Raw genomic sequence first — 44309 nt, forward strand, 5'->3', positions numbered from 1 at the left:
CAATCCCTGGTATCAGGGGGCCGAGGGGTATCAGCAGGCGCAGCAACAAGCGCTGGCGTTGGGCTATCCGCTGCTCTATGTGCTGGAGACCCCCAAGTGCCGCCGCTGCGGCGATCTGGAGAAGAAATTCTGGCAGAGCAAGGAGATGGCTGGTCCGCTGGCCCGGTTGGTGAAAGTGCGGCTCAACCCGGGCAAGGGGGATGGCAGCGAGCAGATCCTGCGCCGCTTTCCCAAGGTTGCCACGCCGCCCGGCATCTATATCCAGCAGCCGGGCCAGCCCCTCAGACCCATCAAGATAGTGGTGGATATCGACCAGATCTGGATGCCGGGGAAAACCTGGCAGCGTGGCTTCTATATGCCGCTCTCCGGGGCCGGATTCGAGGCGGTGGTGCACACTACGCTGGCCTTGCAGGATCCGGCGCTGGACAATGCCCCCCTCGATTGAGGGGGACAAAAGGCTTGGGCGCGACGAACAGGCTGGATCAGCCGAAATCGAACAGTCGCGACATCAGCACCGCATCTTCCCTGTCGTTGCCGGTGCCGTAGTAGTCGGCGCGGCGGCAATATTCGGCAAAACCGGCGCTCTCGTAGAGGTTGATGGCGGTCTGGTTACCGGCCCGCACCTCGAGAAACCAGGCCTCTGCCCCGGCTTGCTTGCTGCGCGCCAGATAGGCCTGCAACAGCGCCCGTCCCAACCCCTGGCCCTGAAACGCCGGATGCACGCAGATGTTCATCAGCGAGCTGTCACCGGCCACCAGATCCGAGATATAGAAGCCCGCCGGGCGACCATCGACCAGCATCAAACCGTTGAGATAGCGAGGACCGAAGCAGGAGAGCAGGTTGGCCTCACTCCACGGCTCCTTGTGAGCGGCTTGCTCGATGGGGTAGACAAGGTCGAAATCGCTCTCGAGCAGGGGACGAAACTCAGGCATGGGGGCTCCGGATGGCAAGATGTTGGGCACTGGGGTTAGCAGAGGTTGCAGAGGCGGCATTTGTAAAATCAGGTAAAAAGAGCGGCATCACTGTGGGTCTTGGCGGCATGATGCAGGATCACGCCGCGCTGGCCGCAAGGTGCTGGCGCAGCTGTTGCCACAGGGCGCGCTTTTGCGCGGCGCTGGGGGCGAGCGGGCAGATCAGCGCATCAGGCCGCGCGGGGTTGGCCTCTGTCAGCCAGAGCAGGGGGGAGGCGCCCGCCGTTTGCAGATTGGCAGGCGGCAGCTCGCTGAGCAGTGAGACCTCGTCGGGGGTCATGCCGAGCAACTGGCAGATATCCGCCAGCAGCGTGGTGGCAGGCAGCTGAGGCGCCAGCAACCAGAGTTTGCCGCTGGGCAGCGGAGCGCGGGTGGCCGGTGCCGTCTGGCCCGGCTGTGTGGCGTTTTGCTCAAGCTCGGGAGCTGGTGCTGCGCCCAGCAATGCCGGACGACGCAGTTGCCAGCTTTGAATGCCCATGCGGGCCAACATGCTCTGACGAACGGGATCTTGCATTTGAGGCGACTCACTCTTGATCTGCATTGGGGAAAATTGTGTTGCGCAGGGTACACTCGAACCGCTTTTGCTGCACCCTTTGCAACGCATCATCTGGCGCATGCGGGCATGGTACTCATCACGACACTGGCTATGCATGGGCGCAGCACGCTGCCGATACGGTATCGCACTGCCTTTGCGTTTTTTCCTGCCAGAGGCGGGTATTGTGCGGCAAGAGATACCAGAATAAACATCATAACAAGACAAAACCCAAGGTCGAGCAAATGGATATCGCGCCTTGGGGCTAACATCATCCCAGCTTCGGAACACTCTCTATGTCGTCTTTAGCTCAAGCCCAGAACCCTGCGCGTCTTATTCCCATCCAGGAGCGCTTGCCCCGGCTGCTGGCCGCCCTCGGTGAGGGACTCTACGAACGGCAGGATGCCCTGCGCCTCGGTCTGCTGGCTGCCCTCAGCGGCGAGAGTGTCTTCTTGCTGGGGCCACCCGGTATCGCCAAGAGCCTGATTGCCCGCCGCCTCAAGCTGGCCTTTCACGACGCCCGCCACTTTGAATACCTGATGACCCGTTTCAGTACGCCGGAGGAGGTGTTCGGCCCCCTCTCTATTCAGGCGCTGAAAGAGGATGGCAAATACCTGCGCCTCACCACCGGCTATCTGCCGGAGGCCGAGGTGGTGTTCCTCGACGAGATCTGGAAGGCGGGCCCCGCCATCCTCAACACCCTGCTCACCGCCATCAACGAGCGGCAGTTTCGCAACGGCGACAGCCAGCACCCCATACCGATGCGCTTGCTGGTGACCGCGTCCAACGAGCTGCCAGCGCCGGACAGCGGGCTGGAAGCGCTCTACGACCGGATGCTGGTTCGGATCTGGATGGACCGGGTGCAGGAGAAAGCCAACTTTCAATCCATGCTGGCCAGCGATGGCCACGCCTACCAGAATCTGCCGGAATCCCTGCAGATCCGGGGGGATGAGTACGAGCAGTGGCAGAACCAGATTGAACAGGTGCGCCTGCCAGATGCCTGTTTCGAGCTCATCTATCAGCTGCGCCAGCAGCTCGATAGCCAGCTGGCCCATCGCTGCTATGTGTCGGATCGCCGCTGGAAGAAGGCGGTACGGCTTATCAAGGCGAGCGCCTTCTTCAATGGCCGCGATGAGGTCGCACCGGTAGATCTGCTGCTGTTCAAGGATTGTCTCTGGCATGACGAGGAGTCCCGCACCGCCCTGCTGGAGATGATGACCGAATTCTCCCGTCTCTACGGCTATCAGCAACTGGCGATGACCCGTCAGCTGCTGGCGTTGCGGGATCAGTTCAAACAGCTCAAACAGAGCGTGGCCCAGCGCCTGTGCACAAAGGCCCGCCAACGCAAGCAGTGGTTTGGTCGGCGGGCTCGGGGCATCGAGATCCCGCTCGCCAATGCCAGGCCCTTTGGCAAACAGGTGCACTTCCATCTGCTCACCCCGGCTCCGCTGGATGGCAGCGATCCCGAGCGTCTCACCCGCACCCTGGTGTTCGATCGAACCTTGCTCTCCCATTGGCATCCCACCGGTGAGGCACTGGTGGGTTATGAGTTTGGCAACCCGAAAGAGGGGCATTACGAGCTGGTGCTGGACGATGAGCTACGGCTGCAGGTGCTTGATATCCAGCGTCAGCAGATCCCGCTGGTGCTGATGGAGCGCAACGCCATCCCCGAGGTGGTGCTGGCGCCCTGGTTGCAGTCGCTCGACGAGCAGCTGGTTCAGGTCGGCAAGGTGATGCAGATGCTCAAGCAGCAGCGCAGCCTGTTCGAACGTCACCAGCAACACCTCTTTATCGCCCAGCGCTGGCTGCAGCAGGTGGAAGACAGCTTCTTTGTGCTGAACCGGGATCTCGAACTGCTGCGCAACGAGCTGACCCAGTGGCGCGAGCGGTTGCCAAGGCTGGACGAGTAAGGAGCGCTCATGCTTGAGATCGGCATGCTGGATCTGGGCCTTCTCATGGGAGAGGGTGAGCTGGCGGGAGAGGTGGTGGCGTTGCTGGCGGCCTCGCCCAAGATTTCCGAATTTATCAAACGCTCCCCGCTACAGGGCAAGCTGCTGAAAAAGCGCCTGCAGAGCTGGGGCGAGCAGCTTGGCGAGGAGATCCGTCACAAGCCGGTGCCGGTGGCGCTGGAGCAGGAGTACCTGCTCTATCAGGCACACCGGCAACTGCCGATGACCGCGCTGATTGGTCGCCTGCCCGGCTTGCTGGAGTCGCTGGAGCAGTACAGCCCCTTCGCCGGTGAGGCCAGATCCTTGGTGCGTCAGCTGACGGCCCACCCCACCGAGGGGCTGCGCCAGCTCTTTATCGACAAGTGGCGCGCCAGTCTGGTGGGGAGCCTGTTGCAACTGCAGCAGCAGATCGCCGAAGCGGAGCGGGAGAAGCAGCGTCAGGAGATTGAAGATCAGCTGCTGGCGAGCCGCACCCTGGCCGATGCCCTCGATCCCAACCAGATCTCCGCCGGTGGTTTGTGGGATCTGGCACAGGGGCACTGGCACAAGCGCAGTCTGGTGCTGGTCAAGCAGTATGCCCGCATGTTGCAGCGCGAGCCCTTGCTGGCGGAGATTGCCGGCCTGCTCGGGCGCAGCGAGCGGGATCGGCGGGCGCAGGAGCAACCTGTGCCGCCGGTTCAGGTGCTGGAGCTAGAGCCTGCCCCCAGCGACGATGTGCCGGACGATCTGGTGGGCATCCATCAGGCGAACGATCTGATGCGGCTGCTGCCAAGTGAAGCTGTGATGCTGGGGCTGCCGGAGCTGGAGCTGGAGTTCTATCGCCGCTATCTGGAGCGGCGCCTGCTCAGCTACCAGTCACGTGGCACCTTGCCGCGCCAGCGCATCATGCTGCGCACTCCGGAGCAGGGGGGGCAGCAGTTGCAGCAGCGAGGCCCCTTTATCGTCTGCGTCGATACCTCCGGTTCCATGGGTGGCTATCCCGAGGAGTGTGCCAAGGCGCTGTTTCTGGCGCTGCTCAAGGTGGCGATGGATGAGAAGCGCGGCTGCTACCTGATGCTCTTCTCCACCGAGGTGGCGACCCTCGAGATCACCGCAGATACCGGTCTAGACAAGGCGGAGCGCTTTCTCTCCATGAGTTTTCACGGCGGTACCGATCTGGTGCCTTGTCTGGAGAAGGCGCTGGCCAAGCTCGATGATCCCGCCTTTGCCAAGGCGGATGTGCTGGTCATCTCCGACTTTATCGCCCAAAGCTTGCCTCATCTCCTGCTCGATCAGATGAACCGCTATCGCCTGCGCCAGACCCGTTTTCACGCTGTCGCCATGTCCCGCCACGCCAAGCAGGCGCTGTTGCGGGTCTTTGACAACAGCTGGCTGCTCGATTGCGGCCTGCGTGGCCGGCTGCTGCGGCGCTGGCAGCACCACTAGTGACCGGGAGGGGGCAACCCCTCTTGAGTTGTTATCCCGCCCCTCTTTTTCGCTGTGCGTCCCCGCTTTCATTCCAACGCGATGATATCGCAGTAAAATGTGACTAGCCTGCCATTCGGGCTCTCTGTCCGGGTGATAGCCTTTACAACCATTGTTACAGGGGAAAGATGGTGATTTTCCGGCATCGGCTTGCCCGATGATCTTTCCCATTGATCCGGAGTGTGTATGAGCCGACTTGCCTTGCTGCTGTTGCTGGCGGTGTTCGGGCTGGCAGCCAAACCCTTGTCCCCCGAGCAGTTGGAAAATGAACTGGGAGGGATGGAGCGGGTCTATCAGCCGATCGAGTTGCTGCGGGAGCGCGTTGCCCGTTTGCAGCGGGACGGCAACGCCTATCCGCCGTCGCAGCAGATGCGGATCAGTCGTCTGGCTTGCTGGGCTCAATCGGCCGATGACATGCAGGAGTCCCGTACCGCCATCGCCAATGCGGAGCGGATGCTGGCCATTGCGCGCGAGCAGGGTGATGACGCCGCCGTGGCGGAGCTGACGATTTGCCGCGGCTGGTTCAATCAGCTGCTCGGCGAGGTAGCGAAGGCTCGCCACGATTACGATGAGGGGCTGCGGCTGGCAAGAGAGGCCGCCGTGCCAAAGCTGGAGGCGCTGGCGCTGGCCCGCCGGGGGGCCATGCTGTCTTTTCAGGGGGTCTCAGGCCAGGGGCTGATGGATCTCACCAAGGCGCACAATATCTATGAGCAGCTGGGGTTGCCCACCTGGTATCACCAGGCGCAGCTCGAGATTGCAGCCACATTTCGTCGTATGGGCCTCTATGCCGAAGCGCTCGCCACCCTCAACCGGTTGAGCGAGCATTTTGCCAGAAGTCACGACGGGTTTGGCTCGGCAAGGTTAAGTGATCAACTGGCGATGGTCTATCTGCAGACCGGGCGTTATCAGGATGTGCTGGGCGAGCTTGAACGCAGTGCGGCCTTTTATAATCAGCCTCAATATCTGATTGAGCATGCCGAACGCATGGTGATGCAGGCCGAGGCTCTGCTCGGGCTGAATCGCCCCGCTGATGCCGGACGCTTGCTGGCACAAGCGGCGAAGGTGCTCTCTCCCGATGTTGACCCCATCCTCCATGCGCATCTCGAGCTGGTGCGGGCGAGGTTGAGAGTCGAACAGCAGGAACCGGCGCCAGCCTTGCGTGCGCTTGAGAAGATTGAGCCGATTTTGAAGGTGGAAGGGCACGTACGCTTTTTGCTCGAGCTCTACTGGGTACGCAGTCGGGCGCTCGAGTTGCAAGGCGATTATCCGGCGGCGCTGGCTGCATTGCGGGAGCATCTGGTGCAGGAGCAGCGGCTCGATCAGCTGTTACGGGAACAGAGCACGGCCTGGGTTCGCGGCGAGTTCGAGCTGGCCCGTCAGGAGGGGGAGAACGAGCGACTGCGAGTCGAGCAGCGACTGCAGCAGCAGGAGCTGGAGCAGGTCAAGGAGCGTCGGTTCTGGCTGCTGGTGGTGATGGTGCTTTGCGGGGGACTGGCGCTGCTGACGATGGGGTGGCTGCTTGATCGCAACCGTCGGATGCGTCGTCTGGCCTTTACCGATGAGCTGACCGGCATCAACAACCGCCGTCGCGTGCTGCGGCAGGGCAGCGATATGTTGGCGCATGCTCGCAGGCAGGGCTCGCCATTTTGTCTGCTGGTGTTCGATATCGATCACTTCAAGCGGATCAACGATACCCTGGGCCATCATCAAGGAGACAGGGTGCTGCAATGGGTCTCTCGAGCGGCAGATCGTCAGCTGCGGCACCAGGATCAGTTGGGGCGTACCGGCGGAGAGGAGTTCTTGATCCTGCTGCCGGATACCAGCCTTGAAGAGGCGTGCCGGGTGGCTGAGCGGATCCGTCACTCGGTCGCCAACCGGGCGCTGCCCGGCATGTCGTACCCGGTAACCATCAGTATCGGATGTGCCTCTCTGCGAGACGATGATCAGGATCTGGCGGCCTTGATCCAGCGTGCCGACAATGCGCTGTATCGTGCGAAGGAGGCGGGGCGCAACCGGGTAGAAACAGATAACTGACGGGCTGGGTATTGTCATTCACCAGGGTGTCATCGCTATTCGGGAGCACACTGATACGGCGATGACGCTCGTCCCCTGCGCTCGTTCTTGTCTGCGATGACAGATTGGCAAGCACGAGCGCAGAAGACCGTCAAAAGGGCGTTATGCCCAGGCGCTGCCGCCATTGAGGTGAAGCACCTCACCATTCATGTTGTTATTGCTCATCAGGAATAGCGCGGCCTGCGCATAATCCTCTCCCTCTCCCAAGCGCTTCAACGGCAGGCTTTGCGCCACTGCGGCCACTTTTTGTGGGTCATTACCCAGTGCTTTAAGCAGCATGGGAGTGCGCATGGGGCCCGGGTTGATGACGTTGATCCGACGGGGGGTCAGCTCGGTAACCAGACTGTGAGCCAGCGTTTCAACCGCGCCAGCTGCAACAGCAGGGAGTGCTTTACCCAGTTGCGGGCGGCGCGTCACCATCCCGGACGTGAGCACGATGGAGCCGCGTTCGGACAGTTTGGGGGCTGCGGCGCGGATCGCATGAACACTTCCCCAGAAGCGGCTGTCCATGTTGATTTTCAAATCCTCGATGGCAGCGGTGAGAAAGCTGGCTGGTCGCATGACAGCGGCGGTGATGACGAGATGATCCAGCGAATCCAGCTGGTTGAAAAAGTGATTGACGGAGTCGACGTCGAGAATATCCAGTTGATGGCCACTGGCACTTGGGCCCAATTCAGCCAGTGCTGTGGCAAGCTGCTCACGGCTGGAACCGCCGATAATGACCTTGGCGCCTTGCTCGATCGCTTGTTGGGCGGTGGCCAGGCCAAGACCCGAGGTACCACCGATAATGACGATCTGTTGATTGTGCAGGGTGGAATGTTTCATGTAATGACCTCTCCATTATGTAGATACGATTTACATATTTGTAGCTGGATAGGGAAAGTCCAAGTATGAAAATTTATCAAGAGTGGTTGTTGCTGGCATGGGGAGGGGGCCAAGTCCACGTGGTCCGGATGCTGCCATCCGATTCGGAGTGTTTGATTTTCTGTTCAGTTGGAACCGGTGAAACGGCTGAGCGGCCAAATTATCATCTCTTGTCATGCTGGGTATTTTTCACTCGCGCGGGTATAATGTCGCGCAATTTTGCTTTGACTCAGGCGAGAAGACCCATGTAACGCAACCCTCCTCCCTCTCTCCACCAGGTTGGCAACACGCCAGCTGGCGTGGCTTTCGTTGCGTATACATGTGCCGTGAGCGGCATTCCGGATTTATTCCCACGGTGGCTGATGCCACCGCTCAATAGAAGAACGTTGAATTATGTCAGCTGAATTTCTGAGTGAAGTCTCCAAGAGACGCACTTTTGCGATCATTTCGCACCCGGATGCGGGTAAAACCACCATCACCGAGAAAGTCCTGCTGTTCGGACAGGCCATTCAGCGCGCCGGTACCGTCAAGGGCCGTGGCTCGGGCCAGCACGCCAAATCCGACTGGATGGAGATGGAGAAGCAGCGTGGGATCTCCATCACCACCTCGGTGATGCAGTTCCCCTATGCCGATTGTCTGGTCAACCTGCTCGACACCCCGGGTCACGAGGACTTCTCTGAAGATACCTACCGTACCCTGACGGCGGTCGACTGCTGCCTGATGGTCATCGATGCCGCCAAGGGTGTTGAAGACCGGACCCGCAAGCTGATGGAAGTGACCCGTCTGCGTGATACCCCTATCCTCACCTTCATGAACAAGCTGGACCGCGAAGTGCGCGATCCGATGGAAGTGATGGACGAGGTGGAGCGCGAGCTGAAGATCATGTGCGCCCCGATCACCTGGCCAATCGGCTGTGGCAAATCCTTCAAGGGTGTCTATCACCTCTACAAGGATGAGACCTATCTCTACCAGAGCGGTCAGGGCCACACCATCCAGGAGAAGCGGGTGGTCAAGGGGCTGAACAACCCGGATCTGGATGCCGCCGTCGGCGAAGATCTGGCCCGGCAACTGCGCGATGAGCTGGAGCTGGTGCAGGGCGCCTCTCCCGAGTTCGATCACGATGCCTTTATCGCTGGCGAGATGACCCCGGTCTTCTTCGGTACCGCGCTCGGTAACTTCGGTGTTGACCACATGCTGGATGGCCTGACCGACTGGGCGCCGTCTCCCATGCCGCGCAAGGCCGAGAGTCGCGAAGTGGTGGCGACCGAGGAGAAGTTCTCCGGTTTCGTATTCAAGATCCAGGCAAACATGGATCCTAAGCACCGTGACCGTATCGCTTTTATGCGTATCGTGTCAGGTACTTACAGCAAGGGCATGAAGATGCGCCACGTGCGTATCGGCAAGGATGTGAACATCTCCGACGCCGTGACCTTTATGGCCGGTGACCGTGAGCAGGCGGAAGACGCCTTCGCCGGTGACATCATCGGTCTGCACAACCACGGTACCATCCAGATCGGCGACACCTTCACCCAGGGTGAAGATCTCAAGTTCACCGGTATCCCGAACTTCGCACCGGAACTGTTCCGCCGCATCCGTCTGCGTGACCCGCTCAAGCAGAAGCAGCTGCTCAAGGGGTTGGTCCAGCTCTCCGAAGAGGGCGCGGTGCAGGTGTTCCGTCCGCTCATCAGCAACGATCTCATCGTTGGTGCGGTCGGTGTGCTGCAGTTTGACGTGGTGGTTTCGCGCCTCAAGAGCGAGTACAACGTCGAGGCCATCTACGAGGCAGTCAACGTCTCTACCGCCCGCTGGGTGGAAGGGACCGACGTCAAGAAGTTTGAAGAGTTCAAGCGCAAGAACGAGGTCAACCTGGCCCTTGATGGCGGTGACAACCTCACCTATATCGCGCCGACCATGGTCAACCTGCGCCTAGCTCAGGAGCGTCACCCGGACGTTGAGTTCCGCCAGACTCGCGAGCACTGATAACGGTTTGTTTGCCTGTTGGCAGATAATCAAAGAGACCCCGCTTCGGCGGGGTCTCTTGTTTTGTGCCGTTTTGCCTGTTTAAGGAGGGATGCAGGGGGTAATGGTTCAGCATATACCAGTCGCAAGCAGCCCTCACCCTAGCCCTCTCCCAGAGGGAGAGGGAACCATCAGAGGTCTGCCTGAAAGATCGCGGAAGTGTTTTTGCTCCCTTCTCCCCTTGCGGGAGAAGGGTTGGGGATGAGGGGGCTACCCCAGTGTCAGCACCATGCAGATCTCGCAATCCCCGTGGCCGGTGCAGCCAAGGGGGCCGGGCAGGTGTTCAAAGCCCAGTGATTCATAGAGGCTGGTGGCTTCGCGCAGCACCTCTGTGGTCTCCAGATAGCAGCGTTGATAGCCCAAGCTACGAGCGGCATCCAGCGCTTGCAACACCAGCCGTTTGCCAAGGCCCAGTCCGCGCAGGGCGGGCATAAAGTACATCTTCTGCAGCTCGCAGACTCCCTCTTCTCCTGCCAATGGCGCGATACCACCACCGCCGAGGATGGAACTGTCCGGTCCTTCGATGACCCAGTAGCGACTCTTCTCCCCCTGATAGCTCTGGGAGAGGGTGTCGAGATTGGGATCCGAGACCCCATACCCCTTGTCGGCGGTGAGGCCATATTCAGCCGAGACGGCGCGGATCACCAAGGCGATCTGGGCATTGTCCGCCGCCGTGATGGGGCGGATCTGGTAACCCCGCTGGCGACGGGCGCGGGAGAGGGCGCTGCGATAGAGCCGCAGCCCTTGCCACAGCTGCTCCCGCTCGGGCAGGCTCAACTGCGCCAGCATCTCTTCCATCGCCCCGTCCATCTCCCGGTGCAACTCCAGCAGCATTCCCTGACCGTTGACGGTGAGGCGGGCCTCCTTGCTGCGGCCGTCGGAGGGGTGCGGGTGCCAGCTGATGAGCTCCCGCTCGGCGAGGCGGGCCAGCGGGCGGCTGGCGTTGGATTTGTCGATGTGCAGCTTTTCTGCCAGTTGCTGGTTGGTGGCCGGGGCGTTTTCCAGCTCGATCAGCAGGTGAGCCTCGATGGGGGTGAGGGCCAGGTTGCCGCACTGCTGGGAGAGCATGCCGAGTTCGCGAACCAGATCGCGCGACAGGGCGCGCAGGGGACGGGGATCCATATCGTGGTTTCCTTTTTAGTTGTGCATGACAACTAAAATAGCGTAAAAGTTGTAATTCGCAACCTTTTGCTGTGATGATATTGCAGAATATGGGGTGAGCGGCAGCCCCGTTGATTGGGCTGCCGCAGGTGGGGCGGTCGTCAGGCTGCGGCTCTGATAGCCAGCTCCGGGCGGCGGGAGAAGCAGCGGGCGAGCAGCAACATGGTGGCGACGCCTATGGTGCCCAGCACCAGCCAGGGGAGGGCCGGTTGTCCCTGTTGCAGCGAGAAGTCATAGAGGGAGCCGCCGCCCACATAGCCGGTCATGCCCCCCAGCGCCAGTCCGAGGCGGCTGAAGCCCATGTAGCTGCCGCGGGCTGTGGGGTTGGCAAGCCGGGTCATCAGGGTCTCCCGGGCCGGTTCACAGATGATGATCCCCAGATAGAAGCAGGCCAGCAGTACGAAGATGCCGGAGAGGGTGCTGACGAAGGCGACCAGCCCGATCCCCACCGTCATCAGCAGGATACCCGCCATCAGCCGGCTCTCCAGCCGATAGCGACGCTCGCTGAAACGGGCGATAGGGTAGAGCAGTGCTAGTGACAGCGCCGTCTCCAGGCTGTACATCCAGCCCACTGCCGTGGTGGTGCCGGAGAGCTGCTTGACCAGAATGGGGAAAATCAGCATCACCTGTACCCACAGCATGTAGTAGCCACTCAGGATCAGTACCAGTCGGCAGAAGGCGCGATCCGCCAGCACCTGCCCCAACCCTTCCCGCATCGGAGTCGGTTTGACCGAGAGGCGGTAGGCGGGCAGCAGGGTCCAGTTGCAGAGAGCCGCCAGGGTGAAGAGCCCGGCGCCCAGCAGGCAGACGTAAGTGAAGTCAAAGCGCAGCAGCCAGCTGCCGAGCAGGGCACCGGTGACGGCTCCCGCGCTCTCCAGCATCATCAGCAGGGAGATAAAGCGGCCCCGCTCATGGGGACGGGTAAATTTGATCACCAGTGCCGCCCGGGGCGGGTCGAACAGGCAACCGCCCAGTCCGGAGAGGAAGCAGGAGAAGATCAGCATGGCGCCACTGTCGGCCCAGGCCAGGGTGGCGAAACCCACCGCCCGTAACAACATGCCGGTGACGATGAGCGGGCGGGCGCCGAAACGGTCAGCGAGGGAGCCGCCAAAGATCCCCAGCCCCTGTTGGGTCAGCTGGCGCAGGCCGAGGGCCAGCCCCACCAGACCGGCCGCCCAGCCGAGTTGATCGACGAAGCGCAGGCTGATCATCGGCATCACCACAAAGAAACCCAGGATCACCAGTGTGGTATCCAGCGCCAGAAACCAGCGTCCCCAAAACCTCGCCCTATCGACCATAACGCCCTCTCATTCACAGATACCTTCATTCTGGAGAGGGTTTAGATATAGTGGTAGACGACAACTACCTATATTTCATATCAGGATTATTTATGTCTATGGATCTGGACGATCTGCAACTGCTGCTGGATGTGGCCGAGCTGGGCAGCTTCAGTCAGGCGGCGGCCATTCGTGGCTGGTCACAGCCGCTGGTGAGCCAGCGGATTGCCCAGCTGGAGGAGAGCCTCGGGGCGCCGCTGTTTCAGCGTCATCGACGCGGGGTGACGCCGACCCGTGCCTGCGAGGAGTTTCTGCCATCGGCCCGCTCTGCGCTGGCGATCCTGAGCGAAGGGCGGCTGGCACTGCAGGGGGCGCCTGCGCTGCCTTGTATCCGTCTCTCCAGCCTGCCATCCCTCACTTCGGTGGTGTTTGGCTCGCTATTGATGGAGCTGGTGGACGAGCCGTTTGAGATCCGCTGCACCACGGATCACTCCGGCGAGATCATGCAGTCGTTGCTGACCGGGGAGGCCGATATCGGCTTTGTACTCAAGCGTCCGCCGGTTGCGGGCCTGCAGATGGAGCTGCTCTGCTGCTCCCCCATTATCGCTATCGCCTCGCCATTGCATCCGCTGGCCGGTTGTCACGGCCTCACCCTGGAGGATATTGCCGACCAGCGGCTGGCGCCTCAGGTATGGGGGCCGGGGTGTGACGTCTTTATCCAGCAGTTGCGGCGGCTGCGGCGGGCTGCCAGCCCCCTGCATGCGGTGCAGCCTGCCAGTGCGGCGCGGGATCTGGCGCTGGAACACGGGTTTATCACCCTGATGCCGGAGCTGGCCATCAAGCGGGATCTGGAGGTAGGGCGGCTGGTCAGGCTCGATGTGCGCAATCTGCCGCAGGAACATTGGGACGTGATGATGGCGTGGCGCGGTGGCAAGCGGCCCAACCCGGCCCGGGAGACTGTGTTGGCCACCGCCCGCACGCTGGCGAAACGGTGGCGCAATGAGTAGAGCGATGCGGGACAAGGCCCGCACCGGGTGGATCAGTAGCTGGCCTTGAGGGTCACGCCACTGAACGCGGAAAACCCTGACAGCTGCACATGCCAGGTGCCTGCCTTGGGATTGGTGAACGAGCAGCTTTCGTTGTTACCGCCCTTGTAGGGGCGGCAGTCGTAACTGCTGCTGGTGGGGGCGCTGCCAAAGCGGACGTAGAGGTCGGCATCACCGGTACCGCCGCTGCTGCTGATCTGCAGCGACCTGGTGCCCGCCGGTACGTTCAGGGTGTAGTTGAGTTTGCCACCCTTGCTGGCGGCGAGGTTGCTCACCGGTACGCCGTTTTGCAGTACGTTGTCGCTCGGTGGCGGCGTGGTGCCGCAGCTGGCATCAACCCCGACGGTCTGGAAGGCCCGTGCCACATCCGCCTGACTGTAACCCAGATCGGCGGTCGCCCGGCTGACGCCGCAGGCCCCTTGCTGGTAGTTGGTGTTGGCGCCCCAGTAGAGGCGGTTGGCCAGCAAGAACACTTCAAATGCCTTGCGGGTGTTCCAGCCACTGCTGGTGGCGAGCAGGTAGAAGGCGCGGTTATAGACCCCGGAGCTGTGGTGTACATCCATCCCCTACTGATAATCCGCGGCATGGCCGATGGACCTGCCATCCCGGGTCGGATCCTCGAAGTAGCGCAGGGAGCCGTTGCCCTTGAAGATCTGGGCGCCAACCAGCCAGTCGTTGCTCCCCTTCATGTAGAACTCGGCCGCTTCACCCGCCATATCGGAGAAGGCCTCGTTGATACCGCCGGATTGTCCTGAATAGATCAGCCCGGAGTTCTGTTCGGTAAAGCCGTGGCTCACCTCGTGAGCCGCCACATCAAGGCTCACCAGCGGGTGGAAGGTGGTAGCGCCGTCACCGAAGGTCATCTGGCTGCCATCCCAGAAGGCGTTCTCGTAATTCTTGCTGTAGTGAACCCGCATCTTCAGTTTGAAGGTGAGGGGCGCCGTGTTGTACCAGTTGCGGTACATGTCGAACACCACGTTGCCGAAGTAGTGGGCATCGTTGAGGGGCGAGTAGGCGCCGTTGATCTCCTTGACCCGGTTCTCCGGGCAGGTGAACTGGTGGATGGCACCGCCTGAGGTGGCGTGGTTGAGGTTGATGGTATCGACGTTGGGGCTGGTCATCCGGCAGTTGTCATCGACGATGAGCGGAGCAAAGTCGGTGCCGTAGACGTATTTGCCGGTCTTGATGTTGCCCCCCGGGCCGCTGGCATCCTTGTGGTTGATCCCCTCCCAGCGTTTGAGCTCCTCACCGCTCTGGGCATCAAGAATGACAAAGGGGCGGCTTGGCTTGTCACCTTCGGCGATGAAGGAGACCTGATAAACCAGCCGGGCCAGCCCGTGCTCATCCTGCATCACGTAGAGTTTGACCTGCTCGTTGCTCCCCTTGCTGCCCGCCTTGGCCTTGCTGGTTGCATCCTGTGGCGAGAGGGTGGCGGCCGGGCTTGCCACATCCTGATCGATCTGGCGCAGCATGCGCCCGCTGGCCTGTTGCAGCTGGCCGTTCAGGCTCTTGTCAGCCACGACGACCTGACCCATTACCGGGATGCCGTTCCAGACCTGCTCGTAGCGGATCCGCTGCTGGCCGTTGGGCAGCTTGACCACCCGCACCTGACGAAACTCGCCATCTTCCAGCAGCAAGGTACCACTCGCGGCACTGAGGCCGGTCATGGCCCGGATGCCGTTTGCCGTTACGTTGATCTCTACCTCTTGTGCCGCCAGTGCGGCGCTTCCCCAGCAGGCCAGCGCAACGGCCAGATAAATTTTATTCATCTCTTCTTTCCTTAAATCGATGAGGTTGATAAACCGACCGAAGGTCGGGCGTTTTGAAGCTAGTGCCGGTGGGGGAAAGTGCCCCCTGTCAAAAGTGACAGCGCAGCACAAAGGGGTAGCAGGATCTGCCAAAATGCCGTTTGGGGGCATTCTTCGGCGCCATGTGGAGAGCATTATCCGGTTTCGGACACCCACCCTCCTCTTTTGAGGGAGGAGAGTACGTGCGCTGTCACCCTCTGCGAAGCCTGCCGGAGGGGGGCCGTAAAAGTGGCTGGCGCGGCCAGTGGCGATTGGCTACATTGGGTGCTGATTCGCTATTTGATCACTGATTTGAAAGGAGAATCCCATGTTTTCATGGCAGTTGGACGACGAGCTTGCGCTGCTCTTCTTGCAGCCCGATATGGCGAGCGAACTTTTTGCCCTCTGCAATGACAACCGGGAGTACCTCTCCCAGTGGCTACCCTGGCCGCCACTGATCCAGCGCCCCGTCGACAGCGCCCTCTTCATTCGCAGTGCCATCGAGAAGTTCGCCCGCGGCGAGGGGCTCACCACTGCCATCGAGTATCAGGGGGAGGTGGTGGGGGTCATAGGTTACAACAGCATCGGTCACGACCTTGGCAAGGTGGTCATCGGTTACTGGCTGGCGGAGCGCTGGCAGGGCAACGGTATCATCACCCGGGCCTGTCAGGCCCTGATCCACCACGCCTTCGAGGAGATGGGGATGGAGAAGGTGGAGATCAGCGCCGCCACCGATAACGAGCCCAGCAGGGCTGTTTGTGAACGGCTCGGGATGCTGCAGGAGGGGGTGACCCGGCGCGCAGAGCGGCTGGGCAACCGGATTGTGGACCATGTCCACTACAGCCTGCTGCGCGATGAGTGGCTAAGACAGAGGGAGTCCTGATGGCGCTGCCACATATCAAGACGGCCCGCACCCACCTGACCATACTGTCGCCGGATCGGGCCCCCATGATGCTCGACTTCTACCGGCGCAACCGCGCCCATCTCGCCCCCTGGGAGCCGCTTCGGGACGAGCAGTTTTACACCCTCTCTTACTGGCATGCCCGGCTGCAGGACAGCTACAGCCAGTTTTTCAACGGCACCGGCGTCAATCTGGTGGCCCTCGATCCGGCTGGCGAGCGGGTGATCGCCACCTGCAACTTCAGCAATATCCTGATGGGGGTTTTCAAGGCGTGTCATCTGGGCTATGCCATCGACCAGCAGCATCAGGGGCAGGGGGTGATGGGAGAGGTGCTGTCAGCCGCCATCGACTACCTGTTTCGGGAGCACGATCTGCATCGCATCATGGCTTGCTATATGCCAGCCAATCAGCGCAGTGGCGCCTTGCTGGAGCGGCTCGGCTTCGAGCGGGAGGGATTCGCGCGGGCGTATCTGATGATCAATGGCCGCTGGGAGGATCACATCCTCACCTCGCTGATTAATCCGGCCCCCTGATCGTCAGATAAAAAAACGGGTCCGAAGTTGCCTTCGGACCCGTCTTCGAATGAGGTGCAGGCTTAGTTGGCCTTGGCATCGCTCACTGCAGCTTCAACCTTGGTAGCGGCTTCGGTAGCAGCTTTTTCTACGGTTGCAGTCGCTTCGGAGGTGGCCTTCTCTACGGTAGAGGTGGCTTCGCTAGCGGCTTTTTCTACAGTGGCAGCAACTTCGGCGGCCGGAGCAGCAGCAGGAGCGGCAGCTTTTTCTTCTTTCTGACCGCAAGCAGTCAACATCAGACCCAGGATACCGGCTACCAGTACTTTGTTCATGTGCATTCCCTCAAATAAATATGGAGAGATGGTCTGTGCAACCATCACAGCGCCCACCGTTGCCCGGTATTGAAACAAGAAGCCGGGAGGCAGCAGGCGGGCGCAATATAGCCCCATTAGTTACCGATGAAAACGGATATCACAATGACATTTTTTCGTGCCGTGGATAAAAAGCTCCACTGCAACGACTGGTATCAATACAAGATGCCGTTAAATGGCGCTAATTGCACAATAAAACACCACTTTGCTGCCATCTTGTAGCGGTTTGACAAGGTCAAGGTTGGTCAATAGCGGCCGATGACCCGCACCTTAGTCAGACAGCTTCTGACAGGGCAGCCGTTTTCCCTCAAGGTGGCTCTGACGGGCCAGATCCAGCAGCGCCATCACCGCCTGCGCTTCACTTGCTGGTACCGGGTTGCTCCCTTCGCCCTGGATGGCGGCGCAGACACCGCGATAGTAGGCGCCATAATCCCCCGCCTCACCCACCACGCTCTGCTGCTGTAACTGACTATCGACAATGCGGCTGAGCTGACCGGGTTCGCTATCAATGCCCCAATCCGCCGCCGGTGGCCGCTTGCCCAGTTTGAGCTGATCTTCCTGCACATCCATACCGAATTTCACGAACGAGCCCTGGCTGCCATGAATGACAAAGCGCGGCATGGTGGCTGAAACCAGACAGCTGCCATGCAGAATAACCCGCAGAGCACCGTAACCCAGCACCACATGGAAGTAGTCGTCCGCCAGTGCGCCGGGGCGCTGCTCGGCCAGATCGGCCTGCAGCCAGTCCGGTTGGCCGAACAGCTGCAGCGCCTGATCCAGCACATGGGGGCCGAGATCGAACCAGAGGCCGGAACCCGGGCCACCCGCTTCGCGCCAGCGCTGGCGCACTTCGGGGCGATAGCGATCGAAGTGGGATTCGAACTGGGCGATCTGCCCCAGCGTCCCCTCGGCAATCAAACGGCGCACGGTAAGGAAATCCCCGTCCCAACGGCGGTTGTGGAAGATACTGAGCAGCCGCTGCTGCTTTTCGGCCAGTTCGACCAGCGCTTGCGCTTCGGCCAGATCCAGTGCAAAGGGCTTGTCGATCACCACATGTTTGCCTGCCAGCAGCGCCTGGCGGGCGAGGGGGGCGTGGGTGTCGTTGGGGGTGGCGATCACCACCAGATCGACGGTCTCATCGCTTAGCACCTCCTCCAGTGAGCCGACCCGGCAGTCGGGCAGATCGGCCTGCACCTTGGCGGCATCGCGGCTTACCACCCAGCTCAGGGACAAGCCCGAGGTGGTGGAGAGGAAGGGAGCGTGGAAGGTCTTGCCTGCAAAGCCATAGCCCACCAGGGCTGCGTTGAGAGTGTGGCTCATCGGGAGTTCTCCGCTGACATCGAGTGAGTGGGGTTGCCATCGCCGGCTCTCTGCCGGATGGCCATATGCTGTAAAGGCGATACAAACGAGAAGGGGGCCGATGGCCCCCTGAGTGTGCCCATCAGAGCACAGGATTTATTGCAAACACAAGCGGCGGCCGCGTCGGGTCATCAGCATCACCAAGGGCGGCAGCAGCAGCCACATATGCAGCGCCAGCTGGCTGAGCGGGTCGTGCATCAGGGCGCCGGTCAGACCAACCAGGGCGCCGGAGCCGCTCATCTGGAACAGGCCGAGCAGGGCCGCTGCGGTACCGGCGCAGTGGCCGAACGGTGCCAGCGCCATCCCGGCGGCTGAGCCCAGAATCATGGCAAAGCCGATGCTGGAGAGGAACACCGGTCCCATCATCGCCAGCGGATGCTCGATGTGCATGGCCAAAGTCAGGGTGATGGCCGAGAGCATCAACACCAGCAGGCCGATGCGCAGGGTGCGTCTTGGCCCCACCTTGGCGATAAAGCGCGGCGCCATGAAGCAGGCCAGAATGTTGAGCGCGGCGTTGGCGGTAAACCAGTAGCTAAAGCCGCTCATATCCAGCCCCAGTTTTACCATCAGCTGCACCGGTGCGGCGGTGACATAGGCAAGGATCACCGCCATCGCCAGCATGCACAGCGCCGCGTTGAACAGGAAGCTGGGGGAGCGCAGCACCGGGCTGTAGCGGGACCAGCTGATGAGGGCCCCTTCGCTGCGGGTTTCCTCCGGGCGGGTCTCCGGCATCCGCCACATCAGCCAGCTGCCGACGATGAGCGCATAACCGGCCATAAACCAGAAGTTGGCAGACCAGCCCGCCTTGGCGGTGAGCCAGCCACCGAGCAGGGGGGCCAGCGCAGGAATAAAGCAGATGGCGCCATTGAGATAGGAGATCATCTGACCGCTCTTTTTCGGGCCATAGCTGTCACGCACCACCGAGAAGGCGGCGACCGAAGTAGCGCAGGCGCCGAAGCCCTGCAGCACCCGGGCCAGCATCAATTCACCGAGGCTGGCGGAAAAACCGGCCCCCAGCGCGCTCAGGCCATAGAGCAGCACGCCGCCCAGCGCGATGGGCTTGCGACCGTAGCGATCGGCCAGCGGGCCAACAAGCAGTTGCCCCAGCCCCATGCTGAACAGGAACCAGGTGATGGTGCCCTGCATCAGTGTCACTTCGGCGCCCAGCTGCTCGGCCATCTGCGGAATGGCGGGCAGGTAGATGTCGATAGCCAGCGGACTGAACAGCACCAGTAGTACGAGTAAAAGTATCAATGGCATCTGTCACCTCTTTAGTCAGCCAGGTTAATGAATTGGGGCGCGAGTCTACTGACTCACAGTAATGAATAGAAATGGTATTTAATCACTTTGGTTATTCCATTATGGAAACATGTATTAAAAAGCTGGTTATTCGATGGCGGCAAATCCCCCGTAACCCCATCACAGCGGGTGTAATTGACGCTTTTACTAAACGCTTGCGCCGCATAGAATGCGCAGATTATTTTTGCGGAGGTGCTCGATGAACAAGCTTGTCCTGGCAACAGGTAACCAAAAAAAGGTGAAGGAATTGGCCGCCATGCTGGCCGATATGAAGATCCAGGTGATCCCACAGAGCGAGTTTGCGGTCTCCGATGCCGATGAGACCGGCACCACCTTCGTCGAGAATGCCATCATCAAGGCCCGCCACGCCGCCCGCATTACCGGTCTGCCCGCCGTGGCCGATGATTCCGGTCTGGAAGTCGATCTGCTGCAAGGGCGCCCCGGCGTTTACTCCGCCCGCTTTGCCGGTGTGGGGGCCGGCGACAAGGCCAACATCGAGAAGCTGCTCGGCGAGCTGCAAGGTGCCCCCGAGTACCTGAAGAGCGCCCGCTTCTGGTGTGTGCTGGTCTATATGCGCCACGCTGACGATCCCACTCCCATCATCTGTCAGGCGAGCTGGGAAGGGATGATCATCGACGAGCCGCGCGGTCAACATGGCTTTGGCTATGACCCCGTCTTCTTCGTGCCGGATCACGACTGCACCGCCGCCCAGATGCCCGCCGAGCTGAAAAACCAGCTGAGCCATCGCGGTCAGGCGCTGGCCAAGCTCAAAGCGGCGCTGGCTGCGGCGCACTGAGTTATTTTGCCACCTTGTCGGTTACACACAGTCAATCACACATAGTCATCTACAATGGGGGCCTTGAGCCCCCGTTTTATTGGAAGCCCCATGCTGCAACTGCCGCCGCTCTCTCTCTATATTCATGTGCCCTGGTGCGTCCAGAAGTGCCCTTACTGTGACTTTAACTCCCATGCCCAGAAGGGGGAGTTGCCTCACCTCGAATATGTCGCCGCCCTGCTGGAGGATCTGGAGCAGGATCTGAAGTGGGCGCAGGGGCGGCCGCTCTCCTCGATCTTTATCGGCGGCGGCACCCCCAGCCTGTTGACGGTGGAGGCGATGCAAACCTTGCTGGACGGGGTGCGGGCCCGCATTCCGCTCGCCGCAGATTGCGAGATCACCATGGAAGCCAACCCGGGCACGGTAGAGGCGGACAAGTTCGCCGGTTTCCAGCGCGCTGGCATCAACCGTATCTCCATCGGTGTGCAGAGCTTCCAGCAGGAGAAGCTGACCCGCCTCGGTCGCATTCACGGCCCGGAAGAGGCGCGCAAGGCGGCGGCACTGGCCCACGCCATCAAGTTGCCTACCTTCAATCTGGATCTGATGCATGGTCTGCCGGATCAGAGTCTGGATGATGCCCTTTATGACCTGCAGCAGGCTATCGACTGCGCCCCGCCGCACCTCTCCTGGTATCAGCTCACCATAGAGCCGAACACGGCATTTGCCTCCAAACCACCCAAGCTGCCGGAAGATGACACTCTGTGGGACATCTACGAGCAGGGTCACGCCATGCTCACCGCCAGCGGTTATCGCCAGTACGAGATCTCGGCTTATGCCAAAGAGGGCTACCAGTGCCATCACAACCTCAACTACTGGCGTTTCGGCGACTATCTGGGGATTGGCTGTGGTGCCCACGGCAAGGTGACCGATCTCGCGGATAAGCAGATCCTGCGCACCGCCAAGATGAAGCATCCAAAAGGGTATCTGGACAAGAGTCGCCCCTATCTGGACGAGCAGTGGCAGGTGACGGCAGACGATCTGCCGCTCGAATACTTTATGAACCGCTTCCGCCTGTTTGAACCGGCCCCCAAGGCGGAGTTCGAGGCCTATACCGGCTTGCCGCTGGAAAGGGTAGAGACGGTGCTCGCCATCGCCCAAAGCAAGGAGCTGATCGAGGATTTGGGGGATAGCTGGCAGCTCACTTCTCTCGGCCATCGCTATCTCAACGTGCTGCTCGAACTCTTTATGGATGAGTGATACCAATCACATTAAAGATTCTCTCTCAACTTGAGAGAGGATGAGGAGAGGTAACCGTAGGGTGCAATGAAATTGCACCATTATTGGAGCCGCGAGGTTGCCGGTGCAATGCGCTTCGCTTATTGCACCCTACGTCTGTCGTGAGCCAGTTTTGGCGAACCGTGTTTCGAGATAACAATCAGGGCGCCAATGGCGCCCTGATTGTTTTGGTCGGTAGAAACCCGCTCAGTAGCAGACGCGGATCATCTGCTGTTGGCCGGGCTCCCACCGCTTGCCGAATTTGGCCTTGCGCTGGTAACTCCCCTTGCCCTTCTTGTTGCGCTCGACTCGGCTGCGAAACAGCGGATCGGAGAGCAGGGCATGCAGATGGTTATCCTTTATCTCGCCGCGCTGATGGGCATAGCAGCCCCCTTGCGCATCTTCCTCACGGGGGAGGGCGGGTTGGTCGACCCGGATCTTGGCCATGATGGCTCCTCTTCTTTTCTCTTGGTGTGTTGATGCTTGTGTCTGGATGGCGGTTTTCACTGCGGGCGCCTGTTCAGCTGAGCGCCCGGCAACCGGATGCACTGGCACCGGTTAAAAACGCGGCGATTTTGTCACCAAATCGCCGCCGGAGCAATGCATCGGGCGCGCCGAGTCAGTCACACTGAGCCAGGCACGCTCAGTCAGGCATACCATGTCAGCCGTGAACCGGGTCATGCTGGTCGTGGCTGTGGTGCTCGTGATGGGCCGGGGCACCAGATTCCAGCGTCTCGAGGATGGCGCAGTGCTCCGCCGAGCGCGGCCCGCCGCAGCAGATATTGGAGAGCTCGCGCAGATTGTCGCGAAAGCGGGTCAGTTCGATGATCTTCTGCTCCACCTGGGCCAGCTTGGTGTCAGCTACTGCTTTCACCTCCTGACAGGTGACTTTGGCCTTGTTGGTATCGAGGTCGAGCAGCTCGCCGATATCGGCCAGCGAGAATCCCACCGACTTGGCGCGGATAATAAACTCCAGCCGCCGCTTGTCCTGTTCGCTGTAGAGGCGGTAGCCGGATTCGTTACGGATCTCCGGTGAGATAAGCCCGTTCTTCTCGTAAAAACGCAGGGTATCTGCCTTGACCCCGCACGCCTTGGCCAGTTCACCGATCCGATACATGCTCTATCTCCCCTTGAATGTATGCCGCTACAAAAACCGGAATCCACTATCACCCCTTTGCCCATGGATTGCCAGCCAAGGGCATAAAAGGGGCAGATAAACATCTCCTGGCGACCCTTTTTCCCATAAAACACTGAAAGTGCAAACGTTTCGAAAAAATCAAGTGGAAAACGTTTAACGCCGCGCCAAATAAGGCTTTGCTGTTTCAAAAAATCCACCACAGGTCACATTTTTTGTGTAGAATACGCGCCCATAACAGAGCGCCGCACCAAGCGGGCATTTCTTAAAACGCTTTTGCCGGATGTCGGGGCGAGAGTGGTTTGCGAAATCCCCCACTTCCATTTATTTGGGGACTCTCTGTGTTGAGCCTCGCCTCCCATGGAACGGTCCCCGTTATGTTGAGGACGATAGTGTGATGGAACAAGCTCGACCCATTCGCCGTGCACTGCTGAGTGTGTCTGACAAAACTGGCATTTTGGAATTTGCCAAGGCACTCAACGAGCGTGGTGTTGCCCTGCTCTCCACGGGCGGTACCGCCAAGCTGCTTGGCGAGGCGGGTCTGCCGGTGACCGAGGTCTCCGACTACACGGGTTTCCCTGAAATGATGGATGGCCGGGTCAAGACCCTGCATCCCAAGGTTCATGGCGGCATCCTCGGCCGTCGGGATCAGGATGACGCCATCATGGCCCAGCACGCTATCTCCCCCATCGACATGGTTGTCGTCAACCTCTACCCCTTTGCTGCCACCGTAGCCAAAGCGGGTTGTACCCTGGCCGATGCGGTCGAGAACATCGACATCGGCGGCCCGACCATGGTGCGTTCTGCCGCCAAAAACCATAAAGATGTCGCTATCGTCGTCAAAGCTGCCGACTACGATCGCGTTATTCGCGAAATGGATGCCAACGGCAACAGCCTGAAACTGGCGACCCGTTTCGATCTGGCCATCGCCGCATTCGAGCACACTGCTGCCTACGACGGCATGATCGCCAACTACTTCGGCACCATGGTTCCTTCCTACGGTGACAACAAGGAGGGTGACGAGGAGTCCCGCTTCCCGCGCACCTTCAACAGCCAGTTCATCAAGAAGCAGGACATGCGTTACGGCGAGAACAGCCATCAGGCAGCCGCCTTCTACGCCGAAGAGCATGCCGCTCCGGGTTCTGTCTCCAGCGCTATCCAGCTGCAGGGCAAGGCGCTCTCCTACAACAACATCGCCGATACCGATGCGGCGCTGGAGTGTGTTAAGGAGTTCGACGAGCCAGCCTGCGTCATCGTCAAGCATGCCAACCCCTGCGGTGTGGCCATCGGTAACGACCTGCTGAGTGCCTACGATCGCGCTTACCAGACCGACCCCACCTCCGCCTTCGGCGGCATCATCGCCTTCAACCGCGAGCTGGATGGTGCCACTGCCGCAGCCATCGTGGCCCGCCAGTTTGTCGAAGTGATCATCGCCCCGACCGTCAGCCAGGAGGCCCGCGATGCGGTCGCCGCCAAGCAGAACGTGCGTCTGCTCGAATGCGGTCAGTGGACGGCTCCGGCGCAAGGGTTTGACCTCAAGCGCGTCAACGGCGGCTTGCTGGTGCAGGAGCGGGATCTCGGCATGGTGACGCTGGGTGACCTGACCGTGGTCAGCAAGCGCCAGCCGACCGAGGCCGAGCTGCAGGATCTGCTGTTTTGCTGGAAAGTGGCCAAGTTCGTCAAATCCAATGCCATCGTCTACGCCAAAGATGGCCAAACCATCGGCGTCGGTGCCGGTCAGATGAGCCGTGTTTATTCGGCCAAAATCGCCGGTATCAAGGCGGCGGACGAAGGGTTGACTGTGGCGGGCTCCGTGATGGCCTCCGATGCCTTCTTCCCGTTCCGCGACGGTATCGATGCTGCCGCTCAGGCTGGTATCTCCTGCGTGATCCAGCCGGGTGGCTCGATGCGCGATCAGGAGGTGATCGATGCCGCCGACGAACACGGTATGTGCATGGTCTTCACCAACATGCGCCATTTCCGTCATTGATGGGTCAGGGGCTGCCGATGGCGGCCCTTTTGTTGTCTCTTTTCAACTGACTATTTCCGCTGACTGACGGCCCGGGTGGCCGTCCAGTGACCACAAATAGAAGCGAGCGATACGATGAAAGTACTGATCATTGGCAACGGTGGCCGCGAACACGCCCTGGCCTGGAAGGCCAAACACTCCCCACTGGTACGTCACGTTTTTGTGGCGCCGGGCAATGCGGGCACCCAGCTTGAGCCGGGTGTCGAGAACGTTGCCATCGACGCGACCGATATCGAAGGGCTGCTGGCCTTTGCCAAAGAGAAGCAGGTCGGCCTCACCATCGTCGGGCCGGAAGCGCCGCTGGTGAAAGGGGTGGTGGATGCCTTCCGCGCCGCCGGTCAGCCGATCTTTGGCCCAACCGCTGCCGCTGCCCAGCTGGAAGGTTCCAAGGCTTTCACCAAGGATTTCCTGGCCCGTCACGCCATCCCGACCGCCGAGTACCAGAACTTCACCGAAGTGGAGCCTGCACTCGCCTACTTGCGCGAGAAAGGCGCCCCCATCGTCATCAAGGCCGATGGTCTGGCGGCGGGCAAAGGGGTGATTGTCGCCATGACCTTGCAGGAAGCGGAAGATGCGGTGCGCGACATGCTCTCCGGCAATGCCTTTGGCGAAGCGGGTTCCCGGGTGGTGATTGAGGAGTTTCTGGAGGGTGAAGAGGCAAGCTTCATCGTCATGGTCGATGGCGATCACGTGCTGCCGATGGCCACCAGTCAGGATCACAAGCGGGTTGGCGACGGTGATACCGGTCTCAACACCGGCGGTATGGGGGCTTACTCCCCGGCGCCTGTGGTGACCGCCGAGGTACATCGACGCGTGATGGAGCAGGTGATCATGCCGACCGTGCGCGGCATGGCGGCTGAGGGCAACGTCTACACCGGTTTCCTCTACGCCGGTCTGATGATCGACGGTGCAGGCAATCCCAAGGTGATCGAGTTCAACTGCCGTTTCGGCGATCCCGAGACCCAGCCCATCATGCTGCGGATGCAATCCGATCTGGTGGAGCTCTGCCTGGCCGCTTGCGCAGGCAAGCTGGATCAGAAAGAGGCCATCTATGATCCCCGCGCCGCCATCGGCGTGGTGTTGGCGGCGGGAGGCTATCCCGGCGATTACAGCACCAACCACCCCATCAGCGGCTTGCCGGTGGATGAAGTGGCGGGTGAGAAGGTGTTCCATGCCGGTACCCGTCTGGAGGGCGATACCAGCCTGACCGCTGGCGGCCGCGTGTTGTGCGCAACCGCCCTCGGCCACACTGTGGCAGAAGCCCAGCAGCGTGCCTATCAGCTCGCTGGCCGCATCAAGTGGGATGGCGTCTTCTACCGCAAGGATATCGGCTGGCGCGCCATTGCTCGCGAACAGGAGTAACTGACGCAAGCCATTGGCCAGCTGATTCAGACCCCGCTACGGCGGGGTTTTTTGTCCCTGTTTACCGCTTTCAACCATCCTCATGGTGCGCGTCACCTGCGTTCAATCAGTTACCAAGCGCAAACAAACGCGGCATATCTGTCACTATTTGCCACAAAAAACAGCATTTTTCACAAACGTTTCACCATGAGTCATGGCATCATGCTGGTGATGAATTCTTGTTTGGATTCATAAGTACCCCTAACAATTCGAGCATGTCGTTATATAAGGAAATCCCATGTTGAAAACCGTCCGCCCCCTGCTGCTGCCCCTGATGTTTGGCCTGATGACCCTGCCTGCCGTGGCGGGTGATCTGGAACAGCCGATGAAGAAGATTGGCTTCAACTACAAGCAGGCCGTCAAGGCTGATGATGCAGCCACGATGGAGAAGCACATCAACGAGATGAAGGCCCAGCTGGATGTGGCCAAGCAGAAGAACATGCCGGCCGCCAAGAAAGAGAAATTTCTTGAAGGGATGAATGAGGTACAGACCGAGCTGGACGCCAGCCTGGCCGCACTCAAGGCGGGTGATGAGGCCAAGGCGCGCGAACATCTGGCCAAGGTCAACGACCTGAAGAAGGAGTACCACAAATATGCCAAGCAAAAAGGGTGAGCCCTTTCGCTGGGATCCGCTGGTTCGCCTGACCCACTGGGGCTTGGTGGCGGTCTGCATCAGCAATCTCTGGGTTAACGAAGCGGGCGAGGAGTGGCACGAGTGGCTGGGTTACGGCGCCATTGGGCTGGTCTCCTTGCGTCTGCTCTGGGGGCTTACTTTTGCCCGTGGCTACGCTCGCCTTGGTGCCCTCATCCCCAGTGGTGATGATTTTCGCCAGCAAGCGCGCGAGATGCGTGAGCGGCAGCCTCCGGCACCGGGTCATCACGGTAGCGGCAAGCTGGCCGTGTGGGCGCTCTGGCTGGTTGTGCTGGCCACTGCTGGCAGCGGCTGGTTTCAAAATACCGAGACGGGATTTGAACTGGGGGCTGACGAGTGGCATGAGTGGTGCGTGGTGGCGCTGCAGGGGTTGATTGGTCTGCATCTGCTGGCCATCGTTTTCACCTCCTGGCGTCAGCGCAGCAATCTGGTTACCCGGATGCTGCCTGCCGGGCGTCGCTCATCCATCCAGAGCGGCAGCAACGAGCAAACCTGAGGCTCAGCATTAGGCTCCTTGTCTCTGAGTGAGGCGCCTGATCCGGACCCTGCCCAGACCTGCCCATGGCGGGTCTTTTCTATGACCTCATCGAGCTCATCACTGGACATTACCCGATCTGCAGATGCAAAAAGGCCGCTCATGATGAGCGGCCTTTTTCAATTTGGTGGCCCCTGGGGGACTTGAACCCACGACCAATCGATTATGAGTCGACTGCTCTGACCAACTGAGCTAAGGGGCCAAATTGTGCATTTAGCGGCGTGGATTATAGGGGAAGAGGAAAGGGCAGTCTATAGGCATATCAACCACTTGGCGACTAATTATCCAGGTCGATAGAGGGTGCAAAGCGGGTCGCAAGGGTAAATGCCAGACAAAACAAAGCCCCGCATGGCGGGGCTTTGGCAGAGCAGTTTGACACAGGGTCAGGACTATTCGTCCAGGAAGCTGCGCAGCACTTCCGAGCGGCTCGGGTGGCGCAGTTTGCGCAGTGCCTTGGCTTCGATCTGACGAATACGCTCACGGGTAACGTCGAACTGTTTGCCCACTTCCTCGAGGGTGTGGTCAGTGTTCATGTCGATACCGAAACGCATCCGCAGTACCTTGGCTTCGCGGGCGGTCAGGCCAGCAAGCACTTCGCGGGTGGCGTTGCGCAGGCTTTCGCTGGTCGCCGCATCCGCTGGCAGAGCCAGGGTGGTATCTTCGATGAAGTCGCCCAAGTGGGAATCTTCATCATCACCGATGGGCGTCTCCATGGAGATAGGCTCTTTGGCGATCTTCAGTACCTTGCGGATCTTGTCTTCCGGCATGCCCATGCGCATGGCCAGCTCTTCCGGGTTCGGTTCGCGACCCATCTCCTGCAGCATCTGACGGGAGATACGGTTGAGCTTGTTGATGGTCTCGATCATGTGTACCGGGATTCGGATGGTACGGGCCTGATCCGCGATGGAGCGGGTAATGGCCTGACGGATCCACCAGGTTGCATAGGTCGAGAACTTGTAGCCACGACGGTATTCAAACTTGTCTACCGCCTTCATCAGACCGATGTTGCCCTCCTGGATCAGATCCAGAAACTGCAGACCGCGGTTGGTGTACTTCTTGGCGATAGAGATAACCAGACGCAAGTTGGCCTCAACCATCTCTTTCTTCGCACGGCGGGCTTTGGCCTCACCGATGCTCATGCGACGGTTGATATCCTTGATCTGGGCAATCGACAGACCGGTCTCTTCTTCAATCTGCTGCAGCTTGCCGATGGCGCGCTGAATATCCTCGTCCATTTCAACCAGACGGGGAGACCAGGCTTTACCAGCCTGCTTCTGGTATTCGAACCAAGCAGTTTCACACTCGTTGTTGGTGAAGGCCGCGACGAAGGTTTTCTTCGGCATCTTGGCCTGCTCAACGCAGAGCTTCATGATGATGCGTTCCTGCACGCGGACGCGCTCCATCATTTCACGCATGTTGTTGACCAGGCGATCGAACTGCTTGGGCATCAGGCGGAATTGACGGAATACATCGGCCAGCTGGGCGATGGCGGCCTGGGTATCTTCGTGTGCGCGACCATTCTTCTGAATGGAGAGGCGGGTCACTTCATACTGGGCACGCAGTTCACCAAACTTCTCGCGAGCGACTTCCGGATCCGGACCACCGTCACCGTCGTCGTCAGAGCTGTCGCCATCTTCGTCTTCGTCTTCTTCGTCTTCTTCATCTTCGTCGGCCAGATCGTCTTCGCCGAGCTCGGAACCGATATGCGTGGCGGTAGGCGCCATATCTTCAGTTTCGTTCGGGTCAATAAAGCCAGAGATAATGTCAGAGAGACGCAGCTGCTCGGCTTCGTACTTGTCGTACTGTTCGAGCAGGTAAGTAATTGCTTCAGGGTACTCTGCTACGGAGCTTTGTACCTGGTTGATACCGTCTTCGATCCGCTTGGCGATGTCGATTTCGCCTTCACGGGTCAGCAGTTCGACGGTACCCATTTCCCGCATGTACATGCGGACGGGATCGGTCGTGCGACCAATCTCAGATTCAACAGATGCCAGAGCCTGGGCCGCTGCTTCGGCAGCGTCCTCATCGGCGGTACCACCTTCAGCCATGATAAGGTCATCGGCATCCGGAGCGTTTTCAACCACTTGAATGCCCATATCGTTGATCATCTGAATGATGTCTTCGATCTGGTCTGAATCGACAATGTCTTGCGGGAGGTGATCGTTCACCTCGGCATAGGTCAGGTAGCCCTGTTCTTTACCTTTGGCAACGAGGAGTTTAAGCTGAGACTGCGGGGTTTGCTCCATAGAACTCATCCGGTTGGTGTTGCTAGGTTGCGCGTACAGTGCGCTGCTGCGCAAATAGCCAATTCTAATAGAAAACCGCCAGACATGCTATGTCTGGTTGCGGCGTCGGTCATGAGAAACCCCTGCCCGCAGTATTGTCGGGGCCAGGCGGTTATAAAATTTTTGCTTTTCATCCCGTCGATTCGGGCAACGCTATCCATATTGGGACTAATCACTTAAATATCAAGCCCCACTCTCATTTCTTTTCTCAATTTGCACCTCTCTTATCAGCATCATCAGCTCTTGGGTTTCTTCGGAGCTTAGTCCTTCCTGAGCCACTTTGGCCTGCAATTCTTCGATCCGCTGTTTCAGAAACTGGTTGATGAAGCCGACGAAGGTGTCCTGCAATTCTCCCAGAATATCCGGCTCCTGATCGAGTTTGATCTCCTCGAACAGGTCGTGCATGGCCAGCTGAGCAAGGATTTCTCCCTCCTTGGTACCACGCCAGTGTTCCAGCAGGATACCTGTGGTAATACCGGGCTGTGCCAGGATCTGCTGGTGCAGTTGCAGCAGAAACTTGATGCCCTGTACGCGTAGTCCGGCCAATTCCGGCATGGGGGGGAGCTCAGCCGTTACTGCCGGATATTGCACCATCAGTGCCAGCGCACGCCGCAGTGGCGTCAGCTTGGCTGCCTTGGGTTTGTTGACCTCGGCCTTGGGCTGGCTGTTGCGGGCAAAGAGCTCGGCGATGCGCTGCTTGTTCTCGCCCCAACGCATCATGCTGGAGAGACGAGTGATCAGCCCTTCGCGGGTAAACCCTTCCGGTACGCGACGAATAAGCTCGGCGGCCTTGTTGGCCACTTCGAACTTGCCTGCCTCACCGGAGAGCGCCGCATCCCGGCCGAGACGCTCGAACATGAAGTCGGCGAACGGTTGGGCTTCATCGAGCAGGGCTTCAAAACCCTCCTTGCCGATCTGGCGCACCAGAGAGTCGGGATCCTCGCCATCGGGCAGGAACACGAACTTCAGCTCGCGGCCATCCTGCAGATGAGGGAGGGCATTATCCAGCGCGCGCCAGGCGGCTTCACGACCGGCATTGTCACCGTCGTAGCAGCAGACCACCTCGGCAGTGGTGCGAAACAGGGTGTGGATATGGTCGCTGGTGGTCGCAGTGCCCAGTGCCGCCACTGCATAGTCGATGTCGTACTGACCGAGTGCCACCACATCCATGTAGCCTTCCACCACCAGGATCCTGCGTGGATCCTTGTGTGCCTGCTTTACTTCGTAGAGACCGAACAGCTCCCGCCCTTTATGGAAGATGGGGGTCTCCGGCGAGTTCAGGTACTTGGGGGTGCCATCACCGAGCACCCGGCCACCGAAACCGATGACCCGGCCACGCTTGTCGCGGATCGGGAACATGATGCGATCGCGGAAACGGTCATAGCTGCCCGGGCCATTGTCACGGGTGATCAGCATGCCGCCCGAGATAAGCAGCTGTTCGTGATCCCGGCTGGCGCCGAAGCGGCGGCGTACCTGATCCCAGTCACTTGGGGCATAACCGATGTTGAAGCGCTTGACTACTTCGCCGGTCAGACCACGCCCTTTGAGGTACTCCACCGCGTGGGGGGCACTCTTGAGATTGCTCTCGTAGAAGCGGGCTATCTGGTTCATCAGCTCGAACAGATCCTTGCTGACGGCGGGCTGGCTATTGGCCGAGCCGCCGATGCTCTGCTCGCGAGGTACCTGCATGCCTTGCATGCTGGCGAGCTCTTCGATGGCATCGGGAAATTCGAGACCGTCGTACTCCATGACAAAGCCGATGGCATTGCCATGGGCGCCACAACCGAAACAGTGGTAGAACTGCTTCTCCTGGCTGACGGTAAAAGAGGGGCTTTTTTCGTTATGAAAAGGGCAGCAAGCCTGGTAGTTCTTACCGGCTTTTTTCAGCCGCACTCGCGAGTCGATCAGCTCGACTATGTCTGTGCGTACGAGCAGATCGTCGATAAAGGATTGTGGGATCCTGCCTGCCATAACCGTCCTGTTTCATTGCGGAGAAAATAAAAAAGCCGCGCATTCCAAGGGAAGCACGGCTTCTTTGACCAAACAAGAGAGTTGCCTGTTACGCCAAGCGGGTTTTCACCTGAGCACTGACGGCGCCGACATCGGCACGCCCCTGAATTTTCGGCTTCAAGACAGCCATGACCTTGCCCATATCAGCCATGACGGCAGCACCACTTTCAGTGATGGCTTGCTCGATCAGGGCTGCAATTTCATCTGCGGTCAACTGTTGCGGCAGGAACTCCTGCAACACAACGATCTCGGCGGACTCTTTGTCGGCGAGATCCTGGCGACCTGCAGCTTCAAATTGGCTGATGGAATCGCGGCGCTGTTTGACCATTTTGGTCACGACAGCGAGGATATCCTCATCATTCAGCTCGATACGGGTATCGACTTCACGTTGCTTGATTTCTGCCATCAACAACCGGATAGCGCCCAACCGTGGCTTGTCTTTGGCAAGCATGGCGAGCTTTTGCTGATCCTTGAGTTGATCCTTCAGAGACACGGCAATATCTCCCGATTAGTACAGGCGGATACGACGTGCGTTTTCGCGAGACAGCTTCTTGGCGTGACGCTTGACAGCAGACGCTTTGGCGCGCTTACGAATGGTAGTCGGCTTCTCGTAGAACTCACGGCTACGAACTTCGGACAGGATACCGGCTTTTTCGCAAGAACGCTTGAAACGACGCAGAGCAACGTCAAACGGCTCATTTTCACGGACTTTGATTACTGGCATGTGCCTTTCACCTCAGTGATAAATTGTTAGCTGACCTTCAATCGATCAGCATGTCTTAAAATGGTGCGAAATTATACTCTGGACAGGGAATGAAAGTAAACCCGCAGAGATCGCTCTGGTTTAAAAAACCCGCGAAGGTTACCATAGCCGTCTCATTTTAGCAGTGAAATTTTTTAGCAATGCGTGTATTGGGCATAGAGACATCCTGTGACGAAACCGGGATCGCGATCTTCGACGATCAAAAAGGGATCCTTTCCCATCAGTTATACAGCCAGGTCAAGCTGCATGCGGACTACGGTGGCGTTGTCCCCGAACTCGCCAGCCGGGATCATGTTCGCAAGACGATCCCGTTGATCCAGGCCGCATTGCAAGAGGCGGGACTGGGCAAAGATGACATCGACGGCATCGCGTATACCGCGGGTCCGGGTCTGGTTGGCGCCATTCTGGTGGGGGCGACCATTGGCCGTTCGCTGGCGATGGCATGGAACAAGCCTGCTATCGCCGTCCACCATATGGAAGGCCACCTGCTGGCTCCCATGCTGGAAGAAAAGGCCCCCGAGTTCCCCTTCGTGGCGCTGCTGGTCTCCGGTGGTCACTCCATGCTGGTGCGGGTTGACGGCATCGGCAGCTATCAGCTGTTGGGCGAATCCATCGACGATGCCGCTGGCGAAGCGTTCGACAAGACCGCCAAGCTGATGGGGCTGGACTATCCGGGTGGTCCGCTGCTCTCCCGTCTGGCCGAGAAGGGCACTAAGGGGCGCTTCCACTTCCCCCGTCCCATGACTGACCGTCCCGGGCTCGACATGAGCTTCTCCGGCCTCAAGACCTTCACAGCCAACACCATCGCCGCCAATGGTGATGATGAACAGACCCGTGCCGATATCGCTCGGGCGTTTGAAGATGCGGTGGTCGATACCTTGGCCATCAAGTGCCGTCGTGCCTTGAAGGAGACCGGTCTCACGCGTCTGGTGGTCGCCGGTGGCGTCAGTGCCAACCGTCATCTGCGTGCCCAGCTGGCCGAGCTGATGGAGAGCCTCAAGGGCGAGGTGTTCTATCCGCGCACGGAATATTGCACTGATAACGGCGCCATGATCGCTTACGCCGGTATGCAGCGCCTGAAAGCGGGCGTGTTCGAACCTCTGGTGGTCAAAGCCGTGCCGCGCTGGCCGCTGGATACCCTGGATCCGGTCTGATCCGAAGGATCCCGTCTTCTGGCGTGGTGGTGAGTACCATGGTGGCCTACTACTCCGGCAATCTGGCAGTGGTGGTTATAGCGCCGCTGGCACGCTGTTGTGGTGTCTGCTGTCGCCGTGGTTGAGCCATCCGGATAATACGTCAGGTCTCTCGCTGCCAGACAGCCAAGCCAAGTACAGAGTAAAGAGATAAAAAAATCCCCGCCAACTGGCGGGGATTTTTTATTTGGCGATCGGCAGGCGATGAATTACAGCAGGATGCCGCCGAAGAAGAAGCCCAGTGCCACGGCGATGGCGATGGTGGCGGTGCCCGGTACGAAGAAGGGATGGTTGAAGACCGCCTTACCGATACGGGTGGAGCCGGTGTCGTCCATCTCTACCGCGGCCAGCAGAGTCGGGTAGGTCGGCAGTACGAACAGGGCGCTCACGGCTGCGAAGGAGGCAATCGCAGTCAGCGGGCTGACACCCAGTGCCAGTGCGGCAGGCATCAGGGCTTTGGTGGTGGCGCCTTGTGAATAGAGCAGCATGGCAGCGAAGAACAGCACCACGGCCAGCAGCCAGGAGTACTGGTTCAGCAGGTCGCCAGCGATCAGCTGGATGGTGTCCATGTTGCCTTTCACGAAGACGTTACCCAGCCAGGCCACACCCAGTACGCAGATACAGGCGGACATACCGGACTTGAAGGTCGGCATGTTGGTCACTTGGGTGGCGTCCAGTTTGCACACCAGGGTCATGATGGTGGCCGCGGCCAGCATGATGCCCATGATGGCGCCGTCACGGGGGATCGGCGGGTTGGTGATCAGGCCCACTTTACCGGAGATGGCAGTGGCATAAGCCATGACAGCAACGATGGCGGCGATGAAGATCCAGACAGACAGTTTGGCGTACGGTTTGATCTCGAGCTTGGTAGTACCACGCAGTTTGATCAGGCCCTTGGCTTTACGCTCCAGATAGACTTCGTCCTGGTCCAGCGGTTTGCCCATCATGTTGGCAATGAAGGCGCCCAGGATACAGGCCAGGAAGGTAGAGGGGATGCAGATGGCCAGCAGGGTCAGGTAGTCAACACCAAACGGCTCGAGCATGCCGGAGAAGGCAACCACAGCGGCAGAGATCGGGGAAGCTGTGATGGCGATCTGGGAGGCGACAACCGCGATGGAGAGCGGACGTGATGGGCGGATCCCTTGCTCTTTGGCCACTTCAGCGATCACCGGCAGGGTGGAGAAGGCGGTATGACCGGTACCGGCCAGCATGGTCATCAGGTAGGTGACCACCGGGGCGGCGAAGGTAATGTATTTGGGGTTCTTGCGCAGCGCTTTTTCTGCCAGGAAGACCAGATAGTCCATCCCGCCAGCCAGTTGCATACAGGCGATGGCGCAGATGACGGACGCGATGATCATGATCACATCCCAAGGGATGTAGCTGACCAGTTGATCGCTCGGGATGGGCATGCCCAGACCCCACGTCAATACCAGTACCCCCAGACCACCGGCAAAGCCGATGCCGATGCTGCCTATCCGGGCCCCCAGATAGATAGCGGCGAGCACGACAAGTAACTCGATTCCAATCATAGCGATAACTCCATTTTTTAGTTTTTGGTTTTTATTTGGCAAAAAGCCAATTCCCGATCGGGCTGGGGATAAAGACCAATCGGGAACTGACTTTATGGGCCGGGAAGATCCCGGCCCATACTCGCTTATACGGCAGCTTCGCGGGTGAAACGCTTGGCTTTGTATTGCGGGTTCATCAGGTTCTCGATGGAGAGAATTTCGTCCAGCTGCTCGGCGCTCAGCAGGCCGCGCTCAAGAACGACTTCGCGGACGTTCTTGCCGGTCTGGGCACAGATCTTGCCGACGATATCCCCTTCGTGGTGGCCGATGAAGGGGTTCAGGTAGGTCACGATACCGATGGAGTTCAGCACGTGATTCATGCAGATTTCCGGGTTGGCGGTGATACCTTCCACGCACTTCTCGCGCAGGGAAATGCAGGCTTTTTCCATCAGGCTCAGGGATTCGAACATCGCCTGACCAATCACTGGCTCCATGACGTTCAGCTGCAGCTGACCGGCTTCGGCGGCGAAGGTGATGGTGATGTCGTTACCGAATACCTTGAAGCAGGATTGGTTGACCACTTCCGGGATAACCGGGTTGACCTTGGCCGGCATGATGGAGGAACCCGCCTGCATTTCCGGCAGGTTGATCTCTTTCAGTGCAGTGCGCGGGCCGGAGGAGAGCAGACGCAGGTCGTTACAGATCTTGGACAGCTTCATGGCCAGACGCTTGATGGCGCCGTGCAGCATGACGTAGGCGCCACAGTCGGAGGTCGCTTCAATCAGATCTTCTGCCGGTACATAGGCACGACCGGTGATCTCGGCCAGACGCTTGATGGCCAGTGCAGAGTACTCGGGCGGAGTGTTCAGACCGGTACCGATGGCGGTAGCGCCCAGGTTCACTTCCAGCAGCAGCTCCTGGCAACGCTTGATGGACTTGATCTCTTCACGCAGTGTCACGGCGAATGCGTGGAACTCCTGACCCAGGGTCATCGGAACCGCATCTTGCAGCTGGGTACGACCCATCTTCAGGATGTTTTTGAACTCTTTCGCTTTGGCATCGAATGCCGCGATCAGGTGCTCCAGCGCGTGCAGAGTCACATCAGTGCTGTTGACCACAGCAACGCGGAAGCCGGTGGGGTAGGCATCGTTGGTGGACTGGCACTTGTTGACGTGGTCGTTCGGGTTGATGACGTCGTAACGGCCTTTCTCCAGACCCATGATTTCCAGGGCGATGTTGGCCAGTACTTCGTTGGTGTTCATGTTGACGGAGGTGCCGGCACCACCCTGGTAAACGTCGACCGGGAACTGGTCGAAGCATTTGCCGGTGTTCAGCATCAGGTCGCAGGCTTCTACGATCTTGTCAGCAATTTCAGGACGGATGGTACCCAATTCACCGTTTGCCAGCGCAGCGGCCTTCTTGGTCAGCACCATACCGCGGACGAATTCCGGAACGTCAGAAATCTTCTGAGAGCTGATCTTGAAGTTCTCGACAGCGCGCAGGGTATGCACACCGTAGTAGAGATCATTGGAAACTTCTTTGGTGCCCAGCAGGTCTTCTTCAATGCGGACGTTCTTGATGTCGCTCATTGTAATGCCTCAGAAATCAGATAAATGGAAAAATCCTCACCGAGTGGTCGCGAGTTCCTTGCGCACAGCTCATCCTGAAGCACCACACATCGAGTGGGGCGGTTGGGAGAATGACCTCCCGAAAAACTAATCAATATACTACTCCAATTGAGGTATCGGTTATTAGAGGTGGATCACTAAATTTGCGACATTTTCAAATTACTTTGAGGAAAGTACACATATGTTATGAAGTTTTTATCATGATGATTTTTATAATTTTTTGTGACTTTTTGCTGGTTTTTTAGATTGCTGATGACGTAGGAGTCAGTTGACCAACTTGAAAAGAGGGGGGCCGCCCCCATTTATTCAGGGCAGAAAGTGGTGATGATGGGGTGGCAAAATCGCCTCTGGCCATCGTTGCATGGGTGCCACTTTTTCTCAATTTACCGGTGCTGGAGTGGATATGGGCAAGTTGTTTTTGTTGTTGGTGGGTCTGGTTGTACTGGAACTCACCGTGATGATCGAGGTCGGCTCGGTAATCGGGGCGCTGCCGACTGTCGGCTTGCTCATACTGACCGCAGTATTGGGTTCCTCGCTGGTGCGCAGTGAAGGGATCAAAACCCTGTTCAGCGCCCAGCAAAAGATGCAGATGGGCGAGATGCCAGGCCGCGAGGTGATGGGGGGCATGATGCTGGCATTGGCTGGCTTGCTGCTGATTATCCCGGGTTTCGTGACCGACATTTTCGGTGTGCTGTTGCTGCAACCTTGGCTGCGCAACAAACTGGCTGACAAGCTGATCGGCAGCAGCCAGTTCCGGATGCAGATGGGTGGTTTCCAGCCTACTCAATCGCCGTTTGGCAACGCACCGTCCGATGATCATCTGGGAAACGCCAAGCAGGGCGGCACCACCATCGAAGGCGAATTTGAGCGCAAAGAGTAATCGACGAGACGAAAACCCGAGGAGAGTGACTGAATCAGGGTTTGCCCTGATGGCACAAGGCCTCGAAGCGGTGTCGGGCATACCACCATGCGAGGGTGCCCGCCGCCAGATTGGCCAGCAAGATCCCCAGATATATCCCCTGTTCTCCCCCCAGCTTTGCCCCCAGCCAGGCTCCTGGCAACAGAAAACCAAACAGCCGCAATCCGTTGAACAAAAACGAGATACTGGATGCTCGCACGCCATTTAGCGCCGAGGCCAGCAGCATCACCATGCCCTGAAAGCCGTAACCGATCGGCACCAGATGCAGATAGAGAATGATGAGGCGAATGACCTGCGGATGATCGCTGAACAGATTGGCGATGAGTGGCGCCAGTAGCCAGGTCAGGCCATAGATGGCGAGCTGGAACAGCAACGCAAACCTCATGCAGCTCTGCAGTGCAGCTTTGGCCCGGGCCGGATTACCGGCACCGCAGTTTTGCGAGATGAAAGGGGCCAGTACGGAGGCGAGGGCCATCATCACAATCAGCAGCAGTGCCTCGACCCGCGACGCGGCGCCGTAAGCGGCCACCACCTCGGTACCCAGACCGGCGAAAATCATCATCAGCACCGCATTGGCCAGGGGGTTGAGCATATTGGTAAAAGAGGCGGGGACGGCGACATGGAGTAACGCCCGCCAGTGGGATAGCAACCGAGCCCGCGGCGAGAGGCGCCACAGCAGCAAGCCCTCCCGATGACGCAGGATATAGAGGCTGACAAGCATCGCCATCAACCAGGAGATAGAAGTCGCGATGGCGGCCCCGCGGATCCCCCATTCGGGAAAGGGGCCGATACCGAAGATCAACAGAGGATCCAGTACCCCGTTGACCAGCCCGGCTACTGCCATCACCAGACTGGGGGTTTTGGTATCGCCGGTCGCCCGGATGGCGGCATTGCCCACCATGGGCAGCACCAGCATGGGGACGGTGAGATACCAGATCAGCATGTAGTCATGGATGAGGGAGATAAGCTCGGCACTGGCCCCCAGCAGAGTAAACAGAGGCTTGATGGTGAGAGCCCCCCCCGCGGAGAGCAGGGCCACCATGATCACCGCCAGAAACAGACTGTCGGTGGCGAGATGGGCCGCCTCATCGTGTTTGCCCTGCCCCAGGGTATGACCGATCACCGCAGACAATCCGGCGCCCAATCCCATCGCCAGCGAGGTAACCACAAAAGTGACAGGAAAGGTAAAACTGATGGCGGCCAGAGCTTCGGTGCCCAGCATACCGATAAAAAAGGTATCGACCAGATTGAAGGCCAGAATGGCGATGATGCCGAAGATCATGGGGCCCGTCATCTGGCGCAGTACGACCGGAATAGGGGCTGTCAACATGGGGTTGGTGCGGGTCAAGGGCTCGTCTCTACAGCTGGCTTTGAAGGTTCTGGCATGGAAACCGGGCGGCTTGAACCGACCTTGCACCAGAGTGCGGACATGGCTGAACCATCGAAGATGTTTATAGTACGTGAAAAAATTTTTTTTGTATTTGCCCTTGAAGGGTTAGCAACTCTGCCCCACATCAGGGACATATCTAATTTGGCCTGGAACGGCCATTCCTCAAAGCAACAATGAGACTCATTTTGGGAGAGTTATCGATGAAAATTCGTCCACTGCACGACCGCGTCATCATCAAGCGCATCGAAGCTGAAGCCAAATCTGCCGGCGGTATCGTCTTGACTGGTACTGCGGCCCAGAAGTCCACCCGTGGTGAAGTGCTTGCCGTGGGGACTGGTCGCATCCTGGATAATGGCGAAGTCAAAGCGCTGGCCGTGAAGGTTGGTGACAAGGTTATCTTCAACGAAGGCTACGGTGTCAAGACCGAGAAGCTGGATGGTCAGGACGTCCTGATCCTCTCCGAAACCGACATCCTGGCGATTGTCGAAGAGTAATCCATCCTCCTTTTCCCCGAATTGATTTAAGGATTGAAGAAAAATGGCAGCTAAAGACGTTAAGTTTGGTAACGAAGCCCGCATCAAGATGCTGGAAGGCGTAAACATCCTGGCTGATGCCGTCAAGGTGACTCTGGGCCCGAAAGGCCGCAACGTGGTGCTGGACAAGTCCTTCGGCGCCCCGACCATCACTAAAGATGGTGTGTCTGTTGCGCGCGAAATCGAGCTGGAAGACAAGTTCCAGAACATGGGCGCCCAGATGGTCAAGGAAGTGGCTTCCAAGGCGAACGATGCCGCCGGTGACGGTACCACTACTGCAACCGTTCTGGCTCAGGCCATCGTCAACGAAGGTCTGAAAGCCGTTGCCGCCGGTATGAACCCGATGGATCTGAAGCGCGGTATCGACAAAGCCGTTGTGGCTGCCGTTGCCGAGCTGCAGGCGCTGTCCCAGCCGTGCGCTGACAGCAATGCCATTGCTCAGGTGGGCACCATCTCCGCCAACTCCGACGAGAAAGTGGGCAAACTGATTGCTGAAGCCATGGACAAAGTGGGTCGCGATGGCGTCATCACCGTTGAAGATGGTCAGGGTCTGGAAGATGAGTTGGCAGTTGTTGAAGGTATGCAGTTCGACCGCGGCTACCTGTCCCCCTACTTCATCAACAAGCAAGAGACCGGTTCCGTTGAACTGGACGACCCGTTCATCCTGCTGGTTGACAAGAAAGTCTCCAACATCCGCGAAATGCTGCCGGTGCTGGAAGGCGTTGCCAAAGCTGGCAAGCCGCTGCTGATTGTTGCTGAAGACGTAGAAGGCGAAGCCCTGGCGACTCTGGTGGTTAACACCATGCGCGGTATCGTGAAAGTGGCTGCCGTCAAGGCGCCTGGCTTCGGTGACCGTCGCAAGGCCATGCTGCAGGATATCGCCGTACTGACTGGCGGTACCGTCATCTCTGAAGAAGTTGGCATGGAGTTGGAAAAAGCGACTCTGGAAGATCTGGGTCGTGCCAAGCGCATCGTCATCACCAAAGAGAACACCACCATCATCGATGGCGTGGGTGATGCCGGTGTGATCGAAGGTCGTGTTGCCCAGATCCGTCAGCAGATCGAAGAGACCTCTTCCGACTACGATCGTGAGAAGCTGCAAGAGCGCGTAGCCAAGCTGGCTGGCGGTGTTGCCGTGATCAAGGTTGGCGCAGCCACCGAAGTCGAGATGAAAGAGAAAAAAGCACGCGTGGAAGATGCCCTGCACGCTACCCGCGCCGCGGTTGAAGAAGGTGTGGTTGCCGGTGGTGGTGTCGCGCTGGTTCGCGTTGCAGCCAAACTGGCTGGTCTGCGCGGTGACAACGAAGACCAGAACGTCGGTATCAAGGTTGCCCTGCGCGCCATGGAAGCCCCGCTGCGTCAAATCGTCATCAACGCCGGTGAGGAAGCCTCCGTCATTGCCAACGCAGTGAAGAACGGCGAAGGCAACTTCGGTTACAACGCTTACAGCGAACAGTATGGCGACATGCTGGCCATGGGTATCCTGGATCCGACTAAGGTAACCCGTTCCGCCCTGCAGTTTGCCTCTTCCATCGCCGGTCTGATGATAACCACCGAGTGCATGGTCACCGAACTGCCGAAGAAAGATACCCCTGCCATGCCTGACATGGGCGGCATGGGTGGCATGGGCATGATGTAATCATCCCCCCTTGCTCTGTTTGACAAACGGCTCGCTCAAGGCGAGCCGTTTTTTTATATCTGGCTAAACTGAGTCTGTTGAGACAGCAAATTTGGGGGTGATATGAAAATGTTTGGTTGGCTGACACTACTGTGTTCATTGGTCATCATGCCGGTGATGGCTGCTGAGGCGCTGACTGGGCCGGTGATCCTGAAAGTGGGTGGCAACATCAGGTCGGCAGACGAAGTTGATGGCAAGGTGTTGTTTGATCTGGCAAAACTACAGGCTCTGCCGCAACATGAGATAGTGACCGGCAACCCGTGGGTGGATAAGCCGCACACCTACAGAGGCCCAAAACTGGCCGATGTATTGGCTGCAGTCGGTGCGGATGGCAAGGCCATTACGTTGACGGCACTGAACAGTTTCCAGATCCGCATTGAATGGGACAAGGTTGCCAAATACGAGCCCATTCTTGCATGGGAAGACAATGGGGTTGTCATGCGGGTACGTGACAAGGGGCCGGTCTGGTTTATGCTGCCTCTTGATCAATATCCGGAATTGAAGCGATCCGAATATACCGACATGATGATCTGGCAGCTGGATTTGATAGACATTCAGCACTGATAAAAACAGCACGGGAGCATGGGGTGAAAGGAAAGACCAGGGCGTGGCCACTGCTCGTCATTCTGTATGTATCCATCCTGTTGTTTACCGGGAGCACCCTCTATTGCCTGATGCAGATCCAGAATGCGACCAGAGCGATGGAGAAATACACCTATGATGTCTCCTGGGCGCTGATGCAGTTGCAGCTGGAGCTCGGTCGTTTCCTCAATGCGGTAGAGGTCTATCACTATGGCGGGATTGATCATGACACCTTGATGTTGCGTTATGACATTCTCTGGAGCAGAACGCCCATCCTGTTGAGCGGCCAGCTGCGCAAGAGCATGCAGGACAAGCAGAAAACCTTGCGTCTAGTGCAGCTGATTGAAACCAATATTCGCCAAATAGAGCCCGACATCACCAAGTTGCAAAGCGGGGCATCTGACTATCAGCAGATCATGATGCGCCTTGCCCCGCTGCAAGAGCCGCTCTCCTACTCCCTCGCTTCTGTGATGCAGAAGAACATTAACGTCTATTCCGAGAACGATCGCCATTTTGGCCAATTGCGCAATGCCTTGTTGCTGATGGTCTCCGGTCTGGTCATGTCAGTGCTGCTACTCAGCATGCTGCTTATATATGAAGGGCGTCGCCATTTCAGAGTGGCCAGACGGGATCCGCTGACCGGGTTGTCCAACCGGGTTGCTTTGTTGGAGCGGATGGAGCTGTACGCCACACAGGAAGTGCCGTTTGGACTGGTGCTGGTCGATATCAACGACTTCAGGGATATCAACAGCAAGTTTGGCTATGACACCGGTGATTATCTGCTTTGTGAGTTTGCCACCCGGATCAGAGTGCTCTGTGAAGAGGGCGAGTGGAGCGGACGTCTGGGAGGAGATCAATTTGCCATTATTCAGCGTGGCAGCAGCGATCTGCGTCAGGTCAGGGAGCTGGTAGCGCGATTGCTGCATGCTCTGAAGCAAGATATCGTCTATGACAACTATCCCTTCCGGCTTGAAGTCGGGATCGGGATTGCCTTCTATCCGATGGACAGCGACAAGACTCAGGAGCTGTTGAGTCGTGCGGAACAGGCCTTGTTCCATAGTCGCAAGACCCATGTCCCCTATGTGATTTACGATAACTCCCTGCTCAACGAGACGGCGCGGCGCAAACATCTGGCGTCGGACATGATCATGGCGCTGGAACACAATGCGCTAGAACTCTATTACCAACCCATCGTCAATCTAGAGAGTGGTCGCTGCGAAGCTGTCGAGGCTCTGCTGCGCTGGCGGCATCCGGAACTCGGCTTCATTCCGCCAAACGAAGTGATCATGGTGGCCGAGGAGTTCCAGCTTGCCGAACGGGTTGGGAGCTGGGTGCTGAACACAGCTTGCGAGCAGCTCTATCAGTGGCACCAGCTTGGTATGGTTGATCTGCAAATGTGTGTGAATATTTCGCCGGGCATGTACCAGCGTAATTTGCTCAAATTGGTGGCCAAGGCATTGATGGAGCACCATCTTCCTGCCCGTAGCCTGGTCTTGGAGGTCACGGAAGATACCACCATGCGCGAAGTGAAGAACTCGCTGCAACTGATGCAGGATCTCAATCAGCAGGGGGTACTGCTGGCATTAGACGATTTTGGGACTGGTTATTCCTCTTTGAGTTATCTGCAAAAGTTACCGGTCAGCAAAGTGAAGATCGACCGCTCCTTTATACAAGGAATTGACACTTCAATGGAGGCATCCGAACTGGTCGCCAATATTTGCCGGATGGGGTCGATGCTGGGCAAGAGTCTGGTGTGTGAAGGGATTGAGACACAGGCGCAGTTGGATGTGCTGCGATCCCTGACCGATATCCACTTGTATGGACAGGGCTATCTGTTCAGCCGACCGGAGCAGGCGGAGAAAATCTATCAGACCTTGTTGGAGATGGAGGAGCTTTGGCTAGCACGTCAACAATCCGAAATGGCATATATGAGTTGAAGGGCTGGGGAGTTCTTGGCTGTTATCTGCCTCAAGAATGTGTGATTTAGTTCGAATTTCCTTCTTTTTGTTTGTTGTTTGAACGGTCGTGCGGTTTTATCAAAAAAAATGCAATTTAGCCTTGCCAGAAAGAATCTGTTCCCTATAATGCGCCTCCATCGACAGGGCAGGCGGCAACGCAGAAAGCCAAGTCGATAACCTCGAAAAGCCTTTGCAAATAAGGCTTGACTCGAGAAGGCGGTTGAGTAGAATGCTACTCCCGCAGCAACACACTGTTGCGTCGCTCTTTAACAATTTGAATCAAGCAATCTGTGTGGGCACTCACAGCATCGAACATCAAAAACAATTTTTGATTTTCAATGTCTGGTGAAGTGACCAAGACGATTTCTTAGCAATAAGAAGTCGAACAGTTTATTTCAGCAATTCATTGAGCCGCTTTTCGAAGCAACCAAACTTAAATTGAAGAGTTTGATCATGGCTCAGATTGAACGCTGGC

General features: G+C 58.6%; 37 protein-coding genes, 1 tRNA gene and 1 pseudogene (1 of these 39 running past the window's edge). 20 read left to right on the plus strand and 19 right to left on the minus strand.

Annotated features, from left to right (window positions below; translation table 11 throughout):
• Positions 1-445, plus strand: the 3' portion of a protein-coding gene (locus tag AB5Y73_RS19575; RefSeq protein WP_005340504.1) for a hypothetical protein. The gene continues 101 nt to the left of window position 1, outside the view; 445 of the gene's 546 nt are visible here — the last part of the coding sequence; the start codon falls outside the window, past its left edge; the stop codon is at positions 443-445.
• A 37-nt stretch (positions 446-482) separates the two neighbouring features.
• Here AB5Y73_RS19575 and rimI read toward each other — a convergent pair whose 3' ends face one another.
• Positions 483-932, minus strand: a complete 450-nt coding sequence (gene rimI / locus AB5Y73_RS19580) for a ribosomal protein S18-alanine N-acetyltransferase (RefSeq protein ID WP_043825830.1) — start codon at positions 930-932, stop codon at positions 483-485.
• A gap of 118 nt (positions 933-1050) precedes the next feature.
• Positions 1051-1485, minus strand: coding sequence for a DNA polymerase III subunit psi (locus AB5Y73_RS19585; RefSeq protein ID WP_118854288.1), 435 nt, complete (start codon positions 1483-1485; stop codon positions 1051-1053).
• 314 nt (positions 1486-1799) lie between these two features.
• Between AB5Y73_RS19585 and AB5Y73_RS19590 the strand changes: the two genes are divergently transcribed.
• The 3 genes from AB5Y73_RS19590 to AB5Y73_RS19600 all read left to right on the plus strand — a co-directional run bounded on the left by AB5Y73_RS19590 (position 1800) and on the right by AB5Y73_RS19600 (position 6950).
• Entirely contained in the window at positions 1800-3413 is a 1614-nt protein-coding gene (locus AB5Y73_RS19590) for an ATPase RavA domain-containing protein (RefSeq protein ID WP_279499318.1), read from the plus strand.
• Between the two features lie 9 nt (positions 3414-3422).
• A complete protein-coding gene (viaA, locus tag AB5Y73_RS19595) occupies positions 3423-4877 on the plus strand; it encodes an ATPase RavA stimulator ViaA (RefSeq protein WP_279499317.1) in 1455 nt (484 codons plus the stop codon).
• Positions 4878-5102: 225 nt separating this feature from the next.
• Entirely contained in the window at positions 5103-6950 is a 1848-nt protein-coding gene (locus AB5Y73_RS19600) for a diguanylate cyclase (RefSeq protein ID WP_107683765.1), read from the plus strand.
• A gap of 141 nt (positions 6951-7091) precedes the next feature.
• Here AB5Y73_RS19600 and AB5Y73_RS19605 read toward each other — a convergent pair whose 3' ends face one another.
• Positions 7092-7814, minus strand: a complete 723-nt coding sequence (locus AB5Y73_RS19605) for an SDR family oxidoreductase (protein WP_107683764.1) — start codon at positions 7812-7814, stop codon at positions 7092-7094.
• Between the two features lie 429 nt (positions 7815-8243).
• On the opposite strand from AB5Y73_RS19605, the gene prfC reads away from it, so the two are divergent.
• The gene (prfC, locus tag AB5Y73_RS19610; RefSeq protein WP_085942070.1) at positions 8244-9833 is read left to right on the plus strand and encodes a peptide chain release factor 3; all 1590 of its coding nucleotides are present in this window, start codon (positions 8244-8246) and stop codon (positions 9831-9833) included.
• 249 nt (positions 9834-10082) lie between these two features.
• Here the strand turns inward: prfC and AB5Y73_RS19615 are convergent, their stop codons facing one another.
• Together AB5Y73_RS19615 and mdtH are read right to left on the minus strand one after the other, a co-directional pair.
• On the minus strand, positions 10083-10994 hold the full coding sequence (locus AB5Y73_RS19615) for a bifunctional helix-turn-helix transcriptional regulator/GNAT family N-acetyltransferase (RefSeq protein WP_107683763.1): 912 nt from the start codon (positions 10992-10994) through the stop codon (positions 10083-10085).
• 140 nt (positions 10995-11134) lie between these two features.
• A complete protein-coding gene (gene mdtH, locus AB5Y73_RS19620) occupies positions 11135-12331 on the minus strand; it encodes a multidrug efflux MFS transporter MdtH (RefSeq protein WP_005340523.1) in 1197 nt (398 codons plus the stop codon).
• A gap of 92 nt (positions 12332-12423) precedes the next feature.
• Here mdtH and AB5Y73_RS19625 point away from each other — a divergent pair, with 92 nt between their 5' ends.
• The gene (locus AB5Y73_RS19625) at positions 12424-13317 is read left to right on the plus strand and encodes a LysR family transcriptional regulator (protein ID WP_005349020.1); all 894 of its coding nucleotides are present in this window, start codon (positions 12424-12426) and stop codon (positions 13315-13317) included.
• 32 nt (positions 13318-13349) lie between these two features.
• On the opposite strand, the pseudogene AB5Y73_RS19630 reads toward AB5Y73_RS19625, so the two are convergent.
• A pseudogene (locus AB5Y73_RS19630) lies at positions 13350-15125 on the minus strand (M4 family metallopeptidase).
• Positions 15126-15471: 346 nt separating this feature from the next.
• Here AB5Y73_RS19630 and AB5Y73_RS19635 point away from each other — a divergent pair.
• On the plus strand, positions 15472-16026 hold the full coding sequence (locus AB5Y73_RS19635) for a GNAT family N-acetyltransferase (RefSeq protein WP_107683761.1): 555 nt from the start codon (positions 15472-15474) through the stop codon (positions 16024-16026).
• A complete protein-coding gene (rimJ, locus tag AB5Y73_RS19640) occupies positions 16026-16577 on the plus strand; it encodes a ribosomal protein S5-alanine N-acetyltransferase (protein WP_107683760.1) in 552 nt (183 codons plus the stop codon). The genes AB5Y73_RS19635 and rimJ overlap by 1 nt, the downstream gene beginning before the upstream one ends.
• Positions 16578-16639: 62 nt before the next feature.
• Here the strand turns inward: rimJ and AB5Y73_RS19645 are convergent, their stop codons facing one another.
• From AB5Y73_RS19645 to AB5Y73_RS19655, 3 genes are all read right to left on the minus strand, one after another.
• Positions 16640-16888 carry a hypothetical protein gene (locus AB5Y73_RS19645; protein ID WP_005340533.1) on the minus strand — a complete coding sequence of 83 codons (249 nt, stop codon included), beginning with the start codon at positions 16886-16888 and terminating at the stop codon, positions 16640-16642.
• A 309-nt stretch (positions 16889-17197) separates the two neighbouring features.
• A complete protein-coding gene (locus tag AB5Y73_RS19650) occupies positions 17198-18247 on the minus strand; it encodes an oxidoreductase (RefSeq protein ID WP_107683759.1) in 1050 nt (349 codons plus the stop codon).
• A 135-nt stretch (positions 18248-18382) separates the two neighbouring features.
• Entirely contained in the window at positions 18383-19546 is a 1164-nt protein-coding gene (locus AB5Y73_RS19655) for a multidrug effflux MFS transporter (RefSeq protein WP_162895403.1), read from the minus strand.
• 238 nt (positions 19547-19784) lie between these two features.
• On the opposite strand from AB5Y73_RS19655, the gene rdgB reads away from it, so the two are divergent.
• Entirely contained in the window at positions 19785-20381 is a 597-nt protein-coding gene (rdgB, locus tag AB5Y73_RS19660) for an RdgB/HAM1 family non-canonical purine NTP pyrophosphatase (RefSeq protein ID WP_005340539.1), read from the plus strand.
• A 90-nt stretch (positions 20382-20471) separates the two neighbouring features.
• Positions 20472-21617: a radical SAM family heme chaperone HemW gene (gene hemW / locus AB5Y73_RS19665; RefSeq protein WP_107683758.1), complete on the plus strand. Its 1146-nt coding sequence runs from the start codon at positions 20472-20474 to the stop codon at positions 21615-21617.
• Between the two features lie 225 nt (positions 21618-21842).
• Here the strand turns inward: hemW and AB5Y73_RS19670 are convergent, their stop codons facing one another.
• The gene (locus AB5Y73_RS19670) at positions 21843-22082 is read right to left on the minus strand and encodes an alternative ribosome-rescue factor A (protein WP_107683757.1); all 240 of its coding nucleotides are present in this window, start codon (positions 22080-22082) and stop codon (positions 21843-21845) included.
• 214 nt (positions 22083-22296) lie between these two features.
• Entirely contained in the window at positions 22297-22752 is a 456-nt protein-coding gene (gene zntR / locus AB5Y73_RS19675; RefSeq protein WP_107683756.1) for a Zn(2+)-responsive transcriptional regulator, read from the minus strand.
• A gap of 415 nt (positions 22753-23167) precedes the next feature.
• On the opposite strand from zntR, the gene purH reads away from it, so the two are divergent.
• The 4 genes from purH to AB5Y73_RS19695 all read left to right on the plus strand — a co-directional run bounded on the left by purH (position 23168) and on the right by AB5Y73_RS19695 (position 27348).
• Entirely contained in the window at positions 23168-24760 is a 1593-nt protein-coding gene (purH, locus tag AB5Y73_RS19680; protein ID WP_042084461.1) for a bifunctional phosphoribosylaminoimidazolecarboxamide formyltransferase/IMP cyclohydrolase, read from the plus strand.
• 114 nt (positions 24761-24874) lie between these two features.
• The gene (gene purD / locus AB5Y73_RS19685) at positions 24875-26161 is read left to right on the plus strand and encodes a phosphoribosylamine--glycine ligase (protein ID WP_118854283.1); all 1287 of its coding nucleotides are present in this window, start codon (positions 24875-24877) and stop codon (positions 26159-26161) included.
• A 277-nt stretch (positions 26162-26438) separates the two neighbouring features.
• Positions 26439-26813: a cytochrome b562 gene (locus tag AB5Y73_RS19690; RefSeq protein ID WP_005349056.1), complete on the plus strand. Its 375-nt coding sequence runs from the start codon at positions 26439-26441 to the stop codon at positions 26811-26813.
• Positions 26794-27348 carry a cytochrome b/b6 domain-containing protein gene (locus tag AB5Y73_RS19695; RefSeq protein ID WP_118854282.1) on the plus strand — a complete coding sequence of 185 codons (555 nt, stop codon included), beginning with the start codon at positions 26794-26796 and terminating at the stop codon, positions 27346-27348. The genes AB5Y73_RS19690 and AB5Y73_RS19695 overlap by 20 nt, the downstream gene beginning before the upstream one ends.
• A gap of 164 nt (positions 27349-27512) precedes the next feature.
• On the opposite strand, the gene AB5Y73_RS19700 is transcribed toward AB5Y73_RS19695, so the two are convergent.
• From AB5Y73_RS19700 to rpsU, 5 genes are all read right to left on the minus strand, one after another.
• Positions 27513-27589, minus strand: a tRNA-Ile gene (locus AB5Y73_RS19700).
• Between the two features lie 187 nt (positions 27590-27776).
• A complete protein-coding gene (gene rpoD / locus AB5Y73_RS19705) occupies positions 27777-29672 on the minus strand; it encodes an RNA polymerase sigma factor RpoD (RefSeq protein WP_263718854.1) in 1896 nt (631 codons plus the stop codon).
• A gap of 183 nt (positions 29673-29855) precedes the next feature.
• Positions 29856-31643: a DNA primase gene (gene dnaG, locus AB5Y73_RS19710; RefSeq protein ID WP_107683753.1), complete on the minus strand. Its 1788-nt coding sequence runs from the start codon at positions 31641-31643 to the stop codon at positions 29856-29858.
• Between the two features lie 88 nt (positions 31644-31731).
• Positions 31732-32175: a GatB/YqeY domain-containing protein gene (locus AB5Y73_RS19715; RefSeq protein ID WP_107683752.1), complete on the minus strand. Its 444-nt coding sequence runs from the start codon at positions 32173-32175 to the stop codon at positions 31732-31734.
• Between the two features lie 15 nt (positions 32176-32190).
• On the minus strand, positions 32191-32406 hold the full coding sequence (gene rpsU / locus AB5Y73_RS19720) for a 30S ribosomal protein S21 (protein ID WP_005309452.1): 216 nt from the start codon (positions 32404-32406) through the stop codon (positions 32191-32193).
• Positions 32407-32585: 179 nt separating this feature from the next.
• Between rpsU and tsaD the strand changes: the two genes are divergently transcribed.
• Positions 32586-33599, plus strand: a complete 1014-nt coding sequence (tsaD, locus tag AB5Y73_RS19725) for a tRNA (adenosine(37)-N6)-threonylcarbamoyltransferase complex transferase subunit TsaD (protein WP_064337300.1) — start codon at positions 32586-32588, stop codon at positions 33597-33599.
• 248 nt (positions 33600-33847) lie between these two features.
• Here the strand turns inward: tsaD and AB5Y73_RS19730 are convergent, their stop codons facing one another.
• Together AB5Y73_RS19730 and aspA are read right to left on the minus strand one after the other, a co-directional pair.
• Positions 33848-35167: an anaerobic C4-dicarboxylate transporter gene (locus AB5Y73_RS19730; protein ID WP_042052808.1), complete on the minus strand. Its 1320-nt coding sequence runs from the start codon at positions 35165-35167 to the stop codon at positions 33848-33850.
• A gap of 125 nt (positions 35168-35292) precedes the next feature.
• Positions 35293-36735: an aspartate ammonia-lyase gene (gene aspA / locus AB5Y73_RS19735; RefSeq protein WP_005340569.1), complete on the minus strand. Its 1443-nt coding sequence runs from the start codon at positions 36733-36735 to the stop codon at positions 35293-35295.
• Between the two features lie 442 nt (positions 36736-37177).
• Here aspA and AB5Y73_RS19740 point away from each other — a divergent pair, with 442 nt between their 5' ends.
• Entirely contained in the window at positions 37178-37654 is a 477-nt protein-coding gene (locus AB5Y73_RS19740; protein ID WP_005358147.1) for an FxsA family protein, read from the plus strand.
• A 34-nt stretch (positions 37655-37688) separates the two neighbouring features.
• Here the strand turns inward: AB5Y73_RS19740 and AB5Y73_RS19745 are convergent, their stop codons facing one another.
• Entirely contained in the window at positions 37689-39023 is a 1335-nt protein-coding gene (locus AB5Y73_RS19745) for an MATE family efflux transporter (protein WP_234879876.1), read from the minus strand.
• Positions 39024-39283: 260 nt separating this feature from the next.
• Between AB5Y73_RS19745 and AB5Y73_RS19750 the strand changes: the two genes are divergently transcribed.
• The 4 genes from AB5Y73_RS19750 to AB5Y73_RS19765 all read left to right on the plus strand — a co-directional run bounded on the left by AB5Y73_RS19750 (position 39284) and on the right by AB5Y73_RS19765 (position 43813).
• On the plus strand, positions 39284-39577 hold the full coding sequence (locus tag AB5Y73_RS19750; protein WP_005340573.1) for a co-chaperone GroES: 294 nt from the start codon (positions 39284-39286) through the stop codon (positions 39575-39577).
• Between the two features lie 43 nt (positions 39578-39620).
• Positions 39621-41255, plus strand: coding sequence for a chaperonin GroEL (gene groL, locus AB5Y73_RS19755; RefSeq protein WP_005340575.1), 1635 nt, complete (start codon positions 39621-39623; stop codon positions 41253-41255).
• Between the two features lie 102 nt (positions 41256-41357).
• Positions 41358-41858, plus strand: a complete 501-nt coding sequence (locus tag AB5Y73_RS19760; RefSeq protein WP_162516121.1) for a molybdopterin-binding oxidoreductase — start codon at positions 41358-41360, stop codon at positions 41856-41858.
• A gap of 23 nt (positions 41859-41881) precedes the next feature.
• Positions 41882-43813 carry a bifunctional diguanylate cyclase/phosphodiesterase gene (locus AB5Y73_RS19765; protein ID WP_107683749.1) on the plus strand — a complete coding sequence of 644 codons (1932 nt, stop codon included), beginning with the start codon at positions 41882-41884 and terminating at the stop codon, positions 43811-43813.
• The last annotated feature ends 496 nt before the right edge of the window (positions 43814-44309 follow it).

This window comes from Aeromonas sp. s7(2024) (assembly GCF_040907825.1).
Taxonomy (GTDB): Bacteria; Pseudomonadota; Gammaproteobacteria; order Enterobacterales; family Aeromonadaceae; genus Aeromonas; species Aeromonas veronii.

Excerpts from the sequence above, each read along its gene's own strand:
- rimI (WP_043825830.1), bottom strand. The coding sequence starts at position 932 with ATGCCTGAGTTTCGTCCCCTGCTCGAGAGCGATTTCGACCTTGTCTAC.
- AB5Y73_RS19585 (WP_118854288.1), bottom strand. The coding sequence starts at position 1,485 with ATGCAAGATCCCGTTCGTCAGAGCATGTTGGCCCGCATGGGCATTCAA.
- AB5Y73_RS19590 (WP_279499318.1), top strand. The coding sequence starts at position 1,800 with ATGTCGTCTTTAGCTCAAGCCCAGAACCCTGCGCGTCTTATTCCCATC.
- viaA (WP_279499317.1), top strand. The coding sequence starts at position 3,423 with ATGCTTGAGATCGGCATGCTGGATCTGGGCCTTCTCATGGGAGAGGGT.
- AB5Y73_RS19600 (WP_107683765.1), top strand. The coding sequence starts at position 5,103 with ATGAGCCGACTTGCCTTGCTGCTGTTGCTGGCGGTGTTCGGGCTGGCA.
- AB5Y73_RS19605 (WP_107683764.1), bottom strand. The coding sequence starts at position 7,814 with ATGAAACATTCCACCCTGCACAATCAACAGATCGTCATTATCGGTGGT.
- AB5Y73_RS19615 (WP_107683763.1), bottom strand. The coding sequence starts at position 10,994 with ATGGATCCCCGTCCCCTGCGCGCCCTGTCGCGCGATCTGGTTCGCGAA.
- mdtH (WP_005340523.1), bottom strand. The coding sequence starts at position 12,331 with ATGGTCGATAGGGCGAGGTTTTGGGGACGCTGGTTTCTGGCGCTGGAT.
- AB5Y73_RS19625 (WP_005349020.1), top strand. The coding sequence starts at position 12,424 with ATGTCTATGGATCTGGACGATCTGCAACTGCTGCTGGATGTGGCCGAG.
- AB5Y73_RS19635 (WP_107683761.1), top strand. The coding sequence starts at position 15,472 with ATGTTTTCATGGCAGTTGGACGACGAGCTTGCGCTGCTCTTCTTGCAG.
- rimJ (WP_107683760.1), top strand. The coding sequence starts at position 16,026 with ATGGCGCTGCCACATATCAAGACGGCCCGCACCCACCTGACCATACTG.
- AB5Y73_RS19645 (WP_005340533.1), bottom strand. The coding sequence starts at position 16,888 with ATGAACAAAGTACTGGTAGCCGGTATCCTGGGTCTGATGTTGACTGCT.
- AB5Y73_RS19650 (WP_107683759.1), bottom strand. The coding sequence starts at position 18,247 with ATGAGCCACACTCTCAACGCAGCCCTGGTGGGCTATGGCTTTGCAGGC.
- AB5Y73_RS19655 (WP_162895403.1), bottom strand. The coding sequence starts at position 19,546 with ATGCCATTGATACTTTTACTCGTACTACTGGTGCTGTTCAGTCCGCTG.
- rdgB (WP_005340539.1), top strand. The coding sequence starts at position 19,785 with ATGAACAAGCTTGTCCTGGCAACAGGTAACCAAAAAAAGGTGAAGGAA.
- hemW (WP_107683758.1), top strand. The coding sequence starts at position 20,472 with ATGCTGCAACTGCCGCCGCTCTCTCTCTATATTCATGTGCCCTGGTGC.
- AB5Y73_RS19670 (WP_107683757.1), bottom strand. The coding sequence starts at position 22,082 with ATGGCCAAGATCCGGGTCGACCAACCCGCCCTCCCCCGTGAGGAAGAT.
- zntR (WP_107683756.1), bottom strand. The coding sequence starts at position 22,752 with ATGTATCGGATCGGTGAACTGGCCAAGGCGTGCGGGGTCAAGGCAGAT.
- purH (WP_042084461.1), top strand. The coding sequence starts at position 23,168 with ATGGAACAAGCTCGACCCATTCGCCGTGCACTGCTGAGTGTGTCTGAC.
- purD (WP_118854283.1), top strand. The coding sequence starts at position 24,875 with ATGAAAGTACTGATCATTGGCAACGGTGGCCGCGAACACGCCCTGGCC.
- AB5Y73_RS19690 (WP_005349056.1), top strand. The coding sequence starts at position 26,439 with ATGTTGAAAACCGTCCGCCCCCTGCTGCTGCCCCTGATGTTTGGCCTG.
- AB5Y73_RS19695 (WP_118854282.1), top strand. The coding sequence starts at position 26,794 with ATGCCAAGCAAAAAGGGTGAGCCCTTTCGCTGGGATCCGCTGGTTCGC.
- dnaG (WP_107683753.1), bottom strand. The coding sequence starts at position 31,643 with ATGGCAGGCAGGATCCCACAATCCTTTATCGACGATCTGCTCGTACGC.
- rpsU (WP_005309452.1), bottom strand. The coding sequence starts at position 32,406 with ATGCCAGTAATCAAAGTCCGTGAAAATGAGCCGTTTGACGTTGCTCTG.
- tsaD (WP_064337300.1), top strand. The coding sequence starts at position 32,586 with ATGCGTGTATTGGGCATAGAGACATCCTGTGACGAAACCGGGATCGCG.
- AB5Y73_RS19730 (WP_042052808.1), bottom strand. The coding sequence starts at position 35,167 with ATGATTGGAATCGAGTTACTTGTCGTGCTCGCCGCTATCTATCTGGGG.
- aspA (WP_005340569.1), bottom strand. The coding sequence starts at position 36,735 with ATGAGCGACATCAAGAACGTCCGCATTGAAGAAGACCTGCTGGGCACC.
- AB5Y73_RS19740 (WP_005358147.1), top strand. The coding sequence starts at position 37,178 with ATGGGCAAGTTGTTTTTGTTGTTGGTGGGTCTGGTTGTACTGGAACTC.
- AB5Y73_RS19745 (WP_234879876.1), bottom strand. The coding sequence starts at position 39,023 with ATGTTGACAGCCCCTATTCCGGTCGTACTGCGCCAGATGACGGGCCCC.
- AB5Y73_RS19750 (WP_005340573.1), top strand. The coding sequence starts at position 39,284 with ATGAAAATTCGTCCACTGCACGACCGCGTCATCATCAAGCGCATCGAA.
- groL (WP_005340575.1), top strand. The coding sequence starts at position 39,621 with ATGGCAGCTAAAGACGTTAAGTTTGGTAACGAAGCCCGCATCAAGATG.
- AB5Y73_RS19760 (WP_162516121.1), top strand. The coding sequence starts at position 41,358 with ATGAAAATGTTTGGTTGGCTGACACTACTGTGTTCATTGGTCATCATG.